49 protein-coding genes, 2 tRNA genes, 1 other RNA gene and 1 pseudogene (2 of these 53 cut by a window edge) are annotated in these 57,671 nt (G+C 57.3%); 34 read left to right on the top strand and 19 right to left on the bottom strand.

Going from position 1 to position 57,671, the window contains the following annotated elements:
* The 4 genes in view from drmA to CLM72_RS24160 are tightly spaced (at most 19 nt apart) and all read left to right on the top strand, a layout consistent with a single transcriptional unit that may run on beyond the window.
* Nucleotides 1–2,402 carry the 3' portion of a DISARM system helicase DrmA gene (drmA, locus tag CLM72_RS24175; RefSeq protein WP_105228543.1) on the top strand. The gene continues 1,591 nt to the left of window position 1, outside the view, so the window shows 2,402 of its 3,993 coding nt (coding positions 1,592–3,993); its start codon lies off the left edge, out of view; it ends in the stop codon at nt 2,400–2,402.
* Between the two features lie 2 nt (nt 2,403–2,404).
* A complete protein-coding gene (drmB, locus tag CLM72_RS24170) occupies nt 2,405–4,261 on the top strand; it encodes a DUF1998 domain-containing protein (protein ID WP_054990301.1) in 1,857 nt (618 codons plus the stop codon).
* 1 nt (nt 4,262) lies between these two features.
* A complete protein-coding gene (gene drmC / locus CLM72_RS24165; RefSeq protein WP_105228540.1) occupies nt 4,263–5,027 on the top strand; it encodes a DISARM system phospholipase D-like protein DrmC in 765 nt (254 codons plus the stop codon).
* Nucleotides 5,028–5,046: 19 nt separating this feature from the next.
* Nucleotides 5,047–5,466, top strand: a complete 420-nt coding sequence (locus CLM72_RS24160) for a very short patch repair endonuclease (protein WP_105228538.1) — start codon at nt 5,047–5,049, stop codon at nt 5,464–5,466.
* Here the strand turns inward: CLM72_RS24160 and CLM72_RS24155 are convergent.
* From CLM72_RS24155 to CLM72_RS24135, 5 genes and pseudogenes are all read right to left on the bottom strand, one after another.
* A complete protein-coding gene (locus tag CLM72_RS24155) occupies nt 5,426–6,460 on the bottom strand; it encodes a DNA cytosine methyltransferase (RefSeq protein WP_026140080.1) in 1,035 nt (344 codons plus the stop codon). The genes CLM72_RS24160 and CLM72_RS24155 overlap by 41 nt on opposite strands.
* A gap of 282 nt (nt 6,461–6,742) precedes the next feature.
* Nucleotides 6,743–7,240 (bottom strand): DNA repair protein RadC, encoded by a 498-nt coding sequence (radC, locus tag CLM72_RS24150; RefSeq protein ID WP_017847381.1) that lies wholly within the window; start codon nt 7,238–7,240, stop codon nt 6,743–6,745.
* 55 nt (nt 7,241–7,295) lie between these two features.
* Nucleotides 7,296–7,700: pseudogene (locus CLM72_RS29395) on the bottom strand (hypothetical protein); the annotation flags it as partial.
* 133 nt (nt 7,701–7,833) lie between these two features.
* Nucleotides 7,834–8,118, bottom strand: coding sequence for a hypothetical protein (locus CLM72_RS24140; protein WP_105228536.1), 285 nt, complete (start codon nt 8,116–8,118; stop codon nt 7,834–7,836).
* Nucleotides 8,119–8,562: 444 nt separating this feature from the next.
* Entirely contained in the window at nt 8,563–9,438 is an 876-nt protein-coding gene (locus tag CLM72_RS24135) for a WYL domain-containing protein (protein WP_105228534.1), read from the bottom strand.
* Nucleotides 9,439–9,557: 119 nt separating this feature from the next.
* Between CLM72_RS24135 and CLM72_RS24130 the strand changes: the two genes are divergently transcribed.
* Both CLM72_RS24130 and CLM72_RS24125 read left to right on the top strand, forming a co-directional pair.
* Nucleotides 9,558–9,815, top strand: a complete 258-nt coding sequence (locus CLM72_RS24130; RefSeq protein ID WP_105228532.1) for a hypothetical protein — start codon at nt 9,558–9,560, stop codon at nt 9,813–9,815.
* A gap of 10 nt (nt 9,816–9,825) precedes the next feature.
* Nucleotides 9,826–10,878, top strand: a complete 1,053-nt coding sequence (locus CLM72_RS24125; RefSeq protein ID WP_105228530.1) for an ADP-ribosylglycohydrolase family protein — start codon at nt 9,826–9,828, stop codon at nt 10,876–10,878.
* Between the two features lie 653 nt (nt 10,879–11,531).
* Here CLM72_RS24125 and CLM72_RS24110 read toward each other — a convergent pair.
* The 9 genes from CLM72_RS24110 to CLM72_RS24070 all read right to left on the bottom strand — a co-directional run bounded on the left by CLM72_RS24110 (nt 11,532) and on the right by CLM72_RS24070 (nt 24,219).
* Nucleotides 11,532–11,870, bottom strand: a complete 339-nt coding sequence (locus tag CLM72_RS24110) for a YkvA family protein (RefSeq protein ID WP_105228528.1) — start codon at nt 11,868–11,870, stop codon at nt 11,532–11,534.
* A gap of 7 nt (nt 11,871–11,877) precedes the next feature.
* On the bottom strand, nt 11,878–12,555 hold the full coding sequence (locus tag CLM72_RS24105) for a hypothetical protein (RefSeq protein WP_054990313.1): 678 nt from the start codon (nt 12,553–12,555) through the stop codon (nt 11,878–11,880).
* A 7-nt stretch (nt 12,556–12,562) separates the two neighbouring features.
* Entirely contained in the window at nt 12,563–14,269 is a 1,707-nt protein-coding gene (locus CLM72_RS24100; protein WP_105228526.1) for a LeoA/HP0731 family dynamin-like GTPase, read from the bottom strand.
* Between the two features lie 11 nt (nt 14,270–14,280).
* On the bottom strand, nt 14,281–16,470 hold the full coding sequence (locus CLM72_RS24095) for a hypothetical protein (protein WP_105228524.1): 2,190 nt from the start codon (nt 16,468–16,470) through the stop codon (nt 14,281–14,283).
* 825 nt (nt 16,471–17,295) lie between these two features.
* Complete coding sequence (locus tag CLM72_RS24090) at nt 17,296–18,552, bottom strand: integrase domain-containing protein (RefSeq protein ID WP_105228522.1); 1,257 nt, start codon at nt 18,550–18,552, stop codon at nt 17,296–17,298.
* A gap of 185 nt (nt 18,553–18,737) precedes the next feature.
* Nucleotides 18,738–19,134: a transfer-messenger RNA gene (gene ssrA / locus CLM72_RS24085) on the bottom strand.
* A gap of 94 nt (nt 19,135–19,228) precedes the next feature.
* Nucleotides 19,229–19,507, bottom strand: coding sequence for a hypothetical protein (locus tag CLM72_RS24080; RefSeq protein WP_020301768.1), 279 nt, complete (start codon nt 19,505–19,507; stop codon nt 19,229–19,231).
* A gap of 136 nt (nt 19,508–19,643) precedes the next feature.
* Nucleotides 19,644–22,454 carry an FAD-binding and (Fe-S)-binding domain-containing protein gene (locus tag CLM72_RS24075; RefSeq protein WP_105228520.1) on the bottom strand — a complete coding sequence of 937 codons (2,811 nt, stop codon included), beginning with the start codon at nt 22,452–22,454 and terminating at the stop codon, nt 19,644–19,646.
* 70 nt (nt 22,455–22,524) lie between these two features.
* Nucleotides 22,525–24,219 carry a lactate permease LctP family transporter gene (locus tag CLM72_RS24070; protein ID WP_020301770.1) on the bottom strand — a complete coding sequence of 565 codons (1,695 nt, stop codon included), beginning with the start codon at nt 24,217–24,219 and terminating at the stop codon, nt 22,525–22,527.
* Between the two features lie 251 nt (nt 24,220–24,470).
* Between CLM72_RS24070 and CLM72_RS24065 the strand changes: the two genes are divergently transcribed.
* Nucleotides 24,471–25,238 carry an FCD domain-containing protein gene (locus CLM72_RS24065; RefSeq protein ID WP_014719963.1) on the top strand — a complete coding sequence of 256 codons (768 nt, stop codon included), beginning with the start codon at nt 24,471–24,473 and terminating at the stop codon, nt 25,236–25,238.
* Between the two features lie 27 nt (nt 25,239–25,265).
* Here the strand turns inward: CLM72_RS24065 and smpB are convergent, their stop codons facing one another.
* Nucleotides 25,266–25,748, bottom strand: coding sequence for an SsrA-binding protein SmpB (smpB, locus tag CLM72_RS24060; RefSeq protein ID WP_014719962.1), 483 nt, complete (start codon nt 25,746–25,748; stop codon nt 25,266–25,268).
* Nucleotides 25,749–25,915: 167 nt separating this feature from the next.
* Here smpB and CLM72_RS24055 point away from each other — a divergent pair, with 167 nt between their 5' ends.
* Nucleotides 25,916–26,350, top strand: coding sequence for a type II toxin-antitoxin system RatA family toxin (locus tag CLM72_RS24055; RefSeq protein ID WP_003194226.1), 435 nt, complete (start codon nt 25,916–25,918; stop codon nt 26,348–26,350).
* The gene (locus CLM72_RS24050) at nt 26,343–26,645 is read left to right on the top strand and encodes an RnfH family protein (protein ID WP_105228518.1); all 303 of its coding nucleotides are present in this window, start codon (nt 26,343–26,345) and stop codon (nt 26,643–26,645) included. The genes CLM72_RS24055 and CLM72_RS24050 overlap by 8 nt, the downstream gene beginning before the upstream one ends.
* A 305-nt stretch (nt 26,646–26,950) precedes the next feature.
* Here the strand turns inward: CLM72_RS24050 and CLM72_RS24045 are convergent, their stop codons facing one another.
* Nucleotides 26,951–27,478: an outer membrane protein assembly factor BamE gene (locus CLM72_RS24045; RefSeq protein WP_019817954.1), complete on the bottom strand. Its 528-nt coding sequence runs from the start codon at nt 27,476–27,478 to the stop codon at nt 26,951–26,953.
* A 98-nt stretch (nt 27,479–27,576) separates the two neighbouring features.
* On the opposite strand from CLM72_RS24045, the gene fur reads away from it, so the two are divergent.
* The gene (fur, locus tag CLM72_RS24040; RefSeq protein ID WP_003194220.1) at nt 27,577–27,981 is read left to right on the top strand and encodes a ferric iron uptake transcriptional regulator; all 405 of its coding nucleotides are present in this window, start codon (nt 27,577–27,579) and stop codon (nt 27,979–27,981) included.
* Between the two features lie 85 nt (nt 27,982–28,066).
* Here the strand turns inward: fur and recN are convergent, their stop codons facing one another.
* A complete protein-coding gene (recN, locus tag CLM72_RS24035; RefSeq protein ID WP_105228516.1) occupies nt 28,067–29,740 on the bottom strand; it encodes a DNA repair protein RecN in 1,674 nt (557 codons plus the stop codon).
* A gap of 254 nt (nt 29,741–29,994) precedes the next feature.
* On the opposite strand from recN, the gene grpE reads away from it, so the two are divergent.
* The 8 genes from grpE to CLM72_RS23995 all read left to right on the top strand — a co-directional run bounded on the left by grpE (nt 29,995) and on the right by CLM72_RS23995 (nt 40,466).
* A complete protein-coding gene (grpE, locus tag CLM72_RS24030) occupies nt 29,995–30,555 on the top strand; it encodes a nucleotide exchange factor GrpE (RefSeq protein WP_105228514.1) in 561 nt (186 codons plus the stop codon).
* A 102-nt stretch (nt 30,556–30,657) separates the two neighbouring features.
* Nucleotides 30,658–32,574 carry a molecular chaperone DnaK gene (gene dnaK, locus CLM72_RS24025; RefSeq protein WP_014719959.1) on the top strand — a complete coding sequence of 639 codons (1,917 nt, stop codon included), beginning with the start codon at nt 30,658–30,660 and terminating at the stop codon, nt 32,572–32,574.
* Nucleotides 32,575–32,890: 316 nt separating this feature from the next.
* Nucleotides 32,891–34,015, top strand: coding sequence for a molecular chaperone DnaJ (dnaJ, locus tag CLM72_RS24020; protein WP_054896114.1), 1,125 nt, complete (start codon nt 32,891–32,893; stop codon nt 34,013–34,015).
* A 10-nt stretch (nt 34,016–34,025) separates the two neighbouring features.
* Complete coding sequence (gene dapB / locus CLM72_RS24015; RefSeq protein ID WP_105228512.1) at nt 34,026–34,832, top strand: 4-hydroxy-tetrahydrodipicolinate reductase; 807 nt, start codon at nt 34,026–34,028, stop codon at nt 34,830–34,832.
* 259 nt (nt 34,833–35,091) lie between these two features.
* Entirely contained in the window at nt 35,092–36,228 is a 1,137-nt protein-coding gene (carA, locus tag CLM72_RS24010; protein ID WP_003194208.1) for a glutamine-hydrolyzing carbamoyl-phosphate synthase small subunit, read from the top strand.
* A gap of 104 nt (nt 36,229–36,332) precedes the next feature.
* The gene (gene carB, locus CLM72_RS24005; protein ID WP_003194205.1) at nt 36,333–39,554 is read left to right on the top strand and encodes a carbamoyl-phosphate synthase large subunit; all 3,222 of its coding nucleotides are present in this window, start codon (nt 36,333–36,335) and stop codon (nt 39,552–39,554) included.
* A gap of 2 nt (nt 39,555–39,556) precedes the next feature.
* Entirely contained in the window at nt 39,557–40,033 is a 477-nt protein-coding gene (greA, locus tag CLM72_RS24000; protein WP_032873232.1) for a transcription elongation factor GreA, read from the top strand.
* A 28-nt stretch (nt 40,034–40,061) separates the two neighbouring features.
* Nucleotides 40,062–40,466 carry a hypothetical protein gene (locus tag CLM72_RS23995; protein ID WP_060764103.1) on the top strand — a complete coding sequence of 135 codons (405 nt, stop codon included), beginning with the start codon at nt 40,062–40,064 and terminating at the stop codon, nt 40,464–40,466.
* Nucleotides 40,467–40,475: 9 nt separating this feature from the next.
* Here the strand turns inward: CLM72_RS23995 and CLM72_RS23990 are convergent, their stop codons facing one another.
* Entirely contained in the window at nt 40,476–40,784 is a 309-nt protein-coding gene (locus CLM72_RS23990; protein ID WP_003176146.1) for a YhbY family RNA-binding protein, read from the bottom strand.
* A 107-nt stretch (nt 40,785–40,891) separates the two neighbouring features.
* Between CLM72_RS23990 and rlmE the strand changes: the two genes are divergently transcribed.
* The 16 genes from rlmE (at nt 40,892) to CLM72_RS23910 (ending at nt 57,107) form a co-directional block, all read left to right on the top strand.
* On the top strand, nt 40,892–41,542 hold the full coding sequence (gene rlmE, locus CLM72_RS23985; protein ID WP_003194199.1) for a 23S rRNA (uridine(2552)-2'-O)-methyltransferase RlmE: 651 nt from the start codon (nt 40,892–40,894) through the stop codon (nt 41,540–41,542).
* A 200-nt stretch (nt 41,543–41,742) separates the two neighbouring features.
* A complete protein-coding gene (gene ftsH / locus CLM72_RS23980; protein ID WP_034127004.1) occupies nt 41,743–43,653 on the top strand; it encodes an ATP-dependent zinc metalloprotease FtsH in 1,911 nt (636 codons plus the stop codon).
* Between the two features lie 8 nt (nt 43,654–43,661).
* A complete protein-coding gene (gene folP / locus CLM72_RS23975) occupies nt 43,662–44,513 on the top strand; it encodes a dihydropteroate synthase (protein WP_054898020.1) in 852 nt (283 codons plus the stop codon).
* A 16-nt stretch (nt 44,514–44,529) separates the two neighbouring features.
* Nucleotides 44,530–45,867, top strand: a complete 1,338-nt coding sequence (gene glmM, locus CLM72_RS23970) for a phosphoglucosamine mutase (RefSeq protein WP_003194195.1) — start codon at nt 44,530–44,532, stop codon at nt 45,865–45,867.
* Between the two features lie 66 nt (nt 45,868–45,933).
* Nucleotides 45,934–46,689 carry a triose-phosphate isomerase gene (tpiA, locus tag CLM72_RS23965; protein WP_003194193.1) on the top strand — a complete coding sequence of 252 codons (756 nt, stop codon included), beginning with the start codon at nt 45,934–45,936 and terminating at the stop codon, nt 46,687–46,689.
* A gap of 4 nt (nt 46,690–46,693) precedes the next feature.
* On the top strand, nt 46,694–47,077 hold the full coding sequence (secG, locus tag CLM72_RS23960) for a preprotein translocase subunit SecG (RefSeq protein ID WP_003194191.1): 384 nt from the start codon (nt 46,694–46,696) through the stop codon (nt 47,075–47,077).
* 22 nt (nt 47,078–47,099) lie between these two features.
* Nucleotides 47,100–47,185 (top strand) — tRNA-Leu (locus CLM72_RS23955).
* A 96-nt stretch (nt 47,186–47,281) separates the two neighbouring features.
* Nucleotides 47,282–47,358 (top strand) — tRNA-Met (locus tag CLM72_RS23950).
* 140 nt (nt 47,359–47,498) lie between these two features.
* Nucleotides 47,499–47,957 (top strand): ribosome maturation factor RimP, encoded by a 459-nt coding sequence (gene rimP, locus CLM72_RS23945; RefSeq protein WP_032873230.1) that lies wholly within the window; start codon nt 47,499–47,501, stop codon nt 47,955–47,957.
* Nucleotides 47,958–48,004: 47 nt separating this feature from the next.
* Complete coding sequence (nusA, locus tag CLM72_RS23940) at nt 48,005–49,486, top strand: transcription termination factor NusA (protein ID WP_003194187.1); 1,482 nt, start codon at nt 48,005–48,007, stop codon at nt 49,484–49,486.
* Nucleotides 49,487–49,513: 27 nt separating this feature from the next.
* Nucleotides 49,514–52,030 carry a translation initiation factor IF-2 gene (gene infB, locus CLM72_RS23935; protein WP_003194185.1) on the top strand — a complete coding sequence of 839 codons (2,517 nt, stop codon included), beginning with the start codon at nt 49,514–49,516 and terminating at the stop codon, nt 52,028–52,030.
* A 159-nt stretch (nt 52,031–52,189) separates the two neighbouring features.
* A complete protein-coding gene (gene rbfA / locus CLM72_RS23930; RefSeq protein ID WP_003176137.1) occupies nt 52,190–52,585 on the top strand; it encodes a 30S ribosome-binding factor RbfA in 396 nt (131 codons plus the stop codon).
* A gap of 3 nt (nt 52,586–52,588) precedes the next feature.
* The gene (gene truB, locus CLM72_RS23925; protein ID WP_003176136.1) at nt 52,589–53,506 is read left to right on the top strand and encodes a tRNA pseudouridine(55) synthase TruB; all 918 of its coding nucleotides are present in this window, start codon (nt 52,589–52,591) and stop codon (nt 53,504–53,506) included.
* Between the two features lie 115 nt (nt 53,507–53,621).
* Nucleotides 53,622–53,891 carry a 30S ribosomal protein S15 gene (rpsO, locus tag CLM72_RS23920; RefSeq protein ID WP_003177875.1) on the top strand — a complete coding sequence of 90 codons (270 nt, stop codon included), beginning with the start codon at nt 53,622–53,624 and terminating at the stop codon, nt 53,889–53,891.
* 195 nt (nt 53,892–54,086) lie between these two features.
* Nucleotides 54,087–56,192, top strand: coding sequence for a polyribonucleotide nucleotidyltransferase (pnp, locus tag CLM72_RS23915; protein WP_105228510.1), 2,106 nt, complete (start codon nt 54,087–54,089; stop codon nt 56,190–56,192).
* 294 nt (nt 56,193–56,486) lie between these two features.
* Nucleotides 56,487–57,107, top strand: a complete 621-nt coding sequence (locus CLM72_RS23910; RefSeq protein ID WP_054898021.1) for a BON domain-containing protein — start codon at nt 56,487–56,489, stop codon at nt 57,105–57,107.
* Nucleotides 57,108–57,391: 284 nt separating this feature from the next.
* Here the strand turns inward: CLM72_RS23910 and CLM72_RS23905 are convergent, their stop codons facing one another.
* On the bottom strand, nt 57,392–57,671 hold the end of the coding sequence (locus tag CLM72_RS23905) for a DUF748 domain-containing protein (protein WP_105228508.1). 2,642 nt of this gene lie beyond the right edge of the window; 280 of the gene's 2,922 nt are visible here — the last part of the coding sequence; its start codon lies off the right edge, out of view; its stop codon occupies nt 57,392–57,394.

Raw genomic sequence — 57,671 nt, 5'->3', positions numbered from 1 at the left:
AGGCGCTGGCTGCGTTTCGCTTCGCTAACCGAGCGATGGCCATTCAGCGTGTACGTAGCGCTTATGCTCTAGCGCGGCGGCGTAAGCAGGAAGTTGAAGTGGCGGACTTCGATGTACCGAAGAATCGTACGTGGCGCCCCTTCCAGTTGGCCTTCCTGTTGTTGTCCGTGCCGGCGCTGGCTAACCCTGTCCATACAGACCGCACCCAGCCCTTGCAGGCTTTTGCCGACCTGATTTGGTTTCCCACCGGTGGTGGTAAGACTGAGGCGTACTTGGGTGTAGCGGCGTTCACCATGGCCATTCGTCGCTCACAAGGAAACTTGGGCGACTACGACTCATCACGTGGCCTGGCCGTCATCATGCGCTACACCTTGCGTCTGCTGACATTGCAACAGTTCCAGCGGGCCACCGCATTGATTTGTGCAATGGAACATCTGCGGCGCGAGGCACTGGCGGCGGGGGACAAATCTCTGGGTGAGAGTGCCTTCACGATTGGTCTGTGGGTCGGTAACACCGTGACCCCGGGTACGACCGATGCTAGCCATGAGTTTATCCAGGCTGTTCGCACCCCTGGGAAGAACACGGCTGGTATGGCATCACCGGCGCAGTTGACTGGCTGCCCTTGGTGCGGCTCAGAAATTCTTCCCGGCCAAGATATTGTCGTCGACAAAGTTGCAGGGCGTACGTCGATCTACTGTGGCGACAAGAGGAGTGAGTGCGATTTCTCGCGTGGCCGGTCAAGTAAACAAGATCATCCTGGCCTACCAGTGATGGTGGTGGATGAGGAGATGTATCACCGGCCACCAACGATGATGATCGCCACCGTCGACAAATTCGCGATGATGGCCTGGCGCGGACAAGTGCGAAATTTGTTTGGTAACGTTTCGCAGGAATGCACCCGTCATGGTCTGCTTTGGCCTGGCTCTGAATGTAATACCGGGCATAGGGCTACTGCTGGTAAGCCTGCCGCGACCGTCAAGGCAATCCGGCCAATTCGACCGCCAGACCTGATCATTCAGGACGAATTCCACCTGATCAGTGGCCCGCTGGGAACCATGGTCGGTCTCTATGAAAGCGCCGTCGATGAGCTGTGTAGTTGGCGTTTGGGTGAATACTCAATTCGCCCAAAGGTAATTGCCTCAACGGCTACCGTGCGTAAGGCGCAGCAGCAGGTCAACAACGTGTTTATGCGCCAGGTAGCAGTGTTCCCGCCGCACGGTCTGGATGTTGAGGACAACTTCTTCTCGGTACAGCGGCCGATTGAGCAAAAACCTGGGCGACGTTATTTGGGCATTTGCTCACCTGGCAGTTCGCGTCCGGCGATGCTGATTCGGGTCTACACCGCGGCGTTGACGGGGGCGCAGGCGCTATTCGACCGCTTCGGTAAGGTCGCTGATCCGTACATGACCATGGTGGGATACTTCAACTCGCTGCGTGAGCTGGGGGGCATGAAGCGTTTGGCTGAGGACGATGTACAGACTCGTGCTTACCGAGTGCAAATGAGCATGGTCCAGCGCCCAGGATTGGCTCAGCGCAGTGTCATGAATATCCGTGAGTTGACCTCGCGAGTGTCCAACCAAGACATCCCTAAGTACCTAGATCAGCTTGAGGTAATGTTCAAGTCCGAATGGGACCCTGAAAAGCTCAAGCACGTGACTCGCTGGGTTGATGGGGACTCTCGGGCCATCGACGTTGTGTTGGCGACCAATATGTTGTCGGTCGGGGTCGATGTGAGTCGTCTAGGAATCATGGCTGTCAATGGTCAGCCTAAAGGGACCGCGGAATACATTCAGGCGACTAGCCGGGTAGGGCGCCAGTCGCCAGGTCTGGTCTGCACCGTTCTGACTTGGGCAAGGCCTCGCGACCTCTCGCATTACGAGACCTTTGAGCATTATCACGCCACCTTTTACAAACATGTCGAGGCTCAGTCGGTCACGCCATTTTCACCGCGGGCGATGGATCGAGGGCTGACTGGCGCGATGCTGTCATTACTGCGGGCAAAACATGCGGACTTTGCTGCGAACACTGGGGCGGAGAGTCTCAAGCAGCCGAACCAGCCTGAGATGTTGGATGCCATGAAGGTGCTCGAAGCTCGAGCCGATAACGTTGCGGAAGAGCCGGCGCAGAAGCTCGCTGGAAGCATGCTCAAGCAGCGTGCGGATGAGTGGGTGAAGGAAGTGATGCAGGGTAACCGTCTCCTGGCTTACGAGAAACGAGGACCGGATAAGGATAGAACCGCTGCATTGATTAATGCGCCTGGTCCGCAAACTTGGAACAACTGGACAGTGCCAATGTCGATGCGAGAGGTCGAGCCGGGTGTGCGTTTAGTGATGAACTCAGCGCGTATAAATGACGATATTCAATGGAAACCTCGCCCTGCAGCGGCTGATAAGGACGAATGAAAATGGCTAACGAAAAAACTCCCGTTGGTTCAGTCCGGCCGAGCCAGCTGCTCTGGACCTATGGCCCTGGTGCGCTGATTGATTTGCCAAACCTGTCGGTCGTGACGCTAGGGATAAACTTTTGGGAGAAGGATCGCTGTCGGCCGGTGGTAGAAAGTCGCCTGCTGGCTGCCGTGCAAAAAGTACTCGGGCCGCAGGTTGAATCGCTACGTATGCCTCCGTTCACGACTAGCGACGCGGTTGATCCGTACTCGGCTGAAGCTTATGTAGGGGTTCCTGTGCGGCCCTTTCCTCGCTGGTTGCGTTGCGTTAAGTGCGGAATGCTTTCGCCTTATGACAGTGGGCTGTTCGATCTGAAGGAAAATCGTTATCGGCCGGAGGCGACTTGCTTCGTTCATAAGGGCTGCACGGGGTCAAAAGGAGATCAGCCTGCGAAGGATGCCGATGCTGTGCCTGCGCGTTTCTTGCTGGCCTGCAAGAATGGGCATCTGGATGACTTTCCGTGGAACTGGTACGTCCACAGTGGTCTTGGTGGTTGCAAGGGTACGCTGCGATTCTTTGAAAGCGGCGCGTCTCTGCAAACCGAGAACCTTTGGGTGAAGTGTGACTCCTGTGGTGTGGCCCGTAATATGGCTCATGCTTTCGGGCAGCTAGGTAAAGAAAACCTTCCGGGGTGCCGCGGTCGGCACCCTCATCTGGATCACTTCGAGCCTGATTGTGATGCGGAGCCGCGCGTGGTTCTGCTGGGGGCGACCAATAGTTGGTTTCCTATCTCTATTTCTGCGTTGGCCATTCCACAGGCTAAAGATTCGCTGGGTCAACTTATCGACGATGGTTGGGATTTCTTCCACGATCTTGATGGCGTAGAAGAGGTGCCGTTGACGGTAAAAATGTTAAAAAAAACCGGTGCGTTACCGGGGATTGACCAATATTCCGCCGAGCTGATCTGGGCTGCAATCGAGCAACGTCGTAGTGGTGGTGATGCGAATGTCACTGAGTCGGACATCAAGGGGCCTGAGTGGCGCGTGCTGATTGATCCGTCACCAGTGAATGACTATCCACATTTCACCTCAGAAATAGTCAATGTTCCTGGGCGCTTCAAGAGCAAGATCTCGAGGGTGCTGTTATTGAAGCGCTTGCGTGAGGTTAATGCGCTGCTCGGCTTTACACGAGTGGAAGCTCCTGACGATTCAGCTGACCTGGCAACCGGTCCTACTAAGGCTCCGCTGTCACGGGGTAAACCCGATTGGGTTCCTGCGAATCAGGTGCATGGCGAAGGCATTTTCATCCAATTCGATGAGCAGGCTATCGCTGAGTGGGAGCAACTTGAAGACGTCCAAAGCGTTGATGAGCGCTTACGTGGCGGTCATAAGGGCTGGCGAAACTCTCGGCATTTAAGCCCTCCGGAAGAAGGCTATCCAGGCGCTCGCTATGTGCTGCTTCATACCTTGGCGCATATGTTAATTCGTGAGCTGGCGTTGGAGTGCGGGTACAACGCGGCCAGCATCCGCGAGCGTATTTATGCGGACGTGAATGCAGAGGGTTGCCAAGCGGGCTTTATTATTTACACGGCGGCTGCCGACTCCGATGGGACCCTGGGTGGTTTGGTCGAGCTAGGTAAGCCAGAGAACCTTGAGCGTTTGCTTGTGCAGGCTTTGCGTCGTTCTCGCATATGTTCGTCTGATCCGCTTTGCGCCGAGCATGACCCGCAGAAGGATCGAAGTCTGCATGCGGCCGCTTGCCATGCATGTTCATTCGTCGCAGAGACCTCTTGCGAGCGCGGTAACCGCTATCTCGATCGTGCGATGGTGGTTCCGACGTTTGAGAACGACAAGGCCGCATTCTTCAAGGACGTTTGAGATGAAAGCTCTGCTGGAGGCAGTGTCGGCATTGGTGGCTATTGTTTCTCCTGACCGTACCGCCGCTTTGGCGGCAGCGGTCAGGTTCATTGGTGCTGAGAGTGTGGGGAAATTGAATAATGCTTCCGTGTTGTCTGCCAAAGCTGGTGACTCATTCAAGGCTATGGTCGCGGCATGGAAGTCTAATCCTGTCACCGGTGAAACCTTAGCAGCCATGCTGCTGGCCGCTGACCATGCTTATCGTCAGGCAGAGGCAAAGCAGGTAGTCGATTTGGTGTGGACCGGCCCCACTACGGACATTGTTCCGGCTCGTCGAACCGAGCAAGCTCTGATTCAGGTAATTGATGCTGCAAAGCAGAGGTTATTCATAACGAGTTACGTTGCTTACGACATTGAGTCGATCACCAAGGCTTTGAGGTCAGCGGCGGAGCGCGGTGTGGCGATCAACTTCCTGATGGAGCTTTCGACAGCCAGCGGTGGCAAGGTCAGCATCGACCCCATCAATAACTTGCGCAAAGTCGTTCCTACTGCGCGGTTCTACATCTGGAAGGACAAGGGTGCGATCTTCTCGAATGGCAGTGTGCATGCGAAGGTCGCTGTGGCCGATGGCTCGCACTGTTTCATAACTAGCGCCAACCTCACCGGGTACGCAATGGACCAGAACATGGAGGCCGGAGTCTTGATCTCCGGAGCTCCATTGCCCGAGCAGCTTCATCGGCACCTTGAGGCGTTGGCGGTAACTGGGGTGATCGTGCCTGTTGGGTGATGTTCTTCTGGGGGGGTGAATGTCGCGAAGTGACATCATGCGAGCGGTGAAGCGCGCTAATACAGCACCAGAAATCATCGTTCGCCAAGTGCTGCATGCTTTGGGGCTTCGGTTTCGTCTGCATCGCCGAGATCTTCCAGGCTCACCGGACGTCGTCTTGCCTAGATTCCGGACGGTGATATTCGTGCATGGGTGTTTCTGGCACCGACATCCTGATTGCCGCTACACGACCACTCCCAAAACGAGACAGGAGTATTGGCTGCCCAAGTTCGCGGCGAACATTGAGCGTGATCTCAGAAAGGAGGCCCAGCTACAGGCGCTGGGCTTGCGGGTGCTGCTAGTCTGGGAATGTGAAACAAAACAGCGGGAGGAATTGACGCTGCGGCTTAGGCGCGAACTCAAACTTTCTGAAGCTGTTCAAGATGGCGCTTCAAGCTGATGCCGATCACCTCACCCAGCCGTACTGGTACCGCATTGCCGATCATTCGGCCGACCGACTTGAAGTTGATCTTATCGACTGGCATGAATTCGTAGTCGATAGGAAACGACTGCAGAGTTGCTGCTTCGCGCAACGAGATGGCACGATTCTGTTCGGGATGGCCAAAACGGCCGTTGCCGAATCCGTAGCAGAGTGTGGTCATCGTCGGGCCTGGCTCCTCCCAGCGCATACGTCCGTAGACACTAGGGTAAGTCTTGCCGCTATCTTTCTGATGGCATAGGGCACGTAGGTCTGTTGGCCAGTCCTTCCATGTGCCACCTGGGCGCGAGTAGATGATTCGCTTGAGATTGACCGGCGTCAGCGAAGCTGACCTGTGGAGCGGGTCTTTCGGGTCGCACTCTCCAGCGGCTAGTCGAGGAAAATGGCCGATAGCATCCTCAACTGTGACTGGTTTACCTTCATGTGTTTTAGTAATCAGCGATATTGGCCCTAACTTCGATGCTAGCAGCACATGACGGCGGCGATGCTGAGGCAATCCGTATTCAATGCAGGGAACTCGGTCGGCCCAGACGAAGTAACCTTGGCGCTCCAGCGCGGCGACGAAGTCATGGTAAACCTCGTGCTTGGTCACATCTGGAACGTTTTCCATGGTGACCAGCTCAGGCTGAACGCCTTCTATGAGTCTTTTGAAAGCGTAGAGCAGAGGCCATTTGCGATCGTTACGAGTATCGCGGCCTTGGTTATAGCTTGAGAACGGTTGGCACGGTGCGCAGCCTGCCAGCAGCTTGATGCGTCCGGGGCGATACCAATCTGCTACCTCTTTTACTGAAACATCCTCGACGCTTTTAGCAACGAAAGCTGCATGGTTGTTCTGCTCGTAGGCGTATCTGCAGTTTTGATCAATGTCATAACCTGCATGAACGTGAACACCTGACTGGCGCAGGCCAGCGGTCAAACCGCCAGCGCCACAAAAAAGGTCGACAGCATCAATCATAGGGGTAGGGTCTCCGAGTGCTGAATATTCTAACCTCTGTCAGCATTAAGATCGAGCACTACCACTCTCTATTTCAGTTTGAGGACAGGTAGTCGGTTGCTGCGCTCGGCTTTTGCGCCTGCCTTGCAATGAGTGCAGCAAAAAATAAAGAGCGCATTGCCATGATCATTTCCTCGAAAAGAGCTATCAGGGGATGCTCTTAGAGGCGACTCATACCGATGACCACCCTGGCATCAGCCAAGGCAGTCTATCGGACGGGATGAGTAAGCCAACCTGTAGGGATTACAGATAACCTCGTTCAGCCAACGACACACAACCTTCATGGCCCACGACGACATGATCCAATATTCGGGTTCCGACCATGTTCAGGGCGTTCTTGAGCGTTGTGGTCAGGGTAAGATCGGCTTGGCTGGGCTCCGGGTCGCCGGAGGGATGGTTGTGAACCATAATTACGGCAGCGGCGTTTAGCTCTAGAGCGATCTTGACCACTTCCCGTGGGTACACGCTGGCACCATCCAGGGTACCTCGGAATAGCTCCCTGAATCCTATTACCCGGTGCTTGGTGTCGAGCAGTAGCAAAGCAAAGACTTCGTGCTCGTGGTATTGCAGCAATGTTTGCAGGTGGCTGAAGACCTGCTTGGGCTCAGTCAGTGCCCGGCCTTTAGATAGACGACTCATAGCCAGTTGTTGAGCCATCTGCAAGATATCGGCCTCTGTGACCGGAGATTCCATGACGTAGGTACCAGTCATTTCACCGGCTTGGAGTTTGTGATATTTCATGCGGGTATTCCTGTACGAAGGCGTGAGAACGGAGGGGTTTTGAGAAGCCCGGTTACTAAACGGTGGGCTTGCCGTTGTGCCGCGAGGCTTGCGACTCCAGCTTTTGGGCGAGTGAGGGTTTGGCAGACGCTGCCAGTTGGGCTTGGGGCTCTATAGGGCTGGGCTGACTTCAACTGCAGGGAAGAACTCCTCGAAGATGGCACCGGAGTCCTCCGCGCTGTCTTTGGCTTTCTTCCACGTGATGCAGCCAGTTGCGAAGGTCGCCCGACTTGCCTCGGCCATGGCCTGTTGCAACGTTTGCTTGAGCTGAGCCTCCTGTTTTTCCTGCAAAGCAATCGACCCGCGCACGCTCTGCAGTTCGATAAAGGTCGTACAGAGTTGAGTGACCTGGCTGACGTCCAGGCTTTGCCCACTGGCCTGTGGGTACAAAACAGCGCAATGCCTGCTCCGCTGTTCCAGAGATTGTGTGCCCATGATGGTTTCCTGTGCGGCATAAAAAACGCCCGGCCAGCAGAAGCTGACCAGGCGCTTTAATGGTTGAGTGAGTGGAGCTAGCGTCGCATCAACAGGCAGCGATGCCTGTTCACAACGATTTAGCGGTTGACGCTGAAGTTGTAACCGCACTCCAGGCACTGATAGTTATCCAGCACCCTTTCATCAATCTTTTCACCCAGCGTGGCACCTGCGATGCCGCCAGATGCCCCTCCAAAAAGTCCCCCGAAAATGGCTCCTGCGATACTGCCCACAGCGATCCCTACGGGCCCACCGACAATGCCTAGTACAGCGCCGCCTGCGGCGCCAATCAATCCACCCGTTTGCTTGCCGATATTTTTTGTTACTACGCGTCCTGAGTCGCAGCTAGGGCAAAGGGTATACATACGCAGATCCTCTCGAATGAAGAGCGTGCTTAGCGAATTGCTGGCGCGCTTTATCCCTACCGCAGTCAATGCGGTGGGCGTTCATTGAGGTGATATAGGTTTGAATTTATTTTGAATGGGATTTCAAACAGCAATAATTTTATCAATGCTGCAATAACCGCCGGGGTCAGCCAAATATTACGCATGGTTTACGCGCGGCGTGTGGCATTGAGCTAGGAGTGAGTAAGTCGCCACCCGGCCTGTTTAAACTATATAAAATTCAATATGTTGCAATCCTTGTGTGTTCTATTTACCGCTTTGTCACAGCTCAGGAGTCATCAGTCATTGGCGTGGTTCTTGTTGGCTTTAACGCATCATTTCTATTTTCACGGCACTGGTCTACCGAGTGGCTGAAACTGACAAGCTTCAAGTGGCGGCTTGTTGAGTGTATGTCAGTGTTTGGAATCAGTCATTCATGAGCCAGGGGCGCAGGTCCTTGAGGTTGGTTACCACGATCTGCTGTGCCTCGGGGTTAGTGGCCTGGTTTCTCGGGTCGATCTGATACCGCTGCAATACATATTTCACCAGCGCTCTACGGCTGGGCACTACTAGCTGGCCATCAATCATGCCGAAGTCGGTTTCGATGATTGACTTCTGCGCCGCGTTCAATCTCCCATCGGCTGCAAAGATGACGGGGATCTCGGTATTCCAGTCTTCATCCAGCTCACGGGTGTTCTGCGATTCGTCGAGCAAATCCGGCTGACCGCGCAGGCGGCTGAGTACAAAGTCGCGGTATTGGCCATTCTTCTCGCAGTAAGCCCGAACATGCCAACGCATACCGGTGTAGACCAGCGTGTGAGGGGCTATGAGGCGAATCTCCACGTTCGGAGTATTGAGCGACACATACTCGGTTTCCAGGCGCAGGCCATCGCGACAGGCCTTGAGCAATGGGCGCAGGACCTCCGGCCGAATCGGACGATCCGGGACTTCCAGCACCTTGGTGTGGGCGTAGGCCAGTGCGAGCCCATCGATGTGCGGAGCGCGTTCGTTATTCTGGTAAAGCAGATGCAAATAGGCGCTGGCGCTGTCGTCGATGAACAGCGGCGTGAACGTCTTGCTGGGCACGTAGCCTTTTATTTTTTTGTCATATGTAAGATTTTTAGGCGCATGTTCTGTGATGTAGGTGTTGATGTCCTTGGACGCCTGCTGACGGCTGATGCCGAAGCTCTGCATCAAGTGTCCCGTGGTCAACCGGCCCTCCCACCAGGCAACGGTCTCAATCAAACGATAGCGAAGTGCCAGATCCCAGCGGACCTGTTCGATGGACTGCTTGCGTTTCATTCCCTCTCCATGTGCGCGAATACTTTACCTGTATAAGTCTACATTCTAGACCTGTCGTTTAACACTACATATCGTGTATCTGTCTTCGAAATGAATTGAAGTCACGAAAGGAAGTGGACATGAGTATGTCGGAAGCGGTTTCGACAGGTGCATTGCTGATGATGGGAGCAATCCTGCTGGTGTTACTGCACCAGTGTCTGAGATTGCGTGAGCTCTGGCAGATGGCTAGGGGCTGCCAAAAAAATGTGCGCTGGGCGCGGATCTGGGAAATGGAAAACCGCGAACTGCGATCGGCGTTGCGAGCCGAGAAAGAGCACGTCAAGCAGTTGCAAAGAAAGCTGGTGATTCTGCAGAAATTGATCCCCGCAGAGGGATAAGGGAAAGGACATGAACAGACTTGAACGGATCAAGGGCTGCCTGCTTGGCGGCGCCGTCGGTGATGCGCTAGGCGCCCCAGTGGAGTTTCTCGAGTGGTCTGCAATTGAAGCTAAGTTCGGTCCGCAAGGTATCGTTGATTTTGCCCCTGCTTTCGGTACCACCGGCGCCATCACCGACGACACGCAGATGATGCTTTTCACCGCAGAAGGCTTGCTGCGGGCTTATGTGTGCGGCAGCTCACGAGGGACTTGCCACGTCCCCAGCATTATTCACCATTCGTTGCTGCGCTGGCTGATAACACAGAACTACCCTACGGCGATGCCGATCGGCGTGGACGGCTGGCTGATCAAGCAATCGGAGCTCTGGTCTCGGCGTGCCCCTGGCACTACTTGCCTAGGTGCACTCAAGGCCAGTCCGCGGCTTGGCGCCGTTGCCGAGAACAACAGCAAAGGCTGTGGCGCGTTGATGCGCGTTGCGCCCTGCGCCTTTTTTGCAAACGCCTTTGACTACGCTGCCCAGTCGGGCCGCCTGACTCACGGACATCCTACGGGCTACCTGGCGGCCGGGTTGTTTGCCGATATTCTCCAACGCATTGCCGATCGGCAAGACAGCTTGGGGCACGCGGTTACTCAGAGCTTGGCCAAATATGGACAAACGCCGGGTATGGAAGAAACACGGAGTCTCATTGAGCGCGTACTTTTCTTCGTTTACGAGGGCTACCAGCCCACTCCGCAACGAATAGGCGAGCTCGGTGGCGGATGGGTCGCCGAAGAAACGCTGGCTATCGGCTTGTGGTGCGCCCTTGCAGCGCGTTCGTTCGAAGAGGGCGTGATCACGGCGGTGAATCACAGTGGCGATAGCGACAGTACCGGGCTCATAGCCGGGCACTTGTTGGGTGTTCAGTATGGTGTTGCGGCGATTCCTGCTCGGTGGTTCGAACAATTGGAGCTGCGCGAAGTGATTGTGCAAATCGCCGAGGACGTCGAGCGCATTCCGCGTGAGTACTGTGGGTATGGTGGAGAGTTTGATCAGCAGATTGAGCTGGCGTATCCCGCTGGCTGAGAGCGCTGATGGAGACGACTATGGATAAATTTTAAGGAGAGCTGCGATGCCTATAAAGCCCAGGCCATTTACGTTTGTGTGTGGTGAGTGTGGTTGGAAGAAAACAGTGGCACCCAGGAGTGACGCGCTGGGACCGGGGGAATGGTTCATGCAGTGCCCGAAGTGCGGGAGCGAAGCGTTGAAGATGCGAGCTGCGGGGTGGGTTGAACGGACGTTGGCTGAGTTGCTTCTGCGTCGCTAAGTGCATTTTCCAGTGATATTTGGAGGAGGTTGCACCAATGGTAAAAGGCCGTTTTGCGCGAGACCATGGGCACTTTGCCGGGTACATGCCTTTCACCCTTGCTTGCCCCCAGGACACTCGGCCAATCGTTGGGTTTCATCGATTCAGTGACATAGGCAGCATTGAGGGCGATCCACAGAAACACGAATCGCCCGTCGACCACCTCGGCCTGCTCGGCGCGTTGCAGGCAGCTCAAGGAGCAGCGAACGCGCCGTGTAAGGTTGATGTGATGGTTGTCGCGTTCAAGTCGGTGACTTGCCTGAGGGGTTGGTAGTCCAGGAGTCTGGAGGGGGCATGGTGTGTCACATTGTGATGGCCCAGGTTTTATCGATGCCCATTTGGACACTGTCTTACGTGAGCTATCACGTTGCGATCAGGAGAACCACTGTTTCAGTGTTTCCTTTGCCCGTGTCACATGCTCGTCCTTGATGTGGGTCGCGGTTGCGGCCAAAGCCGCGCATAAAACTCCGATGTCGTCGGTGTATCCTACGATTGGAGTGATATCCGGGATGACATCGATCGGTGAGATGAAATATCCCAGCGCTCCATAAATGGTAGTTTTCGCCCACGTTGGGGTATCCGAGTCTGTTGCGGCGTAATACATCTTCAGCGCTGGCTCAAGGGCGGCCTCGCCTGTGGATTTTGCGTAGCTTTTGACTTTTTCCCAGAAGGAATCGTCCGAGTAGTCCTTTTCAAATGCGTTGTCTGACATGTTTTTATCACTCCTCATTGCATTCGAGCACAACCGCTTCATCAAGCTTGCAGGCGCTGGTATGGCCGTCCATTCCCCAGTGATTACTGCTGTAGATACCTCGGGACACTGACTGGCCCTCTTCAGTGAATACCTCAATCACTGCGTTCCAGAGGGAGGCCCTGGGGGCTTCAGTACTAGGATCAAGACAGAGCAAATGGGTCAGTTGATATTGACCTTCGTGCACATAGCCTTGATGGCCCACGACCATCATCCAGTGGCCACTATGCTTCGACCAACTTACGCCTATCAATGGAATGCCGTCACTGTCCAGTGCATCGCGTAGTTCGCTGACTAGCTGTTTTTTGCTGCCTGTCACGTGCTCGGCTTCAATGCCGCTTCCACGGAAATGCTGGGCAAGGCTCGCCAGATCCTCGCCGTTGGTACCGGAAGAAATCAACGCGCCATGGGAGATCAGCGCGTTACGAAACTTGCCTTCGCGGCTGCGACCATCCCAGAGGTTCATATCAGTGATCTCTTTACGCTCCAGCACGCCGAGTGTGAGCAACGCCATCATCAGCGCGTATGGGCCGCAAGCGCCGTCGGCATCGCCCTGGCGCAGATGCACCAGGGCGCCATTCTCGGCGCAAGTTTCGGGGCCCTTTGGAGAAACCATTAACCAGCGGCTTACGCACATCGTGTTCATTATGATCTTAGCCCTCAATCCGGGTGAATTCGGCTTCGATCAATTCCCCGGTTTGGCGCCATTCCCTGAATTGTTCACGTAGCTTTTTCTGCGTGTCGATGGCAACCTGAACATCAGCAGCATTGGCATCAAGCGAGGCGTAGTCGGGGAAGAATCGCTCCTCGAACGAGACGTCCTGAATCATGTTCAACAGTTCTTCACGCTGGTTGTTGAAGTTGTCCACCATCTCTGCAATGGCTTGTCTGAACTGATCCTCGCGTTTCTTGCGCTCATAGCTGTCCCAGGCCTCCAGTGCTAGGCCTGCAACCGACAGAATACCGTTGAGATTTTTCGCCAGGTTAACCGCGCCCCAAGGCTTGAATTTCAGTGCCTTGCCCAAATCCACGCCGAGGGTCTTGGCCACGCTGACGATGCCGTCGCGGGCAGCCAGAATGCTGCCGTTGTTGATCAGGTTGCCCTTGATCACATAGTTCACGCCTTGCTTGCCCAGGTTGATCACGTTGGTGTTGAAGTGATCGATTTCGGAGTCGAAGCTCAGGCGCATGCGGCTGAGCTCCTGGCTCACCCCGTTAAGTTGACGATCGAATTCGTTTTGCAGGCGTGTGGTCACCATGACCCCATCGCGCCCAATCTCGCGCTCAAAGAACTCCTTGAAAGTCTCTTGGGTCAGCCCTTCAGTGCGCATGATCAACCCGGAAAAATAACGGGTGACAAATTCGCGCAGGCCAATGCGTACCTCACCGATCTGACCCTTGGCACCATCAAGCTGACGACTGAGCGTGCGGCCGACGCCGCTGAGGCGCTCTACTTCTTCGCCCAGGCGTTGGTCGTTTTCCACCGCCACTGGCAACTCTTTGTGCAGCACGTCGAGGATCACGCTCTTTCGCGCTTGCTCGACGATCACCGCAGAGCCGCCGCTGGACTGGATCTTGCCGGCGGTTGCTTGTTGCAGGTTATTGATGTGCGAAAGTGTCTTGAACTGCTCGATCCGCTCGAGCCAGTAATCGGTGCCCATGTCGAACGGATTTGCCGCCACTGCGACGATGCTCAGTGCCGCCACCTCCGCGTCGCTGGCGTCGATGGACTCGCGAAGCCGGCTTTCGACGTTGTTGCGTTTGACCTGCAGGTGCTGCGCGTAGCTCGCCTCATCCTCCACGTCGGCCACTTCGTCGAAACGGCTCAATACGAATACGGTGCGCGGTAGCAGGTCGAGCGTGCGGAACAGCCAGTTCAGGTCATCTTTATGGCTGTCCTTGATCGGGTTGGTTGAGTTCATCACGTACAGCACCAGGTGGGCTTCGCTGACGTATTTGCGCGTGATGTCCTTGTACTTCTCCATCGCATTGATATCGGCGTTGTACTGTTCCTTGAAACCAAATAGCCCGGGAGTGTCAATCAGCACGAAGTTGTCATCCACTTCGTAGACTTTCACCTCGTTCGATGACTCCTGCTGACTGATATTCATGCTGGATTTGTCGAGACGTTCCATCCAGGCCGCAGCGATGGACGTCTTGCCTTCAGAGAAACCGCCGATCAAGGCAATTTTGAGCTTGTCGTTGGCCAGGTTCTGGCTGGCATGTTCGAGTTTGCTCAGCAGTGTCGGGTCGATGTTGACGCCCAGTGCAGCACCTTGCTCGAGGAATACACGCAGTTTGTCCAGCAGTGCCAGAGCCTTGTTGTTTTGATTTAGAAAGAGCTCAAGGGTCGAATTCATGGTGCAGTTCCTTATGCTTTGAGGTCGCTGGCGATCTTTTTCAGGCCGAGGTGGGCAGCGTCGAGTTTTTGGTTGATGTGCCGTGCTTGCAGGGCGGGCTTCTGCAGAACGGTACGGATCTGTTCGATTTTCTCTTCCAGTGGCGGCAGCGCCTGCGCGAGGGTTTCGCGGAAACCGTCGCGGATGGCCTCGCAAGCGCTGTCGAGGTTGTTGTCGGTGGCTTTTCGCTGTTGGCCTTTCTTGTAGTCACTGTCAAAAAAGCTCCACACTGCCTTCGCGAGACCGACTAGTAGCGTCGCCACGCCAATAGTCATCAGCACCCAGCCCACGGGGTTCCAGATCATCACTGCACCACCGGCCAGACTGGCAAGTAAACCTACGACGTTGATCCCGTTGTCGATACTCACGTTCAGGCTGAAGTCTCCGGCCAGACGTGCCTTACCGATCTGTGAGTAGCCGGCCAACAGGTCTTTGGCATGCGATTCGAAACGCTGGACAATTTCGCTGACATTCTTCTGGAACTGATCAACCTGCTTGTCGAGTGTTGCCGGCAGTTTGTCTTGCAGTGTCGACTGCTCACTCTTTAGTACCCGTTCCAGCACTGCTTTGAAATCATCGTTGCTGATGTCGTCATCGATGCGGTCGTAAACGCGCTTGCGCACGGCATCTTCAAATTCGCCGATGGCCTGCTCGCCCGCATTGCTCAGGCGGCTGTTGAGGGACTTGAACGCAATTTGCAGCTGGTGGCAGGCGTTCTCGGCTTCCTCATGCAGTTTTTTGGCCAGTGGGGCGAACTGCGCTACCCGGATGGCTTTCACTTCTGAGCAAACGTCGGTTACCGCGAGTTGAACCTTGTTCATGTTCGAGCGGCGTATTTTGGCCTTCACGTTTGTGACCAGGTCTCGGGTCAGGTGTCGATAGAATTGCTTGACGCCGGATTTTTCCAGCAGCGCGTCTGGCGCCATGGCATCGAGGAATTTCTTGCGGCTGATCGCTATCGTGGAGCGTGGCACCAGGCAATCGGCTGCTGCATAGAACGCGGGCAGGGCACAGAGGGTCATGCTGCGCTGGTAATGCTCGCCCAGTTGCTTGCGCATGATCTGGTCCAGATCATCCAGGCTGGCCTGCTCGTCAGGGCTGATCAGGGCGGTTTTTTGCAAAGCCATGGGGTTGGTGATGCGTTTGTTGTAGAGCGTCCAGACTTCCGTCTGCGCACCCAGCTGCGCCTTGATTTTTTCCAGGGTGCCAGGACGGCCGGCATCACCGGTCTGCGGAGGTGCCGCTTTAGACGTTACGTAGAACACCGCATGGGCACGCTTGACCGCGTTGTTTATCTGCTCACTGACCTTGCTCTCGTCGCCCTCGATGCCAGGAACATCGAGCAACTGAAAATGCTGCCCTTCTGAATCAAAGGCATACGCTTGAGTTTGACGGGTGAAGTCAGCGCGGCCATCACCGATGATGCTGCCGTCTTCGAAGGCCGCCAGTTGCTGGAGACTATCCAGTGCCGTTGCGTGACGCTGACGGGTTTCGCCTAGCCGGGACTGAATCTCTTCGCTCTGCTGACGCAGCCTGGTCAGTTCGGTTTCACGCTGCATGGGCAGCACGGAGGTGCCGGCCTGCAACTGCACCAAAGCGATTTCTTCGGGAAGCTTGCGCAGCAGGTTGATAATGCGCTGGATCAGACCAGCGCTTCGTTTCTGTTCTTCGATACGCGCGCGCAGGGCGTCTTCTTGCAACTGCTGTTCGACTTGGCGCTGGTCATATCGAGCATCGGCGGCGGCCGTTTCACTTTCGGCCTGGGCCAGGCGACCGTCTAGCGACTCGATTTCGGTTTCCAGTACCTGCAACGCCTCTTCGCTCAACCCCGACTGCTGCTGCAAGGCGAGGAAGCGATGACGTTGTTCTCGTTTGGTGTTTTCCCTGAGCAAGATGCGCAAGGTTTCGATCAGCGTCGACTTGCCAGCGTTGGTTTCGCCATAGAACGCAACGGTGAAGGTTTTGTGTTCGGCGTTGTCCTTTAGCTTGTTGATTGCGTTGGTCAGCGCTTGTTCGATTTCCTGCAGTTTGCTCTGCGCTTCTGCTTGGGCCGAGGCTAGGCTTGGATCGTCGGCACCCCGTGCCAAGGCTTTGAGCAAGTTGCTGATGTGATCGATAAGTTTAAGATAGAGGCCTTCGGAGAGGTCTTCAGCTGCAGTCATGGTGTCTTCCTATCTGACTAAATGGGCTCGATTGTCTGCAGCGATCTGTTGGCTATCCAAATTCATGGGCTGCGCAAGTTGTGTTCAGGCAGGTGCACCCCAATCAGCGTGGCAAACTGAGGGCAAGTAAGGAGGCGTAGTGCGGGCAGGTTGAGCACCTTATCGTCCTTGCTAGCTCAGTGGATCACCCGCGTCATTGGTACAATGCTGGCATCTGGACATCGGCCGTCAGAGAAAAAACTTTAACGTGGTGGCGAGCACTTATTTCGAAGAGTTGGAATCCAGTCGCATGTTGCATATCGCTCAGAACTCGGTGCAGTGCACGGCATGAGCTCAACGAACGGCTAAAGAAGGTATGTCTACTTACCTCTTTAGCCGTATAGCCTGAACGTGGTGTTCGAGCGACTCGCCCAGTTGGGCGCTGCGCGCACAGCCGCCGACATCGCCGATGAGCTCACCATCCGGCCCACTTGCTAGAGTTGCGCTGAAGCCACGGGCGGCACAGCCGACGGTACCAATGGTCGCGCCAATTTTCATGGCCGTTCAGAGTGAAGCAATATTGCTGGCGTTACCGCAGGACATGCACCTAATTGTTGGTTAGAGACGCAAACGGTCTTCCTCTTTGATAAGGAGATTCACTTGGATGTGAAGTACTCGATGCTTCGTGAAGACCATTGGGACGAGGCTGAGCGCATCGTTGGGCCATGGCTCGAGAAGATGTATGCAACGTTGAAGTTCAATGTAGAGACCTAACAACGAGGTGTCGGAGCAATGACGCTCTCCGCGCCCGAGAACCGTTAGTTTTGTCCGATACCGGACCCTATATCAGCGAATAGAAACGACTTTTCTGGCCCTGCTTTCCTTAATAGCTGACACCGATAGGCTACCTGTCGCCGCTTCCTGGATGTGCTCGCTCCACCAAGCCATCATTGGGCGTCTGCGTTCGATGTAATCTGCTCGGTTGTAGGCGCTGCGTACCTCATCTTTATCGACGTGGGCAAGCGCAACCTCGATCAATTCAGGATCCCAGCCGTGCTCGTTGAGGATAGTGCTCGCCATTGAGCGCATGCCATGACTTACCAGGCGCCCTTCGAATCCCATCCGTTTCAGCGCCATGTTGGCGGTCTGGCTGTTGCAGTGGGTACGTGGGTCTCTGTCAGCAGGGAACACGTACTCTCTATGGCCGCTATAGGGTTTGATAGTCTCAAGCAGAGCAAGCGCGTGTTCGGTCAGTGGTATGACGTGAGCACGTCGCTTCTTCATGCGTTCCGCTGGGATCGTCCAGGTTTTCTTGTCGAGGTCGATGTCAGCCCAGGATGTCGTAGCGGCTTCCGCAGGGCGGGTCATGGTGTGGAGTTGCCATTCGATCAGGCAGCGTGTGGTTCTTTTTATGCTCGCATTGGCGATGGCAACCATCAGCTCTGGCAGCTCTTCGGGACGGAGGGCGGCCATGTTTTGCTTTTTCGGCTTCTTGAAAACGGCCCGGATGCCGCTTAGGGGATTGGCAAAAATCATTCCTGAGTTCACGCCGTAGGTCATGATCTCGTTGAGTCGTTGGGTCAGTCGCTTCACTGTCTCCAGGCTGCCTTTGGTTTCCAAAGGGCGTAGCAGCTCGATGACCATCGGGGCATTGATCTGCGAGACAGGTATTGTTCCCAGCGATGGAAAGACATGCAGCGTGAGCGAGCGCCAGATGTCCTCGGCATAAGCCTGAGTTACAGAATCCTTTTTCAGTTCAAACCAGGCAGACGCCACGTTCTCGAATGTGTGCTCGGTTGCCTGCCTTTTTGTCTGCGCCAGCTCGCTACGTTGTTCTTTCGGATCGATGCCCTGGGCGAGAAGCTCTCTGGCTTCGACCGTCTTCTTCCTGGCTTGCGCGAGTGAGAGCTCTGGATAGGTGCCGAGGCCCATATTGATGCGGTTCTTGGTGATCGGCTGCCGATAGTTGAAATTCCAGAGCGTCGAACCATTGACTCTCACGCGCACCTGTAAACCGTCTCCATCGCTGAGGACGTAGTCTTTGTCTTTCGGCTTTACCGCTTTGAGCTGGCGGTCAGAGAGGCGGGTGGCTTGGGCGCACATGAGGTGTTCCATGACATCAATTGGTATTCCAAAAATTACCACTGAAGGGCTTGGAATACCATCTGGAATACCCGATGTCGTGGATTGTGCCGGACGTCCATGGACGCTAATAGACCCTAAAGCCTTGATTTTGCTGGATTTCAGGCACAAAAAAAGACGTCCGTGGACGTCTTTAGATGTAAGGTTGGTGGAGCCGGGGGGATTTGAACCCCCGTCCGCCAGTACTCCGCTGTCGGTACTACATGCGTAGCCGTTTCTATTAAGTTAACCCTCAGCGACCCGAAGGGCAGGGTGCTTTGGGCGAGTTGTGTAAGTTTTAGCCGCTTCGTCCACAACGTACTGCACGGCGATTCTGTTCTATATGACAATCACTTTGGGTTTACAGACATCCCCTGGTGATTGCTGGACCCGAAGGTACCAGAAGCTCAGGGCTAAGGCTGCTTACGCAGCGAGAGCGAATTCCTGGCCGTAGTTTTCGTCATTGGCAACTATAAGAAGTTGCAACAGTGGATTTACGAGTTCTGTTACCAACTCGGCATGCACCTAAAGTTTCGCGACCGGCGTCGAATCCTAAACGGCCCCGTGCTTGTAACTCGTTGTTTCGTAGTGAGTGACAAGCCTGTGCAGTGTACGCCAAAACGTCAGCGAAGGCCAACCCGAAGGTTGGCCCTCTCGCTTACTGGCCGCCTTTCTCGCTGTTCTGTAGGTCTTGCAGGGCCTTGGAGGTGATTTCGATGCACTTCTTCTCATCACCTGCGGCGTGGGCGGCCTTGGCCTGGGAGACGGCGGTGTCTATTTCGCCACTTTTACCGCTGGTGTCGGTGGCGAGCAGGGCTTTGCCGTTGTTGATTTTGTCCAGGTTGATCTGGCACAGGTCTTTGTCACCGGCGGCGAAAGCGGGGGAGGCGAGCATCGCAGCGGTCATGAACAAGCCAGCAAGAGCGGAACGCTTCATAGGGTGTCTCCTTGCGCAAAAGGGCTCGACGCTGCTGGCGTGCAACCGCTGCCAGCGACATCACTGATAGGCCTCGTTTGTCGAGGCCTATGCAGATGACTGTGCCGGTGCGCCAGGGTTCGGTTTTTTTGCCGGGTCAGTGGGCGCGGGCGCGGGTGACGCGGTCTACCAGGTAGACCAGGCCGTGGTAGTCGATGCCGCCATGTTGGCTCAGGCCGATCTCGCAGGTGCGGCTGGTGGAGATGCCTTCGCTGCAATATTGCACGGCATCCTTGAGCGAGCGCAGGGCGTGGGCGTTGAGTTGCGGCGTGGTGAAGCCTTTGTCGCCGGCAAAGCCGCAGCAGTGAATGCCTTCGGGGATCACCACGGTCTTTGCGCAGCGTCGTGCCAGTTCGATCAGGGCCTGGCTCTCGCCCAGGTGCTGGGTGCTGCAGGTGACGTGCACGGCGATGGGCGCTTCCTGGGGCGTGAAGTCGAGGCGGTCCATCAGGTGGGTGCGGATAAAGCGTACCGGGTCGTAGAGGTCCAGGCGCGTTTCTTCCAACTCTTGTACCAGGCGCAGGGTGCAGGGGCTGGTGTCGCAGTAGATCGGGTCGAGGCCGCCACGGCTGGCGTGGAGCAGGGCGCCGATCAGTTCCTGGCGCTTGTGTTCGGCCTGCTCGGCGTAGCCTTTGGACGCGAAGGGCTGGCCGCAGCAGAGGCTGTCCTGGTTGTCGGGGAAGACTACTTGGTAGCCGGCTTTTTCCAGCAGATGGCGGGTTTTGTCGTACAGCGACATTTGCTCTTTATCGCCGGCTGCCGGGCCCATGGCGCGGGAGACACAGGCGGCCAGGTAAACCACGCGCGGGCGCGCGTCCGTCACAGCGGGGCTGAAGCGGATGGCCTTTTCGGGCTGTGGCATGGCGTTGGTCCACTGCGGAATTTGCCCCTTGGACAGCTTGGTCAGTGTGCTCGAGAGCTTGGCCAGCCGTGGAGCCCCCAGCAGCATGCGCGCACCGTTGGCGACGTGCAGGGTAAAGCGCGCACCTTGCAGCGCGGTGGCGAAATGGCTGGCGAGCCAGTCGGCGGTTTTCGTACGGTCGGCCTCGCGGCTGCGCAGTTTTTTTACCAGGTCGCCGGTATTGATGCCTACAGGGCAACGTTGCGCGCATAACCCGGTGGCGGCGCAGGTGTCGATGCCCTGGTAGTGGTAGGCCGCTTCCAGTTCGGTGGTGTCCACGCTTGCGCGTTTTTTTGCCTGGATGTCGCGCCAGATCACGATGCGCTGGCGCGGGCTCAGGGTCAGGCCTTTTGACGGGCACACCGGCTCGCAGAACCCGCACTCGATACACTTATCCACAAGCTCATCGGCGGCGGGCAATGGCTTGAGGTGCTTGAGGTGGATCTGCGGGTCTTCGCTGAGCACCACGTCCGGGTTGAGGATGCCGTTGGGGTCGAGCAGGCGCTTGAGTTGCCACATCAGTTGATAAGCGTCGCTGCCCCATTCCAGTTCGACGAAAGGGGCCATATTGCGGCCGGTGCCGTGTTCGGCCTTCAGCGAGCCACCGAACTCCACGGCCACCAGTTGCGCGACGTCGTCCATGAACGCTTGATAGCGTGCGACTTCTTCGCTGCTGTTGAAGCCCTGGGTGAACACAAAGTGCAGATTGCCTTCCAGGGCGTGTCCGAAAAGGATGGCTTCGTCGTAGTGATGTTTGTCGAACAGTGCGATCAGGCGGTTCACGCCAATCGCCAGTTGTTCGACCGGGAAGGTCACGTCTTCGATGATCACGGTGGTGCCGGTTTTGCGCACGGCACCCACGGCCGGAAAGGTGTCCTTGCGGATGGCCCACAGGCGTGCGTTTTCCAGTGGGTCTTCGGTGAAGTCGACTTGTTTCTCCACGGGAAACGCCGCCAGGGACGCCATGATGCGCGTCAGTTGTTCGTGCAGCAGCGATGGCGAAGCGGCGCGGGATTCAATCAATAGTGCGCAGGCGTTTTCCGATAGGTGCTGTACGAAAGCAGGCATGCCCGGTTTGTCCTGTACCGAGCGCATGCTGCGTCGGTCCAGCAGTTCAACGGCGGAGACTGGCTGGGTTTTCAGCACGGTGACTGCGTTGCAGCAGGTTTCGACATCCGGGAAGACGATCAGCGCCGAGGCTTTGTTGGGGTGATCGATCACGGTGTCGTAGGTGACCGCACTGATAAACCCCAGGGTGCCCTCGGAGCCCACCAGCAGGTGGCTGAGGATATCCAGCGGGTCATCGAAATCCACCAAGGCATTGAGTGACAGGCCGGTGGTGTTTTTCAGTCGGTATTTGTGGCGGATCTTTGCCGCCAGCTCAGTATTTGCCCGTGTCTCGCGGCCCAATGTAGCCAGGCGTTCAAGCAGTGCGCCATGTGACTGGCGGAAGGCTTGCACGCTGGCGGCATCTTCGGTGTCCAGGCGGCTGCCATCGGCCAGCACCAGACGGATGCCCGCCAGGGTGTGGTAGGTGTTTTGTGCCGTACCGCAGCACATGCCGCTGGCATTGTTGGCAACGATGCCACCAATTTTGCAGGCGTTGATCGATGCGGGGTCCGGCCCGATCTTGCGCCCGAACGGTGCGAGCCAGGCGTTGGCCTGGGCGCCGATCACGCCCGGTTGCAGGCGGATCTGGGTGCCTTGCCCGCGAATTTCGCGGTGGTTCCAGTTATCACCCAGCACGATCAGCACCGAGTCGCTGATGGCCTGGCCCGAGAGGCTGGTGCCTGCGGCACGGAAGGTCACCGGCACGCGGTCGCGCTGGGCCAGTTGCAGCAGAGTTACCACTTCGTCTTCTGACTCCACGCGGATCACCAGCTGTGGGATCAGTCGGTAGAAGCTGGCGTCGGTGCCGAAGGCGAGGGTGGAAAGTGGATCGTCGAAGCGGCGATCTTGCGGGATCAGTTGTGCGACGTCGCTCAAAAAAGCAGCAGGCAGGCTCATCGGTCCTCCAGAAATAGCAGACGCCGGAAGGGTGCCCCGGCGTCGATTCTTACCCTATTACGTGCAGTCCTCAGTGCACCAGCATACCGGTGAACCAGTACGCCTGCGCCAAGGTGATCAGCCCGACGATGGTGGCAAAAAACAGGCTGTGCTTGAGGGTAAAGCGGAACAGGTCGGATTCCTTGCCCACCAGGCCGGTGGCGGCGCAGGCCACGGCGATTGATTGCGGCGAGATCATTTTGCCGGTCACGCCACCGCTGGTGTTCGCGGCTACCAGTAGAGTGTCGTTGACGCCGATCTGGTGCGCAGTGGTGGCCTGCAGTGAGCTGAACAGGGCGTTGGATGAGGTGTCGGAGCCTGTCAGGAAAACTCCCAGCCAGCCAAGGAATGGAGAGAAGAACGGGAAGGCAGCACCGGTGCCGGCCAGAACCAGGGCCATGGTCGAGGACATGCCGGAGTAGTTGGTGACGAAGGCGAATGCCAGCACCATGCCGATGGACAGGATCGGCCAGCGCAGCTCAAAGAAGGTCTCTTTTAAAGTGGTAAGACCAGTTTTGACGTCGATTTTCAACACCAGCATGGAGACCAGTGCCGAGAAGAAGATCGCAGTGCCGGTGGCAGATATCGGGTCCAGCTTGAAGACGGCCGGGATGGCGGTGGGGTTGGTCACGATGGGCGCGACTTTAACCACCAGTTGATCCAGGTGCGGGATCGCGAAATTGAACACCCAGCCGTACATCGAACCGCCCGCGGCGAACAGGGCTTTGAAGGGTTTGAGGGTCCAGATGGTCACCAGTACGGTGAGGATCAGGAACGGCGACCACGCCTTGAAAATTTGCCCCAGGCTGTAGGGCGAAACCACGGTGTTGCGCGGCAAGCCGAAGCCGCCGGCGCTGGAGGTGACCGCCACGCTGGATGTAGCGCCGGCAATTTGTGCGCCTGCGGTGCGCTTGGGTTGCCAGACTTTCAGGAACAGCGTCAGGGCAATCAGGCTGGCGAGTGCCGAGGTGATGTCCGGCAGCTCCGGGCCAATGAAATTCGAGGTGAAATATTGGGTGACGGCAAAGCTCAAGCCGGCCACCAAGGCTGCCGGCCAGGTTTCGCGAACGCCGCGCAGGCCGTCCATCATGAACACCAGCCAGAACGGCACGAACAGCGACAGCAGCGGCAGTTGGCGGCCGGTCATGGCGCCAATCTTGAACGCGTCAATACCGGTGACCTGGCCTGCGACGATGATCGGGATGCCCAGGGCGCCGAACGCTACCGGTGCGGTGTTGGCGATCAGGCACAGGCCGGCGGCGTACAGCGGGTTGAAACCCAGGCCTACCAGCAGCGCGGCGGTGATCGCCACGGGGGCGCCGAAACCGGCCGCACCTTCCAGGAAGGCGCCAAAGCAAAAACCGATCAACAACACCTGCAAGCGCTGGTCGTCGGTGATCGACAAAACGGAGCTGCGGATGATTTCGAACTGGCCGCTCTTGACCGTCAATTTGTACAGGAATACTGCCGCGACGATGATCCAGGCGATGGGCCACAGGCCGTAGGCAAAACCGTAACCGGCCGCAGCCAGCGCCATGTCTACCGGCATCTGGAAGGCGAAAATGGCGACCAGGATCGACAGGGCCAGAGTGATGCTGCCGGCCACATGGCCTTTGAGGCGGAACACGGCCAGCGCCAGGAAGAAGAATACGATGGGAATGACGGCGGCCAGTGCGGACAGGCCGAGGCTGCCGAGTGGGCTGTAAAGCTGTTGCCAGGTTTGCATATGGGGTGGCCCCTGATTGTTGTTGTTTGGTGAGCTTGGGTAATTGGTAATACCAATTTACAATCGCTGTGGGCTAGATTAAGAGTCTTGGCAGGGGTGTGTCAATTTGCCGCCTGCGAAACTTTGGTCGTAGGTCGGTAGGCGGGGTGTTCTGATCGGCGAAATTGAAGGCGTTCTGATAGGTGCCGCCGGCACGTCGATAGGCCAGAATAGGGGCCCCGGCGAGTGGTCGGGATGGTGGAGAGTGAGTTATGGGGTTTGATCAGGTGCGTCAGCGCCGTTTGTCTGACGATATTGTCGAGCAGCTTGAGGGGATGATTCTCGAGGGCACGCTGAAGTCGGGCGAGCGCTTGCCGGCCGAGCGCGCGTTGGCTGAGCGCTTTGGTGTGTCGCGCCCATCGCTGCGTGAGGCGATTCAGAAACTGGCGGCCAAGGGGTTGCTGGTCAGTCGCCAGGGCGGTGGCAACTATGTGGTGGACTCCCTGGGTTCGACCTTCAGCGATCCGCTGCTGCACTTGTTGGAAAGCAATCCCGAAGCGCAGCGCGATCTGCTGGAGTTTCGTCAGACCCTTGAGGCTTCGTGTGCTTATTACGCGGCGTTACGCGCCACGGAGGTTGACCGTGAACGGCTGACCGCAGCGTTTGAAGCGTTGCAGGATTGCTATGCGCGCGCCGACGAGGTGAGCCGAGTGGAGGAGGGTGCTGCGGATGCAAGGTTTCACTTGGCGATTGCCGAAGCCAGTCATAACGCCGTGTTGCTGCACACCATTCGCGGGCTGTTCGACCTGCTCAAGCGTAACGTGGTGACGAATATTGGTGGCATGTACCAGCAGCGTACCGAGACCCGCGACATGCTGATCAATCAGCATCGGGACTTGTACCTGGCCATCATCGAGGGGCGGGCCGAGCAGGCGCGTGAAGTCTCGACACGGCATCTGCTGTATGTGCAGGAGGTGTTGGAGGAGGTGCGTCAGGAGGTTCAGCGTGTGGCTCGGGCGGAGAGACGCAAAGGGATGTAGCCCGCGTGGGCTACACCGTCACAAGGATTATTCTTCCTTGCCCTTGTTGCGCACGGCGCGATGCAGCTCGCGATTGGAGTCGCGCTCGCGCTCGGTGTCGCGCTTGTCGTATTCCTTCTTGCCCTTGCCCAATGCGATCTCGCATTTGACCAGGTGCTTGCTCCAGTACCAGGACAAGCAGACGCACGCGTAGCCTTTTTGCTGCACGGCTGCGGCGAGCTTTTCGAGTTCGCGGGCATTGAGCAACAGCTTGCGCGTACGCACCGGGTCGGCAATCACGTGGGTGCTCGCGGTGGTCAACGGGGTGATATGACTGCCAAGCAGCCATGCCTCGCCATCCTTGAGCAGCACATAACTGTCGACCAACTGCAGTTTGCTGGCACGCAGACTTTTTACTTCCCAGCCGGCCAGGACCAGACCAGCCTCGAACCGATGTTCGATGAAGTAATCGTGTCGCGCTTTTTTATTTTGCGCGATGGTCCCTGTGGGGTGTTTCTTTTGTTTAGCCATAGGGGCGGCATTATAGGGAGTTGCGAGCGTGTCGGCTACGGTCAACCTGTGTGCTTGAGCGAGTTGGACGAATCCCGGACAATGCGGGCAGTTCTTTGGTTTTTTTCTCTCGCGGATTGGGCTGTTCTTTCGCGATGTTTGCCTTAAGCAGTGGAAGTAACGCTCACATGACGACGCATATTCAACGTTCGGCCCTGTTGCCCTATCCGGCGCAGGCGCTCTATGACCTGGTCAACGACGTGGCGCGTTACCCGGAGTTTCTGCCTTGGTGCTCGACAGCCGAGGTTCTGGAGAGCAGTGACGAGCACATGGTTGCCAGTGTGGGGGTGGCCAAGGGCGGCCTCAGCCAGCATTTTGTGACGCGCAATGTGCTGGTGCCGGGCCAATCCATCGAAATGAACCTGCAGGAAGGGCCGTTCACCCAACTGCACGGTGTGTGGGTCTTCAAGGCGCTGACGGACAAGGCCTGCAAGATTAGCCTGGATCTTTCGTTTGATTATGCCGGGCCGATTGTTCGTGCGACTTTAGGGCCTTTGTTCAATCAGGCAGCCAATACCCTGGTGGACGCATTCTGTCAGCGCGCCAAGCAACTGCATGGTTGAGATCGAGGTGGTGTTCGCCGCCGAGGATCGCCAGGTGTTGCTGGGGGTAAAGGTGGCTGAAGGCACTAATTTGCGCGAAGCGGTGCGGGCGTCGGGAATGGCGGCGCATTTTCCTGATGTTGATCTGGCTGATTGCCCGCTGGGTATATTTGGCAAGGTTGTCGCGGATGCCGGGACGCGTTTCGTACAAGCGGGCGACCGTATTGAGATCTACCGGCCTTTGCTGGCCGACCCTAAAGAGGTGCGCAGGTTGCGTGCGGCCAAGGCGGCATTGGCCAGGCAGGCGAACTCTTGAGCTTGCCAAATGGCAGCCTAGCTATCTGGAGCGCCGCGATCCAACTGTGGGAGCTGGCTTGCCTGCGATGACGCCCTGATAGCCAGCGCATATCTGCCTGATGCCCGCGATCCAAATGTGGAAGGGGGCGGTTCCGATAGCGGATATGTACTCGATCTGATCCAGGATCCTGGTCGACTGTCAGATCGCTTTCGCAGGCAAGCCAGCTCCCACAGGTTCAGCGTCGCACCAAGGTTATGTAGATGCCTATGTAGATGGCAGGCAACAAAAAGCCCGGCATGCCGGGCTTTTTATCGAGCGCAAAATTATTGCGGGCTGGTGTCCAGAGGCTCAGGCGTCGGGACGGGCACGGTTTCCACGTTGTCGATGTCTTTCTGGATGGTGTCCAGCAACGAACCTGGCTTGGCCGGTACCTCGGATTTCGGTTTTTCGGCTTCTTGCGCAGGTGCGGTCACGTTGGTGCCGCTGTCCTTGCCCAGCAAGGCTTCATCGCGGCTTACGCCGGGCATGAAGTCACCGGACAGGCTCACGAGCTGGTCATTGCCATTGAAGATGACGCTGACGCGCTCCTGCTGGCGTTCACCGCCACCCGGCTGCAGGCTGTAGAGATAATCCCAGCGATCGGCATGGAAAGTGTCGGTCAGCAGGGGATTACCCATGATAAACCGTACTTGCCGTCGGGTCATTCCCGGGCGTAACTGGTCTATCATGTCCTGCGTGACGACATTGCCCTGCTGGATGTCGATTTTGTAAACCCCGGGGAATGAACAACCGGCGAGTGCGAGCAGTCCCACAAAGGTGAAACTGGTTAGCAAGAGCTTGGTGTTTTGCATCGGTGGGCGACTTCCACTATCTTGGCTGGGACAACGTAAACGCCGATCATACCCGTATTAAGAGAAGCTGCGAAGCAGCATCCGCGAGAAAGCTAACCATGGTTGAAAATAGCGAACTACGCAAAGCCGGTCTCAAAGTGACTCTGCCACGAGTCAAGATTCTACAAATGCTCGATTCTGCTGAGCAGCGCCACATGAGTGCCGAAGATGTTTACAAGGCGCTGATGGAGTCTAACGAGGACGTCGGCCTGGCCACGGTCTACCGTGTACTGACCCAGTTTGAAGCCGCAGGGCTGGTGGTTCGTCATAATTTCGACGGCGGTCATGCGGTGTTTGAATTGGCTGACGGTGGTCACCATGACCACATGGTTGACCTGGATACCAACGAGGTTATCGAGTTCACCAGCCCTGAAATCGAAGCGCTGCAGCACAAGATTGCTGAGGAGCACGGGTTCGATTTGGTCGACCACAATCTCGTGTTGTACATCCGTAAGAAAAAGTAAAAATCGACGCAGTTTTGCTTTGCGAAACGATTGAAGGCGACCCTCGGGTCGCCTTCGTGTTTTCTATAGAGTGGAAAATGTCGCTTCAGGCCTTCGCGGCCACCACCATTTTTTTCGCGTGAGCCAAGGACTCCTTGGTCAAGTCGATACCGCCGAGCATCCGCGCCACTTCTTCCACCCGTTCCGACTTGTTCAGCTTGGAGACGGCGGTGTGTGTCGCGTCGCTACCGCGCACCTTATGCACAAACAGGTGCTGATGCCCTTGGGCTGCCACTTGCGGCAAATGGGTCACCGTAAGCACCTGGCCGCGATCCCCCAGGCGACGCAGCAATTGGCCAACAATTTCTGCGGTTGGCCCGCCAATGCCCACATCCACTTCATCGAATACCAGGGTGGGTACGCGTGAGGTCTGGGCGGTAATCACTTGGATTGCCAGGCTGATCCGCGAGAGTTCGCCGCCGGAGGCCACTTTGGCCAGGGCCTTGAGCGGTTGCCCGGGGTTGGCACTCACCAGCAGTTCGACGTGCTCCAGCCCATGGGGCTGCAATTCTTGACTGGCGTTGGGATGCAGCTCGATGGTGAAGCGCCCGCCTGGCATGCCCAGGCGTTGTATTTCCAGTTCAACGGCGCTTGCCAGGCTAGTAGCTGCCTGCTGGCGCAGAACGCTCAGCTCCCGGGCTTTTTCCTGATAATGACGGGCAAACGAAGCGAGCTCCTCGCCCAGTCGTTCGATGGATTCGTCGTTCGCGTTGAGTGTTTCGATTTCATCCAGCAGTTTCTGCTGCATGGTTGCGACTTCAGTCGGCTGGATTCGATGCTTGCGAGCCAGGGTATAAATAGTATCCAGGCGTTCTTCTATTTCCTGCAGGCGAGCCGGGTCGGCGTCGAAATGGTCCAGGAAACGATTGAGTTCGCCCACGGCTTCCTCGACTTGGATCTGTGCGCTGGTCAGCAGGGTGGTCGCTTCACTCAGTGAGCCGGAAGCATTGTTCACACTGGACAGGCGGTTGAGGCTGGCGGTCAGTGCGTTGAGCACATTGCCGGAATCGCTCTCGCTGCATTGCTCGACCACTTGGCGGCAGATGCCCAGCAAGGTTTCGGCGTTGGTCAGGTTCTTGTGTTCCTGCTCAAGTTGCTCCAGCTCTGTCTCACCCAGGCCAAGGCTTTCGAGCTCTTCCAATTGGTAGCTGAGCAACTGGTGGCGGGCGCGTTGTTCGTCGCCGGAGTTGGAGAGGCGCTCCAGTTCCTGGCGTGTCTGGCGCCAGCGTTGGGCGGCCAGCTGAACTTGCCGGGAAAGATCGGTGGCGCCGGCGTACTCATCGAGCAGGCGACGGTGGGTATCGGTTTTCAGCAGGGATTGGTGTTCGTGCTGGCTGTGGATATCGATCAGCAGTTCGCCCAGGGCTTTCAGGTCGCCCAGTGGGCAAGGCGTGCCGTTGATATAGCCGCGGGAGCGCCCCTCGGCGGTGATCACCCGGCGCAGAATGCAGGGGCCTTCATTATTAAGGTCGCGCTCGGCCAGCCATGCTTCGGCTTCGGGTATGTCCGCCAGGTCGAAGGTGGCCAGGATGTCGGCCTTGTCGGAGCCAGGGCGTACCACGCCACTGTCGGCGCGGTCGCCAAGCGTCAGGCCGAGGGCGTCGAGCATGATCGACTTGCCGGCGCCGGTTTCGCCTGTGATTACGCTCATCCCGCGATCCAGTTCAAGATCCAGATGTTCAACGATGGCGTAGTTATGTACAGACAGGTGCACGAGCATGACGGCCGCTCCCAGGCTTTAGGTCTGGTTATTTATACAGTGTTTTGTTCAGGCCTGACAATCCTGACGCTTAGCTCGATTTGCTTGAGTCTCGAACTTTTTTAGCGCGATGTGGAATGAGTGAGAAGGAAATGATCCAGGTCAGTCGAAAGACTTTTGGTAACGCCTGCGCCCTTGAACCTGAAAATTGTGGCCCCATATACCGGAGCAGAAGCGCGAGTTGAGTTCGCGCATGATTTTGAAAGGAGAAATCTATGGCTGACGAACAGACGCAGGATACGCAAACTCCAGACGCCAATTCGGCTGCCAGTGATGAACTGGCGACTCGTGTGCAAGTGCTCGAAGAGCAATTGGCCGCTGCGCAGGATCAATCGTTGCGTGTTGCCGCCGATCTGCAGAACGTCCGCCGCCGTGCCGAGCAGGATGTAGAGAAGGCTCACAAGTTCGCGCTGGAAAAATTCGCCGGTGACCTGCTGCCGATTATCGACAGCCTGGAGCGTGGTCTTGAGTTGTCCAACCCGGACGATGAAAACATCCGCCCAATGCGCGAAGGCATCGAGCTGACCCTGAAAATGTTCCAGGACACCCTGAAGCGTTATCAGTTGGAGGCTATCGATCCGCAAGCCGGCGAGCCGTTCAATGCTGAACATCACCAAGCCATGGCCATGCAGGAAAGCCATGACCTGGAACCCAATAGCGTCATCAAGGTGTTCCAGAAGGGCTACCAGCTCAACGGTCGCCTGATGCGTCCGGCAATGGTGGTGGTGAGCAAGGCTCCTTCACCCGTTGCACCTTCTATTGATGAGCAGGCTTGAAATTCGCCGTAAGGCCCCCATCTATAAGTCAAGCGTTTAAGTGCTACCGCAGTTAGCCAAAACTGCTGCGGCAACCAAATTCAAGTTTCGGGAGAGTAAATCATGGGCAAAATTATCGGTATCGACCTGGGGACCACCAACTCCTGCGTCTCCGTGCTGGAAAACGGCGTTGCAAAAGTTATTGAAAACGCCGAAGGCGCACGTACCACTCCGTCGATCATCGCTTACGCCAACGACGGTGAAATCCTCGTCGGTCAATCGGCCAAGCGTCAGGCGGTGACCAACCCGCACAACACCCTGTACGCGGTAAAGCGTCTGATCGGTCGTAAGTTCGACGAAGAAGTCGTACAGAAAGACATCAAGATGGTGCCTTACAAAATCGCCAAGGCCGACAACGGTGACGCCTGGGTTGAAGTGAACGGCCAGAAAATGTCGCCGCCGCAAATCTCGGCTGAAATCTTGAAAAAGATGAAGAAGACCGCCGAAGACTACCTCGGTGAAGCAGTGACTGAAGCGGTGATCACCGTTCCTGCCTACTTCAACGACAGCCAGCGTCAGGCCACCAAAGACGCCGGCCGCATCGCGGGCCTGGATGTAAAACGTATCATCAACGAACCAACCGCAGCTGCGCTGGCTTACGGTATGGACAAGGCCAAGGGCGACCACACCGTGATCGTTTACGACCTGGGTGGCGGTACGTTCGACGTCTCCGTGATCGAGATCGCAGAAGTTGACGGCGAGCACCAGTTCGAAGTGTTGGCCACCAACGGTGACACCTTCCTGGGTGGTGAAGACTTTGACATTCGTCTGATCGACTACCTCGTTGACGAATTCAAGAAAGAAAGCGGCATGAACCTCAAGGGTGACCCGCTGGCCATGCAGCGCCTGAAAGAAGCCGCTGAAAAAGCCAAGATCGAGCTGTCTTCCGCTCAGTCGACTGACGTGAACCTGCCGTACATCACTGCAGACGCTACCGGTCCTAAGCACTTGAACGTGAAAATCTCGCGTTCCAAGCTCGAAGCACTGGTTGAAGACCTGGTTCAGCGCACCATCGAACCTTGCCGCATCGCGCTGAAAGACTCCGGTATCGACGTTGGCTCTATCAACGACGTGATCCTGGTCGGCGGTCAGACCCGTATGCCGCTGGTTCAGAAGCTGGTCACCGAGTTCTTCGGCAAAGAAGCCCGTAAAGACGTGAACCCGGACGAAGCTGTTGCCATGGGTGCTGCCATCCAGGGTGCGGTATTGGCCGGTGACGTAAAAGACGTGCTGCTGCTGGACGTGAGCCCGCTGACTCTGGGTATCGAAACCATGGGCGGCGTGATGACTGCGCTGATCGAGAAAAACACCACGATTCCTACCAAGAAATCCCAAGTGTTCTCGACTGCCGATGACAACCAGGGCGCCGTGACTATCCACGTGCTGCAGGGCGAGCGTAAGCAAGCCGCTCAGAACAAGTCCCTGGGCAAGTTCGACCTGGCTGAGATTCCACCAGCACCACGTGGCGTGCCACAAATCGAAGTGACCTTCGACATCGACGCCAACGGCATCCTGCACGTCGGCGCGAAAGACAAGGCCACCGGCAAAGAGCAGAAGATCACCATCAAGGCCAACTCCGGCCTGTCTGATGAAGAAATTCAACAGATGATCCGTGATGCTGAAACCAATGCTGAAGCCGACAAGAAGTTCGAAGAGTTGGCAGGCGCCCGTAACCAGGGTGACGCGCTGGTTCACTCGACGCGCAAAATGATCGCTGATGCTGGCGACAAAGTGACCGACGAAGAGAAAACTGCAATCGAAGCGGCAGTGGTTGCCCTGGAAGCCGCTATTAAAGGCGACGACAAGGCTGCCATCGAAGCCAAGGTTGAGGAACTGTCGAAAGTCTCCGCGCCAGTTGCTCAAAAAATGTACGCCGAGCAAGGCCAGCCGGCTGACGGCGCTGCGCAACAAGCAGAGCCTGAAGCCAAGCACGACGATGTTGTCGATGCCGAGTTCGAAGAAGTTAAAGACAACAAGTAAGTTGTCGCCCGGTTGACCGCGCACAAGCGGTGACTGGTAGGATGTCGCCGCGCGGGAGCTTGCTCCCGCGTTGGCGTGTCTGGGGTATGCGAATTTTTACAGCATGCGACAACGCTCGGATGCTGGCGGTGTGAACGGGAATGCTCCTGCTTTCCGAATGACAGTCACCGCGTTTTTGGCCGGCTCCCTGGCTAAAAGCAGTAATGACCAGGATCGTTGAATTGACGTGAGTTGGGTCCGGGCCTGTATTGGGGCTCAACGAGTTTGGCAGGGTTCAGGAGGGCCAGGTCGAACGTCCTTAAGAGTGCAAAGACTTATGGCAAAGCGTGACTATTACGAAGTATTGGGTGTGGAGCGTGGCGCCAGCGAGGCGGACCTGAAGAAGGCCTACCGTCGCCTGGCGATGAAACACCACCCGGACCGTAATCCGGATAACAAAGAATCCGAAGAGATGTTCAAAGAGGCCAACGAGGCCTACGAATGCCTGTGTGATCCCAATAAGCGTGCGGCTTACGACCAGTATGGCCATGCTGGCGTCGACCCGAGCATGGGCGGCGGCGGTGCCGGTTTTGGGGGGCAGAACTTCTCCGATATTTTCGGTGACGTATTCAGCGACTTCTTCGGCGGCGGCCGGGGCGGCCAGCGTGGCGGCCCTCAGCGCGGCAGTGACTTGCGTTACACCCTGGAGTTGAACCTGGAAGAGGCCGTGCGCGGCACCAGTGTCAATATCCGTGTGCCGACGCTGGTCAATTGCAAGCCGTGCGACGGCTCCGGTGCGAAGAAAGGCTCCTCGCCGATCACTTGCCCGACCTGCGGCGGTATCGGGCAGGTGCGCATGCAGCAGGGCTTCTTCTCGGTGCAGCAAACCTGCCCGCGTTGCCATGGCCAGGGCAAGATCATTTCCGATCCGTGCGATTCCTGCCACGGCGAAGGCCGCGTCGAAGAGTACAAGACGCTGTCGGTGAAAGTACCGGCGGGTGTGGATACCGGTGATCGTATTCGCCTGTCGGGCGAAGGCGAGGCGGGTGCCCAGGGTGGCCCTACGGGCGACCTGTACGTGGTGATCAATGTGCGAGAGCACTCGATCTTCCAGCGTGACGGCAAGCATTTGTTCTGCGAAGTGCCGATCAGCTTTGTTGATGCGGCCCTGGGTGGCGAGCTGGAGATTCCGACGCTGGATGGTCGGGTCAAGCTCAAGATTCCCGAGGGGACTCAAACCGGCAAGCAGTTCCGCATTCGTGGCAAGGGCGTTGCGCCAGTGCGCGGTGGCGGTGCTGGCGACCTGATGTGCCGTGTGGCGGTTGAAACCCCGGTGAACCTGAATCGTCGTCAGCGTGAACTGCTGGAAGAGTTCCGCAGCTCGCTGGAAGGCGATGACTCGCACTCGCCGAAGACTACGGGCTTCTTCGACGGTGTAAAACGCTTCTTCGGCGACCTGTAAGGATCTGAATATGCGACGTATAGCCGTAATGGGCGCTGCCGGGCGCATGGGCAAGACGCTGGTCGAGGCGGTGCAGCAACGCTCGCCGGCCTCCGGGCTGACGGCGGCGATTGTTCGCCCAGGCAGTACGTTGATCGGCGCGGACGCAGGTGAGTTGGCCTCGTTGGGTCGCATCGGTGTCTCGCTGTCTGGCAACCTTGAGCAGGTGGCGGACGAATTCGACGTGCTGATCGACTTCACCCTGCCGGAAGTGATGCTGAAAAATCTGGCCTTCTGCCGTAAGGCGGGCAAGGCCATGGTGATCGGCACGACTGGCTTGAGTGCTGAGCAGAAGCAGTTGCTGGTGGAAGCGGGCAAGGATATTCCGATCGTCTTCGCCGCCAATTTCAGCGTGGGCGTGAACCTGTCGCTGAAGTTGTTGGACCTGGCAGCGCGCGTGCTGGGTGATGAGGCTGATATCGAGATTATCGAGACTCATCACCGTCACAAGATCGACGCTCCGTCGGGCACTGCGTTGCGCATGGGTGAAGCTATTGCCGATGCGCTGGGCCGCGATCTGTCGAAAGTGGCGGTATACGGGCGTGAAGGCCATACCGGTGCGCGTGCGCGCGACACCATTGGTTTCGCGACCGTGCGCGGTGGTGATGTGGTCGGTGATCACACGGTACTGTTTGCTACCGAAGGCGAGCGTCTGGAAATCACCCACAAAGCCTCCAGCCGCATGACTTTCGCCAAGGGCGCGGTGCGTGCTGCACTCTGGTTGGAAGGGCGTGAGCCGGGCCTGTACGACATGCATGACGTGCTGGACCTGCACTAAGCAGTAGCTAAAACGGGGGCTCAGGATTATCCTGTGCCCCCGTTTTTACCCGCTAGGCGACGTCCTGTCGCATTCCCCTGCCTTTAAGGCTCATTAGCGGTGGACCAAAAAAGCCTTTTTCTGTAAGCTACAGCTTTAGTGTGTCCACTAAAAGCGCGCAGAATAATTCAGTGAAGAAGCGGGGTGACGTGTCCATACGTCACTCCGCTTTTTTACAACCTGCGATCGCCCTTTCAGGCTTTATTTACGGGAGGTCTTCTTGACTAAGCCAGCCATACTCGCCCTTGCTGATGGCAGCATTTTTCGCGGCGAAGCCATTGGAGCCGACGGTCAGACCGTTGGAGAGGTGGTGTTTAACACCGCCATGACCGGCTATCAGGAAATCCTTACCGATCCTTCCTACGCCCAACAGATCGTTACCCTGACCTATCCGCACATCGGCAACACCGGCACTACGCCGGAAGATGTCGAGTCTGATCGTGTCTGGTCGGCGGGCCTGGTGATTCGTGACCTGCCACTGGTTGCGAGCAACTGGCGTAACACGATGTCGCTGTCCGATTACCTGAAAGCCAACAACGTTGTGGCGATCGCCGGTATCGATACGCGCCGCCTCACGCGCATCCTGCGTGAAAAAGGCTCGCAGAACGGCTGCATCATGGTCGGTGACAATATCTCCGAAGAGGCGGCGATTGCCGCGGCGCAAGGTTTCCCTGGCCTGAAGGGCATGGACCTGGCGAAAGTCGTCAGCGTCAAAGAGAAGTACGAGTGGCGTTCAACTGTGTGGGATCTGAAGACCGACAGCCACGCGACTATCGAGGCTGCCGATCTGCCTTACCACGTGGTCGCCTATGACTACGGCGTCAAGTACAACATCCTGCGCATGCTGGTCGAGCGCGGTTGCCGTGTGACCGTGGTGCCCGCGCAAACCCCTGCCAGCGATGTGCTCGCGATGCAGCCGGACGGTGTGTTCCTGTCCAACGGCCCGGGTGACCCTGAGCCATGCGACTACGCTATCCAGGCCATCAAGGACGTGCTGGAGACCGAGATTCCGGTGTTCGGCATCTGCCTTGGCCACCAATTGCTGGCTTTGGCCTCCGGCGCCAAGACCCTGAAAATGGGCCACGGCCACCACGGTGCCAACCACCCGGTACAAGACCTGGACACTGGCGTTGTGATGATCACCAGCCAGAACCACGGTTTTGCGGTGGATGAAGCCTCCCTGCCGAGCAATGTGCGCGCCATTCACAAGTCGCTGTTCGACGGCTCCCTGCAAGGCATCGAGCGCACCGACAAGAGCGCGTTCAGCTTCCAGGGCCACCCTGAAGCCAGCCCGGGCCCGAACGACGTAGCGCCGCTGTTCGACCGTTTCATCAATGAGATGGCCAAGCGACGCTGACTGAGTGGCCTGCGGGCGGCCCCGGATTGCGGTGGCCCCCGCAGGCTCTTCAAGATTGTTCAAGACGGCTTGCCGACTGACCTGCGGATTTGAGTGACAAACCCATGCCAAAACGTACAGACATAAAAAGCATCCTGATTCTCGGCGCTGGCCCGATCGTGATCGGCCAGGCCTGCGAATTCGACTACTCCGGCGCCCAGGCCTGTAAAGCCCTGCGCGAGGAGGGCTACCGCGTCATCCTGGTGAACTCCAACCCGGCCACCATCATGACCGACCCGGCCATGGCCGACGCCACCTACATCGAGCCGATCAAGTGGCAGACCGTTGCCAAGATCATCGAAAAAGAGCGTCCGGACGCGCTGCTGCCAACCATGGGTGGCCAGACCGCTCTGAACTGCGCCCTGGACCTGGAGCGCGAAGGCGTCCTGGAAAAGTTCGGCGTAGAGATGATCGGTGCCAATGCCGACACCATCGACAAGGCTGAAGACCGTTCGCGTTTCGACAAGGCCATGAAGTCCATCGGCCTGGCGTGCCCACGTTCCGGTATCGCCCACAGCATGGAGGAAGCCAATGCGGTCCTCGAGACCCTGGGCTTCCCGTGCATTATCCGTCCGTCCTTCACCATGGGCGGCACCGGCGGTGGTATTGCCTACAACCGTGAAGAGTTCGAAGAAATCTGCGCCCGTGGCCTCGACCTGTCGCCGACCAAAGAGCTGCTGATCGACGAATCGCTGATCGGCTGGAAAGAATATGAGATGGAGGTTGTCCGCGATAAGAAGGACAACTGCATCATCGTCTGCTCCATCGAAAACTTCGACCCGATGGGCGTGCACACTGGTGACTCGATCACCGTGGCGCCAGCACAGACCCTGACCGACAAGGAATACCAGATCCTGCGTAACGCCTCCCTGGCGGTATTGCGCGAGATCGGCGTTGAAACCGGCGGTTCCAACGTTCAGTTCGGCATCTGCCCGGACACCGGCCGCATGGTCGTGATCGAGATGAACCCACGTGTATCGCGTTCTTCGGCGCTGGCCTCGAAAGCGACCGGTTTCCCGATTGCGCGTATCGCCGCCAAGCTGGCTATCGGCTACACCTTGGACGAGCTGCAAAACGAAATCACCGGCGGCGCTATGCCGGCGTCTTTCGAGCCGTCTATCGACTACGTTGTGACCAAGCTGCCGCGCTTTGCCTTCGAAAAATTCGCCAAGGCGGATGCGCGCCTGACCACCCAGATGAAGTCGGTCGGTGAAGTCATGGCAATCGGCCGTACTTTCCAAGAGTCCCTGCAGAAAGCTCTGCGCGGCCTGGAAGTTGGTGTTTGCGGCCTGGACGAGAAGCTCGACCTGAGCAACCCGGAAAGCATGAGCATCCTCAAGCGCGAGCTGACCGTGCCGGGCGCCGAGCGTATCTGGTATGTGGCTGACGCCTTCCGTGCCGGCCTGAGCGTCGAAGATATCTTCGGCATGAATATGATCGACCCGTGGTTCCTGGTGCAGATCGAAGATCTGATCAAGGAAGAAGAGAAGGTCAAGACCCTCGGTCTGTCGTCTATCGACCGCGACCTGATGTTCCGCCTCAAGCGCAAAGGCTTCTCCGACCAGCGTCTGGCCAAGCTGCTGGGTGTGACCGAGAAGAACCTGCGCACTCATCGCCACAAGCTGGATATCTTCCCGGTCTACAAGCGCGTTGATACCTGCGCCGCAGAATTCGCCACCGACACGGCCTACATGTACTCCACCTACGAGGAAGAGTGCGAAGCCGCGCCGACAGGCCGCGACAAGATCATCATCCTGGGTGGCGGTCCGAACCGTATCGGCCAGGGCATCGAGTTCGACTACTGCTGCGTACACGCCGCCCTCGCCCTGCGCGAAGACGGGTACGAGACCATTATGGTCAACTGCAACCCTGAAACGGTTTCCACTGACTACGACACTTCCGACCGCTTGTACTTCGAGCCGGTAACGCTGGAAGACGTATTGGAAATTTGCCGCGTCGAGAAGCCTAAAGGCGTGATCGTCCAGTACGGCGGCCAGACCCCGTTGAAACTGGCGCGTGCCCTGGAAGCTGCCGGCGTGCCGATCATCGGTACCAGCCCGGACGCTATCGACCGTGCCGAAGACCGTGAGCGCTTCCAGCAGATGGTTGAGCGCCTGAACCTGCGTCAGCCGCCGAACGCCACCGTGCGCAGCGAAGACGAAGCCATCCGCGCGGCCAGCAAGATCGGCTACCCGCTGGTGGTGCGTCCGTCCTACGTACTGGGCGGCCGGGCGATGGAAATCGTCTACGAAGAAGAAGAACTCAAGCGCTACCTGCGTGATGCGGTGAAAGTCTCCAACGACAGCCCGGTGCTGCTGGACCACTTCCTCAACTGCGCCATCGAAATGGACGTGGACGCGGTCTGCGACGGTACTGACGTCGTGATCGGCGCGATCATGCAGCACATCGAGCAGGCCGGCGTTCACTCCGGTGACTCCGCCTGCTCCCTGCCGCCGTACTCGCTGCCGGCGCACATCCAGGACGAGATGCGCGAACAGGTCAAGAAAATGGCCCTGGAACTGGGTGTGGTCGGCCTGATGAACGTACAGTTGGCGCTGCAAGGCGAAGACATCTACGTCATCGAAGTCAACCCGCGTGCTTCGCGTACCGTACCGTTCGTGTCCAAGTGCATCGGTGTGTCCCTGGCCATGATCGCTGCGCGTGTGATGGCCGGTAAGACCCTGAAGGAAATCGGCTTTACCAAGGAAATCATTCCGAACTTCTACAGTGTGAAAGAGGCGGTGTTCCCGTTCGCCAAATTCCCTGGCGTGGACCCGATCCTGGGCCCGGAGATGAAGTCCACCGGTGAAGTGATGGGCGTGGGCGATACTTTCGGTGAAGCGTTCGCCAAGGCCCAGATGGGTGCCAGCGAAGTGCTGCCGACCGGCGGTACTGCGTTTATCAGCGTACGTGATGACGACAAGCCACTGGTTGCAGGGGTCGCCCGCGATCTGATCAACTTGGGTTTTGAAGTCGTGGCTACCGCCGGGACCGCCAAGCTGATCGAAGCTGCCGGCCTGAAAGTACGTCGCGTGAACAAGGTGACGGAAGGCCGTCCGCATGTGGTCGACATGATCAAGAATGACGAAGTCACCCTGATCATCAACACCACCGAGGGTCGCCAGTCGATCGCGGACTCCTATTCCATTCGTCGTAATGCCTTGCAGCACAAGATTTACTGCACCACTACCATTGCTGCTGGCGAAGCTATCTGTGAAGCGCTCAAGTTCGGTCCGGAAAAGACCGTGCGTCGCTTGCAGGATCTACACGCAGGATTGAAGGCATGAGCATAACCAAATACCCGATGACCGTTCAGGGCGCGCGCGCCCTGGAAGAGGAGCACGCCCATCTGACCAAGGTCGTACGTCCAAAGCTGAGCCAGGACATCGGTACGGCCCGCGAACTGGGTGACTTGAAGGAAAACGCCGAATACCACGCTGCTCGCGAGCAGCAGGGTATGGTCGAGGCGCGGATTCGTGACATCGAAGGCCGTATGCAGAATGCGGTGATCATCGATGTCACCACCATCCCGCATACCGGCAAGGTGATTTTCGGCACGACCGTGGAAATCGCCAACGTCGAGACCGACGAAAGCGTGACCTACCAGATCGTGGGTGAGGATGAGGCTGACTTCAAGCAAGGCAAGATCTCTGTCGGCTCGCCGATTGCTCGCGCCTTGATTGCCAAGGAAGAAGGCGACGTGGTTGCCGTGAAAACGCCGAGCGGCGTCATTGAGTACGAGATTGTCGAAGTTCGTCACATCTGAAAGACGGCGCCCGCTGCGTGCGGGCGCCATGCTTTGGCAGCTCTCTCAGATGCTTTGGGTGGGTGGCCTATGGCTGTTACATATTGGCGTGTTGCCGGCGTTGGGCCTGATTGGCCTGGCGCCGCTGCTGATCGATGAGATCGACGGATTGCTGAGTGCGCTGCTGGTGGGTTTTGCGGCGGCGTGCGTGATGCTTCAGGCGTTGGTGCTGATCACGGCCGAAGGCTTGAAGAGTTTGTGGCGGGATATTCGGGGCCAACTGCTGTTGATGGCGCTGTATGCATGCGCAATGTTTTGTATGGTGCATGTGTGGCTGCCGCAAGCGTTGCGCTGGCAGTTGTTCAGCTATCTTGTGCTAGGGTTCTCTGGCTTGGTGCTGGTTACGCAGCCTGCGCCGGGATGGAGTGGCGGGGCGCGCGAAGCACGCCCTTGACCCTTTTCATCATTTGAAGCGATGAACGTTCGACAGTTGCTTGTTGACGCTGAAGTTCTTGCGATACAGCAGCGCCATCTTGCCGATGACCTGAACCAGGTCCGCTTTGCCGACCTTGCACAGTTCTGCAACGGCAGCCAGGCGCGCTTCGCGATCAAGGATGTTGACCTTGATCTTGATCAGTTCGTGATCGTTCAGTGCGCGCTCGAATTCGGCTAGCACACCCTCAGTCAAACCGTTGTCTGCCACAATCAGAACTGGTTTCAGATGGTGGCCAATGGATTTGTACTGTTTCTTCTGCTCTTGAGTGAGCGGCATAATCTGACCCCTGCGTCTGATCTTGTAAAAAGCGGCGGCCAGTTTACCCGAGCGAGTCCGGGACCGCCCAGTTAATCACGACCCGTTTTATTTTTTCGAGGTGGCCCGTGGCCCGTTCCAAAACCAGCCTTAAGTGGCTACAAGAACATTTCAATGATCCTTACGTCAAAAAGGCGCAAAAGGACGGCTATCGTTCCCGGGCCAGCTACAAGCTGCTGGAGATCCAGGACAAGGACAAATTGATTCGTCCAGGCATGAGCGTTATTGATCTCGGCGCGGCCCCCGGTGGCTGGTCCCAGGTGACCAGTCGTCTGATTGGTGGGCAAGGTCGATTGATCGCTTCGGACATCCTCGAGATGGACAGCATCCCTGACGTCACCTTTGTTCACGGCGATTTCACCGAAGACAAGGTATTGGCCGAGATCCTGGAGGCTGTGGGAAATTCGCAGGTAGACCTTGTGATTTCCGACATGGCCCCCAATATGAGTGGATTACCGGCTGTTGATATGCCGCGTGCCATGTTCCTGTGTGAACTGGCGCTGGATTTGGCAGGTCGGGTGTTACGTCCGGGGGGGGATTTCCTGGTGAAGGTCTTCCAGGGCGAAGGTTTCGACGAGTACCACAAGAACATTCGCAAGTTGTTCGACAAGGTACAGACCCGCAAGCCGGACTCGTCCCGTGACCGGTCCAGGGAGCAGTATCTGCTGTGCCGTGGCTACCGCGGCGTCGAAGGCGCGGCAAGTGAAGAGCGTTTTTGAGAAATTCGAGAGGGGCGATAGGTTTTTTTATATCGCTTTCGTCACGAAGCTTTACGAATATTGTGTAGTCAAAGTTTCACAAAGGGTTACAGACGGCGCCTGCCAGAGTTGTAGGTAATGTAGTAAGTTAGGCCGGTGAATATCATGCGAAGCGCGCGCCAGTAGCGGAGCTTGCTTCAGAGGGTAGTTAATTGAACGATATGGCAAAGAATCTGATCCTGTGGTTGATCATCGCGGCTGTCCTGGTGACGGTGATGAACAACTTCTCCAGCCCTAACGAGCCGCAGACCCTCAACTATTCCGACTTCATCCAGCAAGTTAAGGATGGCAAGGTCGAGCGCGTAGCGGTTGATGGCTACGTGATTACCGGTAAGCGCAACGATGGCGACAGCTTCAAGACCATTCGTCCTGCCATTCAGGACAACGGTCTCATCGGTGACCTGGTGGATAACAAGGTCATTGTGGAAGGCAAGCAGCCTGAACAGCAAAGCATCTGGACCCAGCTCCTGGTGGCCAGCTTCCCGATCCTGGTGATTATCGCCGTGTTCATGTTCTTCATGCGCCAGATGCAAGGCGGTGCGGGGGGCAAGGGCGGGCCGATGAGCTTCGGCAAGAGCAAGGCGCGCCTGCTCTCCGAGGACCAGGTGAAGACTACCCTGGCTGACGTTGCGGGTTGCGACGAAGCCAAGGAAGAAGTCGGTGAGTTGGTCGAGTTCCTGCGTGATCCGGGTAAGTTCCAGCGCCTGGGTGGCCGTATTCCTCGCGGTGTGCTGATGGTGGGCCCACCGGGTACCGGTAAAACCTTGCTGGCCAAGGCGATTGCCGGCGAAGCCAAGGTGCCTTTCTTCACGATTTCCGGTTCTGACTTTGTCGAGATGTTTGTCGGCGTCGGCGCCAGCCGTGTTCGCGATATGTTCGAGCAGGCCAAGAAGCACGCGCCATGCATCATCTTCATCGACGAAATCGATGCCGTTGGTCGCCATCGTGGCGCTGGCATGGGTGGTGGTCACGATGAGCGTGAGCAGACCCTCAACCAATTGCTGGTAGAGATGGATGGTTTCGAGATGAATGACGGCATTATCGTCATCGCCGCAACCAACCGTCCCGACGTTTTGGACCCTGCGTTGCTGCGTCCGGGCCGTTTCGACCGTCAGGTTGTGGTCGGCCTGCCGGATATCCGCGGTCGTGAGCAGATCCTGAAAGTGCACATGCGCAAGGTGCCAATGGGTGACGACGTGGCACCGGCTGTGATCGCCCGTGGTACTCCCGGTTTCTCCGGTGCTGATTTGGCGAACCTGGTGAACGAGGCATCGCTGTTCGCTGCCCGTACTGGCAAGCGCATCGTTGAAATGAAAGAGTTCGAATTGGCGAAAGACAAGATCATGATGGGCGCCGAGCGCAAATCCATGGTCATGTCCGAGAAAGAGAAGCAGAACACCGCTTATCACGAGGCAGGTCATGCCATTGTAGGTCGCGTTGTGCCAGAGCATGACCCCGTCTACAAAGTGTCGATCATCCCGCGTGGTCGGGCGCTGGGTGTGACCATGTTCCTGCCGGAAGAGGATCGCTACAGCCTCTCCAAGCGTGCGCTGATCAGCCAGATCTGCTCGCTGTATGGCGGCCGTATTGCTGAAGAAATGACCCTTGGATTCGACGGTGTGACCACTGGCGCCTCCAACGACATCATGCGTGCCAGCCAGATCGCACGAAACATGGTGACCAAGTGGGGTCTGTCGGAAAAACTCGGCCCATTGATGTACGCCGAAGAAGAAGGCGAAGTGTTCCTGGGGCGTGGCGGCGGTGGGCAAAGCGCCAGCTTCTCGGGTGAGACAGCCAAGCTGATCGACTCCGAGGTTCGCAGCATCATTGATCAGTGCTACGGCACGGCCAAGCAGATCCTGACGGACAACCGTGACAAGCTGGACGCCATGGCTGATGCGTTGATGAAGTACGAAACCATCGATGCCGACCAGATCGACGACATCATGTCGGGCCGTACGCCGCGTGAGCCGCGCGACTGGGAAGGTGGTTCGGGTACTTCGGGCACTCCGCCTGTGGTGCAGAATGAGCGCCCTGAAACGCCTATCGGCGGCCCGGCAGCTGATCACTAAGGTTTGAAATGACTTCTGCTTTGTCCTCTACCCGGTTGCCTTGCGGCAACCGGGTTCTTGATTTGGCCCGGACGCATGTCATGGGCATCCTCAATGTAACCCCTGACTCCTTTTCCGATGGTGGCCGGTTCAGCCAGTTGGATGCCGCGTTGCGTCATGCCGAGGCGATGGTGGCTGCCGGTGCGACGCTGATTGATGTGGGTGGGGAATCGACCCGCCCCGGTGCCCGCGTTGTTTCTCCTTTGGAGGAGCTGGAGCGGGTGGCGCCCGTGGTCGAACGTATTGCCCGTGAGCTGGATGTCATCATCTCGGTAGACACCTCCACCCCGGCAGTGATGCGCGAAACCGCGCGGCTGGGGGCTGGGTTGATCAACGATGTGCGTTCGCTGCAGCGTGATGGAGCCCTTGATGCGGCCGCCGCAACTGGCCTGCCCGTCTGTCTGATGCATATGCTGGGTGAGCCCGGCAACATGCAGGACAATCCGCACTACGACGATCTGGTCGGCGAGGTGAGTGGGTTTCTTGCTGAGAGGATTGCCCAATGTGTGGCTGTGGGTATTGCGCCTGAGCAGATCATCCTCGATCCGGGGTTTGGCTTTGCCAAGACCCTGCAGCACAATCTAAGCCTGTTCAAACACATGGAAGCCTTGCATGCCCTTGGTCGCCCGCTGTTGGTCGGTGTTTCGCGCAAGAGCATGATAGGGCTCGCCCTGAATCGCCCGGTCGGCGAACGCCTGTATGGCGGCCTGGCGCTTGCGGCGCTTGCCGTGACCAAGGGCGCACGTATTTTGCGTGTGCATGATGTCGCCGAAACGGTCGATGTGGTGCGCATGCTCGCTGCTGTAGAATCAGCCGAATAAGAATGATGGAGCACTTATGACTAAAAAATATTTTGGCACCGACGGCATTCGTGGTCGGGTCGGCGAATTCCCGATCACTCCTGATTTCATGCTCAAGCTGGGTTGGGCGGCAGGCATGGCGTTCCGCAGTATGGGCGCGTGTCGCATCCTGGTGGGCAAGGACACCCGTATTTCGGGCTACATGTTTGAGTCTGCGCTGGAGGCCGGATTGTCCGCCGCCGGGGCCGATGTGATGCTGTTGGGCCCTATGCCCACGCCGGCAATCGCTTACCTCACGCGTACCTTTCACGCCGAAGCCGGTATTGTGATCAGCGCCTCCCACAATCCTCATGATGACAACGGCATCAAGTTTTTCTCGGGGCAGGGCACCAAGCTGCCTGACGAGATCGAGTTGATGATCGAGGAGCTGCTGGATGCGCCGATGACGGTGGTTGAGTCCAGCAAGTTGGGCAAGGTGTCGCGCATTAACGACGCGTCAGGTCGCTATATCGAATTCTGTAAAAGCAGCGTTCCGAGCAGCACCAATTTCGCAGGCTTGAAGATTGTTGTCGATTGCGCCCATGGTGCGACCTACAAGGTGGCGCCGAGCGTCTTCAAGGAGTTGGGCGCACAGGTCACCGTGCTGTCGGCTCAGCCCAACGGCTTGAACATCAACGACAACTGCGGTTCAACCCACATGGAGCAGCTGCAGGCTGCAGTGCTGGCTGAGCATGCGGACCTGGGCATCGCTTTTGATGGTGATGGCGACCGCGTGCTGATGGTGGATCACACCGGCACGATCGTGGATGGTGATGACCTGTTGTTCATCATTGCCCGTGACCTGCATGAGCGTAACAAGCTGCAAGGTGGCGTGGTCGGCACCTTGATGAGTAATCTCGGGCTGGAGTTGGCGTTGGCAGAACTGGGGATTCCCTTTATTCGCGCCAATGTCGGTGACCGCTATGTGATCGCCGAGCTGCTGGAGCGTAACTGGTTGGTTGGTGGCGAGAACTCCGGGCATGTGGTCTGCTTCCAGCACACCACCACGGGTGACGCTATCATCGCCGCGCTACAGGTGCTGCTGGCCCTGCGTCGCCGCGAGGAGAGCCTGGCCCAGGCACGCCAAGCCCTGCGCAAGTGTCCGCAAGTGCTGCTCAATGTGCGTTTTGCCGGTGGCGAAAACCCCATCGAGCACCCTGCTGTCAAAGAGGCTTGCGAGCGCGTGACCCAGGCAATGGCGGGGCGCGGGCGCGTGTTGCTGCGCAAGTCCGGCACAGAGCCGCTGGTGCGCGTGATGGTCGAAGGTGAGGACGAAACACAGGTTCGCGGCCATGCCGAAGACCTGGCAAAGCTGGTAACTGAAGTTTGCGCCTGAATTCGGCTTGCCAGTGGTGATGTGGTTGGGTAACATCTGCGCCCACTTTGACCGACGGGGTACAGCATGCGTCGCACTATGGTAGCTGGTAACTGGAAGATGCACGGTACCCGCGCCAGTGTCGCTGAGCTGATCAACGGCCTTCGTCACTTGGCCTTGCCTAGCGGTGTTGACGTCGCGGTGTTCCCGCCTTGCTTGCATATCAACCAAGTGGTTGATGGCTTGAAGGGTAAGTCGATTCAGGTCGGCGCGCAGAACTCTGCGGTGGAACCGATGCAAGGTGCGTTGACCGGCGAGATTTCGCCGAGTCAGCTGGTTGATGCGGGTTGTTCCTATGTGCTTGTCGGGCACTCCGAGCGTCGCCAGATGATGGGCGAGCGGGATGGGACGCTCAACCGCAAGTTCGCCGCAGCACAGGCTTGTGGCTTGATTCCGGTGTTGTGCATAGGGGAGACCCTTGAGCAGCGCGAATCGGGCAAGACTCTTGAAGTTGTCTCGCGTCAGCTGGGCAGCATCATCGAGGAGCTGGGTGTTGGTGCATTTGCCAAGGCGGTCATTGCTTACGAGCCGGTCTGGGCCATTGGCACCGGGCTGACTGCTACACCGCAACAGGCGCAGGATGTGCACGCAGCCATCCGCGCGCAGTTGGCGGCAGAGAATTCTGAAGTCGCACAAGGTGTGCGGCTTCTATACGGCGGCAGCGTGAAGGCGGCCAATGCGGTCGAACTGTTCGGCATGCCGGATATCGATGGGGGGCTCATTGGTGGAGCTTCCCTGAATGCAGATGAGTTCGGTGCGATCTGTCGCGCCGCGGGAAACTGAAAAAATGCTGGAAACAGTCGTAGTCGTTTTTCATCTGTTGGCTGCCCTGAGCGTAGTTGCTCTGGTTTTGTTGCAACAGGGTAAAGGTGCGGATGCTGGTGCGTCTTTCGGTGCAGGTGCTTCAAATACTGTGTTCGGAAGCCAAGGTTCCTCTACCTTTCTTAGTAAGTTTACTGCTATACTTGCCGCAGGTTTCTTCATAACCAGCTTAGGGTTAGGTTACTTTGCTAAAGAGAAAGCTCATGTGCTGACTCAAGTAGGTTTGCCAAACCCAGCGGTGTTGGAAGTTCCAAAAGCAAAACCGGCTTCTGATGATGTCCCGGTGCTTCAAGAGCAAAAGTCGGCTACTCCAGCGACTGACGTACCTCCAGCTCAAGAGCAGAAGTAAGAAGGGTTGTAAGCGCTGTATTGCCGAGGTGGTGGAATTGGTAGACACGCAACCTTGAGGTGGTTGTGCCCATAGGGTGTAGGGGTTCGAGTCCCCTTCTCGGTACCAATTATCAGGAGAGCCCGCTGTTGCGGGCTTTCTTGTAGGTGGAAGGTTACATTGACCCTGTAAGGGATCGGTCGTATACTTCCGCCCCAGCTTTGTCGCGGGGTGGAGCAGTCTGGTAGCTCGTCGGGCTCATAACCCGAAGGTCGTCGGTTCAAATCCGGCCCCCGCAACCAGTTTTAGCGGAGCCCCTTTTAAGGGGCTTTTTGTTAGCTGGACACTTTCAACGCCGCTGTTCGACGGCGTTTCAAGGATGGGCGTTTCGCCCATTTTTTTATTTTGCACAGCATGCACATACATGCACGAGGGGGTTCAGGTGTCGAGCAAGCTAGAAGAGTTGCAGGCCTTGTTGGCCCCGGTGGTCGTGGCCCTAGGCTATGAATGCTGGGGTATTGAGTTTTCGGCTCAAGGTCGCCACTCAATGTTGCGCGTTTATATCGATAAAGAGGGCGGCGTGCTGGTGGACGATTGTGCCATTGTCAGCCGTCAGATCAGCGGTGTGCTGGATGTTGAAGATCCAATCTCCGTTGAATACACCCTTGAAGTTTCCTCGCCAGGCATGGAACGCCCACTGTTCACTATCGAGCAGTTTGCTAAATATGCCGGTGAACAAGTGAAGATCAAGCTGCGTTCCCCCTTTGAAGGGCGACGCAACTTTCAGGGCCTTCTGCGCGGTGTAGAAGAGCAGGATGTCGTGGTGCAGGTAGAAGACCACGAGTTCCTGTTGCCGATCGATATGATCGACAAGGCCAACATTATTCCCAGTTTTGACTGAGACGCGGATCCCGCGGATCCAATGGCTTGCGAAAGGCGAGGCGTACGATGAGCAAAGAAGTACTGCTGGTTGTTGAGTCGGTATCCAATGAAAAGGGTGTACCGGCAAGCGTGATTTTTGAAGCGTTGGAGCTGGCCCTGGCCACTGCTACCAAGAAACGTTTTGAAGACGAAGTAGATCTGCGTGTGGAAATCAACCGCCACACCGGTGCCTATGAGACTTTCCGTCGTTGGACGGTGGTCGAAGAGGACGATCTTGATGATCCGGCCATCGAAACCTGGCCAAGCAAGGTTGCGCAAACGCATCCGGGCGCCCAGGTTGGCGATGTTGTCGAAGAAAAGATCGAGTCGATCGAATTCGGCCGTATTGCTGCACAGACCGCCAAGCAGGTCATCGTGCAGAAGGTTCGCGAAGCCGAGCGCGCTCAAGTCGTTGACGCCTATCGCGAACGCCTGGGTGAAATCATCTCTGGCACCGTAAAGAAAGTTACCCGCGATAACGTGATCGTTGACCTGGGCAACAACGCCGAAGCGTTGCTGGCCCGCGAAGACATCATCTCTCGCGAAACCTTCCGTGTCGGCGTGCGTCTGCGTGCGCTGCTCAAGGAAATCCGCACCGAGAACCGCGGCCCGCAGTTGATCCTGTCGCGTACCGCGCCGGAAATGCTGATCGAGCTGTTCCGTATCGAAGTGCCGGAAATCGCCGAAGGCCTGATCGAAGTGATGGCGGCGTCCCGTGACCCGGGTTCGCGTGCCAAGATCGCGGTCCGCTCCAAGGACAAACGCATCGACCCGCAAGGCGCTTGCATCGGTATGCGCGGTTCGCGCGTCCAGGCAGTGTCGGGCGAATTGGGCGGTGAGCGTGTGGACATCGTCCTGTGGGACGATAACCCGGCGCAGTTCGTGATCAACGCCATGTCGCCAGCTGAAGTGGCGGCAATTATCGTTGACGAAGATGCCCATGCAATGGACATCGCCGTTGGCGCAGACAATCTGGCTCAGGCCATTGGTCGTGGTGGTCAGAACGTGCGTCTGGCCAGCCAACTGACCGGTTGGACCCTGAACGTGATGACCGAATCGGACATCCAGGCTAAGCAGCAAGCTGAAACCGGTGACATCCTGCGCAACTTCATCGAAGAGTTGGAAGTCGATGAAGAGCTGGCACAGGTGCTGGTAGATGAAGGCTTCACCAGCCTGGAAGAGATTGCCTACGTACCGTTGGAAGAAATGCTCAACATCGACGGCTTTGACGAAGATATCGTCAACGAGCTCCGCGCTCGGGCCAAGGATCGTTTGTTGACTAAAGCCATCGCTACTGAGGAAAAGCTGGCAGACGCCCATCCGGCCGAAGACCTGCTCTCGCTTGAGGGTATGGACAAGGATTTGGCGATGGAACTGGCGGTGCGCGGCGTAATTACCCGCGAAGACCTGGCCGAGCAGTCTATTGACGATCTGCTCGACATCGACGGCATTGACGAAGATCGTGCCGGCAAGTTGATCATGGCCGCCCGAGCCCATTGGTTCGAGTAATTAGGCGCGGCCTGAGGAGAGAAGTGCATGACGCAAGTCACGGTGAAACAACTGGCCGATGAGGTCAAAACACCGGTAGAGCGCCTGTTGCAGCAGATGCGTGAGGCAGGTCTGCCGCACACCGCCGCCGATGAAGGTGTGAGCGATAGTGAGAAGCAGTCTTTGCTGACTCACTTGAAGAGCAGCCACAAGGCGAAAGTGGAAGAACCGCGCAAGATTACATTGCAGCGCAAAACCACCAGCACCCTGCGGGTTGCGGGTAGCAAGAGCATCAGCGTTGAAGTACGCAAGAAGAAAGTCTTCGTACAGCGCAGCCCGGAAGAAATCGAAGCCGAGCGCAAACGCGAGCTGGAAGAACGTCGCGCAGTAGAAAATGCTGCACGTCAGAAGGCTGAAGAAGAAGCCAAGCGTCGCGCCGAAGAAGAAGCGCGTCGCCAGCCTGCTGCTGCGCAACCTGCTGCCACTGACGCGGTCGCCGCCCCTGTTGAAGCTGTGCGTGAGGCTGCCCCGGCTGCCGCCGCGCCTGCTCCTGCAGCAGACGCCCGCAAGCGCGACGAACCTCGTCGTCCGGACAAACCACGTGCTGACGATAACAATCGTCGCGGTGGTGGTGGCGATGGCGAGCGTAAAAACGCTCCGCACCGCGCCTCGGTCAAAGAGAAAGCGCCTGCGCCACGTGTTGCCCCACGTACTACCGACGAAGAAAGCGATGGCTTCCGTCGTGGTGGTCGCGGCAAAGCCAAGCTGAAGAAACGCAACGCCCACGGTTTCCAGAGCCCAACCGGCCCTGTCGTGCGTGAAGTGAAGATCGGCGAGACCATCACTGTGGGCGATCTGGCCCAGCAGATGTCGGTCAAGGCTGCTGAAATCATCAAGTTCATGTTCAAGCTGGGCACCCCAGCCACGATCAACCAGGTACTGGACCAGGAAACTGCCCAGTTGGTTGCTGAAGAGCTGGGCCACAAAGTGACCCTGGTCAGCGACACCGCCCTGGAAGATTCCCTGGCCGAGTCCCTGAAGTTTGAAGGCGAGGCAGTTTCCCGTGCGCCGGTTGTGACCGTAATGGGCCACGTTGACCACGGTAAGACTTCCCTGCTCGACTACATCCGTCGTGCCAAGGTTGCCGCGGGCGAAGCCGGTGGTATTACCCAGCACATCGGTGCATACCACGTTGAAACCGAGCGCGGAATGGTCACCTTCCTCGACACCCCAGGTCACGCCGCGTTTACCGCAATGCGTGCCCGTGGTGCCAAGGCGACCGACATCGTGATCCTGGTGGTTGCAGCGGACGACGGCGTAATGCCGCAGACCATTGAAGCTGTCCAGCACGCCAAGGCTGCCGGTGTTCCTCTGGTCGTTGCCGTGAACAAAATCGACAAGCCGGGCGCCGATCTCGATCGCATCCGTAGCGAACTGTCGGTTCACGGCGTGACGTCCGAGGAATGGGGTGGCGAGACGCCATTCGTATCGGTCTCGGCGAAAATGGGTACCGGCGTTGACGAACTGCTCGAAGCGGTGCTGTTGCAAGCTGAAGTCCTGGAACTGACCGCTACTCCATCGGCTCCTGGCCGTGGCGTCGTGGTTGAGTCCCGTCTCGACAAGGGCCGTGGCCCGGTTGCCACCGTGCTGGTTCAAGACGGTACCCTGCGCCAAGGCGACATGGTGCTGGTCGGTTCGAACTACGGCCGTGTACGTGCCATGCTCGACGAGAACGGCAAGCCAATCAAGGAAGCAGGTCCTGCCATCCCAGTCGAGATTCTCGGCCTGGACGGCACGCCGGACGCTGGCGACGAGATGAGCGTAGTGGCTGACGAGAAGAAAGCCCGTGAAGTGGCTCTGTTCCGTCAAGGCAAGTTCCGCGAAGTCAAGCTGGCCCGTGCTCACGCCGGCAAGCTGGAAAACATCTTCGAGAACATGGGCCAGGAAGAGAAGAAGACGCTTAACATCGTCCTCAAGTCTGACGTTCGTGGTTCCCTCGAAGCGTTGAACGGTGCCTTGAACGGCCTGGGTAACGACGAAGTGCAAGTGCGTGTTGTCGGTGGCGGTGTCGGTGGTATCACCGAATCCGACGCCAACCTGGCACTGGCCTCCAACGCTGTACTGTTCGGCTTCAACGTGCGTGCCGATGCTGGCGCTCGCAAGATCGTCGAGCAGGAAGGCCTGGACATGCGTTACTACAACGTCATCTACGACATCATCGAAGACGTCAAGAAGGCCCTTACCGGCATGCTTGGCAGTGACGTCCGGGAGAACATCCTGGGTATCGCCGAGGTGCGTGATGTGTTCCGCTCGCCGAAATTCGGTGCGATCGCCGGCTGTATGGTGGTTGAAGGCACTGTGTACCGTAACCGTCCAATCCGTGTACTGCGTGAAGACATCGTTATCTTCGAAGGCGAGCTGGAATCCCTGCGCCGCTTCAAGGATGACGCTGCCGAAGTACGTGCCGGCATGGAATGCGGTATCGGCGTCAAGAGCTACAACGACGTCAAGGTTGGCGACAAGATCGAAGTCTTCGAGAAGGTTCAGGTTGCTCGCAGCCTCTAACTCGCGCACTTCAGGAGCCGCGCAGCGTGTGGGCATGCAGATGCCCCGCACAGCGTCAGGACTCTAAACGCAACGCCCGGTCTGGCTTTTGTCAGGCCGGGCGTTTGCCGCTTTCAGACCCCACGGGTTTCACCGTGTGGCAGTAACAGGTAACAAGACATGGCAAAAGAATACAGCCGTACCCAGCGTATCGGCGATCAGATGCAGCGTGAGCTGGCCCAACTGATCCGCCGCGAAGTCAAAGACCCACGCGTTGGCCTGGTCACCATTACCGCTGTTGAAGTGAGCCGTGACGTGGGTCACGCCAAGATCTTCATCACCGTGATGGGGCAGGACAACAGCGAAGAAATCGCGCAAAGCATCAAGGTGCTCAACTCCGCCGCAGGTTTCCTGCGGATGCAGTTGGCCCGTGAAATGAAGCTGCGCAGCGTTCCGCAGCTGCACTTCCATTACGACGAAAGCGTCGTGCGTGGCGCGCACCTGTCGGCCCTGATCGAACGTGCCGTGGCTGAAGACAGCCAGCATCCGTCCACACCTGAAGACGCCAAGGAGTAAGCGGTGGCTCAGGTCAAACGTATCCGTCGCAACGTCAGTGGCATCATTCTGCTCGACAAACCCATTGGTTTTACCTCCAATGCCGCGTTGCAGAAGGTTCGCTGGCTGCTCAATGCCGAGAAGGCCGGGCATACCGGCAGCCTTGATCCATTGGCCACCGGTGTATTGCCGTTGTGCTTTGGCGAGGCCACCAAGTTTTCGCAATACCTGCTTGATTCCGACAAGGGTTATGAAACCCTGATGCAACTGGGCAAGACCACCACCACGGCAGATGCCGAAGGTGATGTTTTGCAGGTTCGCGACGTGACCGTTGGTCGTGCGGATATCGAAGCTGCCTTACCCGCTTTTCGTGGGCAAATCAGTCAGATACCGCCGATGTACTCGGCACTCAAGCGCGATGGCCAGCCACTTTACAAGCTGGCACGTGCGGGCGAAGTAGTGGAGCGCGAACCGCGTTCTGTTACTATTGCGCGCTTGGAATTGCTCGCTTGTGAAGGCGACACTGCCCGTTTGGCCGTGGACTGCAGCAAAGGCACCTATATCCGTACCCTGGTGGAAGATATTGGTGAGCAACTTGGCTGTGGCGCATACGTTGCCGAACTGCGACGTACACAAGCCGGACCTTTCACCTTGGCCCAGACGGTCACGCTGGAAGAGCTCGAGGCAGTGCACGCCGAAGGCGGCAACGAAGCGGTTGATCGCTTCCTGATGCCATCGGACAGCGGTTTGCTGGATTGGCCATTGCTGCACTTCTCGGAGCACAGCGCGTTCTACTGGCTCAACGGCCAGCCGGTACGCGCCCCGGATGCCCCGAAATTCGGCATGGTGCGAGTACAGGATCATAACGGTCGCTTTATCGGTATCGGTGAAGTGAGCGAAGACGGGCGCATCGCGCCGCGTCGGCTGATTCGGTCAGAATGACCGAACGAGTGTGGCTGTTAACAGGCATGGTCAACACTCATTTTTAGATACAGGGATTTGTCCCTGGCCTGTTGAAACTGCCCTTTGGGTGGTTTCCTGAAAAAAGGATTGCCTCATGGCTCTCGACGTTCAAGAAAAAGCACAAATCGTAGCTGACTATCAGCAAGCTGTTGGTGACACTGGTTCGCCAGAAGTGCAAGTTGCACTGCTGACCCACAACATCAACAAACTGCAAGGTCACTTCAAGGCCAACGGTAAAGACCACCACTCCCGTCGTGGTCTGATCCGCATGGTAAACCAGCGCCGTAAGCTGCTGGACTACCTGAAAGGCAAGGATCTGGGTCGTTATCAGACTCTGATCGGTCGCCTGGGTCTGCGTCGCTAATAAGCGATTGCGCTAGAGGTTGGTTGTCTGCCGCGTGTCATCGGGATTCCCGTTGGCCCGTGGTAGGCTCCCAGCCTCAAGTTTTATCTGGATACACGTTTTACCCTGGACGAGCGTCGGGCCGATTCCCGGCATTGCCCAAGAATTTCGCAAGAAGACAAGTTCCCCCAAGAGCCACAAAGAAGGTAGGACACCGTGAACCCGGTTATCAAAAAATTCCAGTTCGGTCAGTCGACCGTTACCCTCGAGACAGGCCGTATCGCCCGTCAAGCCTCCGGCGCAGTGCTGGTTACCGTTGACGACGACGTGACCGTATTGGTGACCGTTGTTGGCGCCAAGACCGCTGACCCGAGCAAGGGCTTCTTCCCTCTGTCCGTTCACTACCAGGAAAAGACTTACGCTGCCGGTAAGATCCCTGGCGGTTTCTTCAAGCGCGAAGGCCGTCCTTCCGAAAAAGAAACCCTGACTTCCCGACTGATCGACCGTCCGATCCGTCCGCTGTTCCCAGAAGGCTTCATGAACGAAGTGCAGGTTGTCTGCACCGTCGTTTCCACCAGCAAGAAGACCGATCCGGACATCGCTGCGATGATCGGTACCTCGGCTGCCCTGGCCATCTCCGGCATTCCTTTCGATGGCCCGATCGGCGCTGCCCGCGTTGCGTTCCACGAAAGCACTGGCTACCTGCTGAACCCGACTTACGAGCAACAGAAAGCATCGAGCCTGGACATGGTCGTTGCCGGTACGTCCGAAGCCGTATTGATGGTTGAATCGGAAGCCAAAGAGCTGACCGAAGACCAGATGCTGGGTGCCGTACTGTTTGCTCACGACGAGTTCCAGGTTGTGATCAACGCGGTTAAAGAATTGGCTGCCGAAGCTGCCAAGCCGACCTGGTCCTGGGCTGCTGCCCCGGAAGCCACCGAACTGCTGGGCGCTATCCGCTCCGAGTTCGGCGCTGCCATCTCCGACGCCTACACCATCACCGTCAAGGCCGACCGTTATGCTCGCCTGGGTGAGCTGAAGGACCAGGTCGTGGCCAAGCTGTCCGGTGAAGAAGGCCAGCCTTCTTCCAGCGAAGTCAAAGCTGCTTTCGGTGAGATCGAATACCGCACCGTTCGCGAAAACATCGTTAACGGCAAGCCACGTATCGACGGTCGCGACACCCGCACCGTGCGTCCGCTGAACATCGAAGTCGGCGTTCTGCCGAAGACTCACGGTTCGGCGCTGTTCACCCGTGGCGAAACCCAGGCCCTGGTCGTTGCGACCCTGGGTACTGCCCGTGATGCACAACTGCTGGACACCCTGGAAGGCGAGAAAAAAGACCCCTTCATGCTGCACTACAACTTCCCTCCGTTCTCGGTGGGCGAGTGTGGTCGTATGGGCGGTGCAGGTCGTCGCGAAATCGGTCACGGCCGTCTGGCCCGTCGTTCGGTTCAGGCCATGCTGCCTGCCGCTGACGTGTTCCCGTACACCATCCGTGTTGTATCGGAAATCACCGAGTCCAACGGTTCCAGCTCCATGGCTTCGGTCTGCGGTGCTTCCCTGGCTCTGATGGACGCCGGTGTGCCAATGAAGGCACCGGTTGCCGGTATCGCCATGGGCCTGGTTAAAGAAGGCGAGAAGTTCGCCATCCTGACCGACATCCTGGGTGACGAAGACCACCTGGGCGACATGGACTTCAAAGTAGCTGGTACCGCCAAAGGTGTGACCGCGCTGCAGATGGACATCAAGATCAAAGGCATCACCGAAGAGATCATGGAAATCGCCCTGGGCCAAGCCCTGGAAGCGCGCCTGAACATCCTCGGCCAGATGAACCAGATCATTGGTCAGTCCCGCACCGAACTGTCGGAAAATGCTCCGACCATGATCGCGATGAAAATCGACACCGACAAAATCCGTGATGTCATCGGTAAAGGCGGCGCGACTATCCGTGCGATCTGTGAAGAAACCAAGGCTTCGATCGACATCGAAGACGACGGTTCGATCAAGATCTTCGGCGAAACCAAGGAAGCGGCTGAAGCAGCACGCCAGCGCGTCCTGGGTATCACCGCTGAGGCAGAGATCGGCAAGATCTACGTTGGTAAGGTTGAGCGCATCGTCGACTTCGGCGCGTTCGTCAACATCCTTCCGGGCAAAGACGGTCTGGTTCACATCTCCATGCTGAGCGATGCTCGTGTTGAGAAAGTGACCGACATTCTGAAAGAAGGCCAGGAAGTGGAAGTGCTGGTACTGGACGTGGACAACCGCGGCCGTATCAAGCTGTCCATCAAGGACGTAGCAGCAGCCAAGGCTTCGGGCGTTTAATCACCCGCAGGCTTCACGCTGAAAAAAGGACTCCTCGGAGTCCTTTTTTTATGGGCGCGAGAAAATGAAGCAGAATCAGCTGTTTAGCGCCGCCCAAAAGCCGCAACTTGCATGCAGGCACGATGGGCTTCATGCAAGTTGCACGATTTCGAAAATTCACACATTTCATAACTCGTTGTTTATTAAGGAATTTAACCTGTTCGGCGAGTTGGCACACTGCCTGCAATATCCCTGGTAGCGCTGCAGCATGAAGGTTTACGCCTGCAGACTTTTAATAAAACAGGAGTTACTCGTATGAAGAAGTTCGCTCTCGCTACTGCTACCGCTCTGACCCTGGCCATGGGTGCTAACGTAGCCTTTGCTCAGACTTCCCAAGCCCCTATGACTTTGGCGGCCGGTGAAGCGACCAAGGCTAAGGAAAGCGTTTCGGATACTTGGATCACCACTAAAGTCAAAGCTGACCTGCTGACCGAAAAAGGCATTCCAGGTTCGGACATCAAGGTTGAGACCAACAAAGGTGTGGTTTCCCTGTCCTCCGACGTAGCTATCTCGGATTCGCAGAAAGAAATGGCTGTAGGGATCACCAAGAAAATCAAAGGTGTGACTGCTGTTTCTGCTGACGGCCTGCTGGCTGGCGGCGCTACCAAAGCTGACGGCATCGACAAAACCAAAGGCGCTGCCCACGACGCTAAAGAGACCACCAGCGATACCTGGATCACTACCAAAGTGAAGGCTGACCTGGTAACTGAAAAAGGCATTCCTGGCACCGACATCAAGGTTGAAACCAACAAAGGTGTTGTATCCCTGTCGTCGCCTACCGCTGTGACCGCTTCGCAGAAAGAAACGGCTGTAGCGATCACCAAGAAAATCAAAGGCGTTAAAGCTGTATCGGCCGATGGCCTGAAAGCAGAGTAATGCTGACGTTTCGTTTGAACTGAATAGCGGCGGCTTAGGGTGAGTTAGATATCCACCTGACGCACCTCTGGAGTTCATGCGACCGACCACACGGATGTGGTCATTACAGGCCCCGGCACTTGTGTCGGGGCCTGTTCTATTTCAGGCTGAAACAGAATGATCAGGCCAAAAAAATGTGGGAGCTGGCTTGCCTGCGATGCTGGCACCTCGGTCATTCAGTTGCACCGAGGTGATGCTATCGCAGGCAAGCCAGCTCCCACATTAGGATGGGCGGTGCTTAGAAGTTACTCAGCGTCCAAGTGCATTGGAGTGATCACCCGGCCATCTTTCTCGGCCTGCCCCAGCTGCGCATCAATGAAGTACACGCGGTCATCTTCCAACTGGCCCTTGTCTACCAGGTAATCCTTGATCGTGCTGGCTCGGTCCTGCCCCAACTGGCGCAGTAGCACGTCACTGCCACTCCAGAACTTAATCACACCGTCCTTGAGCTTCGCCGAGCGCTCATCGCTGCCCAGGTCTTTCCATTCGGCCGGGGGTTGCTGTTTGAGGCGGGTGCGGTAGATG

It is taken from the genome of Pseudomonas sp. MYb193 (assembly GCF_002966775.1).
GTDB classification, from domain to species: Bacteria; Pseudomonadota; Gammaproteobacteria; order Pseudomonadales; family Pseudomonadaceae; genus Aquipseudomonas; species Aquipseudomonas paracarnis.
This window is presented reverse-complemented; position numbering and strand designations above follow the sequence as displayed.

Excerpts from the sequence above, each read along its gene's own strand:
- drmB (WP_054990301.1), top strand. The coding sequence starts at position 2,405 with ATGGCTAACGAAAAAACTCCCGTTGGTTCAGTCCGGCCGAGCCAGCTG.
- drmC (WP_105228540.1), top strand. The coding sequence starts at position 4,263 with ATGAAAGCTCTGCTGGAGGCAGTGTCGGCATTGGTGGCTATTGTTTCT.
- CLM72_RS24160 (WP_105228538.1), top strand. The coding sequence starts at position 5,047 with ATGTCGCGAAGTGACATCATGCGAGCGGTGAAGCGCGCTAATACAGCA.
- CLM72_RS24155 (WP_026140080.1), bottom strand. The coding sequence starts at position 6,460 with ATGATTGATGCTGTCGACCTTTTTTGTGGCGCTGGCGGTTTGACCGCT.
- radC (WP_017847381.1), bottom strand. The coding sequence starts at position 7,240 with ATGAAATATCACAAACTCCAAGCCGGTGAAATGACTGGTACCTACGTC.
- CLM72_RS24140 (WP_105228536.1), bottom strand. The coding sequence starts at position 8,118 with ATGTATACCCTTTGCCCTAGCTGCGACTCAGGACGCGTAGTAACAAAA.
- CLM72_RS24135 (WP_105228534.1), bottom strand. The coding sequence starts at position 9,438 with ATGAAACGCAAGCAGTCCATCGAACAGGTCCGCTGGGATCTGGCACTT.
- CLM72_RS24130 (WP_105228532.1), top strand. The coding sequence starts at position 9,558 with ATGAGTATGTCGGAAGCGGTTTCGACAGGTGCATTGCTGATGATGGGA.
- CLM72_RS24125 (WP_105228530.1), top strand. The coding sequence starts at position 9,826 with ATGAACAGACTTGAACGGATCAAGGGCTGCCTGCTTGGCGGCGCCGTC.
- CLM72_RS24110 (WP_105228528.1), bottom strand. The coding sequence starts at position 11,870 with ATGTCAGACAACGCATTTGAAAAGGACTACTCGGACGATTCCTTCTGG.
- CLM72_RS24105 (WP_054990313.1), bottom strand. The coding sequence starts at position 12,555 with ATGAACACGATGTGCGTAAGCCGCTGGTTAATGGTTTCTCCAAAGGGC.
- CLM72_RS24100 (WP_105228526.1), bottom strand. The coding sequence starts at position 14,269 with ATGAATTCGACCCTTGAGCTCTTTCTAAATCAAAACAACAAGGCTCTG.
- CLM72_RS24095 (WP_105228524.1), bottom strand. The coding sequence starts at position 16,470 with ATGACTGCAGCTGAAGACCTCTCCGAAGGCCTCTATCTTAAACTTATC.
- CLM72_RS24090 (WP_105228522.1), bottom strand. The coding sequence starts at position 18,552 with ATGTGCGCCCAAGCCACCCGCCTCTCTGACCGCCAGCTCAAAGCGGTA.
- CLM72_RS24080 (WP_020301768.1), bottom strand. The coding sequence starts at position 19,507 with ATGAAGCGTTCCGCTCTTGCTGGCTTGTTCATGACCGCTGCGATGCTC.
- CLM72_RS24075 (WP_105228520.1), bottom strand. The coding sequence starts at position 22,454 with ATGAGCCTGCCTGCTGCTTTTTTGAGCGACGTCGCACAACTGATCCCG.
- CLM72_RS24070 (WP_020301770.1), bottom strand. The coding sequence starts at position 24,219 with ATGCAAACCTGGCAACAGCTTTACAGCCCACTCGGCAGCCTCGGCCTG.
- CLM72_RS24065 (WP_014719963.1), top strand. The coding sequence starts at position 24,471 with ATGGGGTTTGATCAGGTGCGTCAGCGCCGTTTGTCTGACGATATTGTC.
- smpB (WP_014719962.1), bottom strand. The coding sequence starts at position 25,748 with ATGGCTAAACAAAAGAAACACCCCACAGGGACCATCGCGCAAAATAAA.
- CLM72_RS24055 (WP_003194226.1), top strand. The coding sequence starts at position 25,916 with ATGACGACGCATATTCAACGTTCGGCCCTGTTGCCCTATCCGGCGCAG.
- CLM72_RS24050 (WP_105228518.1), top strand. The coding sequence starts at position 26,343 with ATGGTTGAGATCGAGGTGGTGTTCGCCGCCGAGGATCGCCAGGTGTTG.
- CLM72_RS24045 (WP_019817954.1), bottom strand. The coding sequence starts at position 27,478 with ATGCAAAACACCAAGCTCTTGCTAACCAGTTTCACCTTTGTGGGACTG.
- fur (WP_003194220.1), top strand. The coding sequence starts at position 27,577 with ATGGTTGAAAATAGCGAACTACGCAAAGCCGGTCTCAAAGTGACTCTG.
- recN (WP_105228516.1), bottom strand. The coding sequence starts at position 29,740 with ATGCTCGTGCACCTGTCTGTACATAACTACGCCATCGTTGAACATCTG.
- grpE (WP_105228514.1), top strand. The coding sequence starts at position 29,995 with ATGGCTGACGAACAGACGCAGGATACGCAAACTCCAGACGCCAATTCG.
- dnaK (WP_014719959.1), top strand. The coding sequence starts at position 30,658 with ATGGGCAAAATTATCGGTATCGACCTGGGGACCACCAACTCCTGCGTC.
- dnaJ (WP_054896114.1), top strand. The coding sequence starts at position 32,891 with ATGGCAAAGCGTGACTATTACGAAGTATTGGGTGTGGAGCGTGGCGCC.
- dapB (WP_105228512.1), top strand. The coding sequence starts at position 34,026 with ATGCGACGTATAGCCGTAATGGGCGCTGCCGGGCGCATGGGCAAGACG.
- carB (WP_003194205.1), top strand. The coding sequence starts at position 36,333 with ATGCCAAAACGTACAGACATAAAAAGCATCCTGATTCTCGGCGCTGGC.
- CLM72_RS23995 (WP_060764103.1), top strand. The coding sequence starts at position 40,062 with ATGCTTTGGCAGCTCTCTCAGATGCTTTGGGTGGGTGGCCTATGGCTG.
- CLM72_RS23990 (WP_003176146.1), bottom strand. The coding sequence starts at position 40,784 with ATGCCGCTCACTCAAGAGCAGAAGAAACAGTACAAATCCATTGGCCAC.
- ftsH (WP_034127004.1), top strand. The coding sequence starts at position 41,743 with ATGGCAAAGAATCTGATCCTGTGGTTGATCATCGCGGCTGTCCTGGTG.
- folP (WP_054898020.1), top strand. The coding sequence starts at position 43,662 with ATGACTTCTGCTTTGTCCTCTACCCGGTTGCCTTGCGGCAACCGGGTT.
- glmM (WP_003194195.1), top strand. The coding sequence starts at position 44,530 with ATGACTAAAAAATATTTTGGCACCGACGGCATTCGTGGTCGGGTCGGC.
- tpiA (WP_003194193.1), top strand. The coding sequence starts at position 45,934 with ATGCGTCGCACTATGGTAGCTGGTAACTGGAAGATGCACGGTACCCGC.
- secG (WP_003194191.1), top strand. The coding sequence starts at position 46,694 with ATGCTGGAAACAGTCGTAGTCGTTTTTCATCTGTTGGCTGCCCTGAGC.
- nusA (WP_003194187.1), top strand. The coding sequence starts at position 48,005 with ATGAGCAAAGAAGTACTGCTGGTTGTTGAGTCGGTATCCAATGAAAAG.
- infB (WP_003194185.1), top strand. The coding sequence starts at position 49,514 with ATGACGCAAGTCACGGTGAAACAACTGGCCGATGAGGTCAAAACACCG.
- rbfA (WP_003176137.1), top strand. The coding sequence starts at position 52,190 with ATGGCAAAAGAATACAGCCGTACCCAGCGTATCGGCGATCAGATGCAG.
- rpsO (WP_003177875.1), top strand. The coding sequence starts at position 53,622 with ATGGCTCTCGACGTTCAAGAAAAAGCACAAATCGTAGCTGACTATCAG.
- CLM72_RS23910 (WP_054898021.1), top strand. The coding sequence starts at position 56,487 with ATGAAGAAGTTCGCTCTCGCTACTGCTACCGCTCTGACCCTGGCCATG.